Origin of the sequence: Pararoseomonas sp. SCSIO 73927, from assembly GCF_037040815.1 — a bacterium.
Lineage (GTDB): Bacteria > Pseudomonadota > Alphaproteobacteria > Acetobacterales > Acetobacteraceae > Roseomonas.
This window is the reverse complement of the sequence record NZ_CP146232.1, coordinates 3435126-3487214: the sequence shown is the minus strand read 5'-3', so window position 1 is coordinate 3487214 and position 52089 is coordinate 3435126. Positions and strand designations below refer to the sequence as shown.

Here is a 52089-nt window from a genome sequence, read left to right as displayed (position 1 = left end):
GCGGCGTGGACCAGGAGCCGATCGGGGGCCACGTCCAGATCCGCGCAGACCCGCGCTGCCAACTCCTTGGTCCTGGCCCCGGTCAGCACCTCGGCCGTGCCGCTCATCGGCCCGCCCTCGAACTGCCACCAGCCGCGTGCCGGGCCGTTGCCCATCTGCCGGCGCTCCGTAAACCGGCTCTCCTGCCCGCCGATCGCCAGCAGCATCACCCGCGCCCGGTCGTCGCTCTTCACGCCCAGGCCGGCCAGCCAGGCCAGCACCGGATCCACCGTCAGGCGGAGGCATAGGGCGGGGGTCACCGCCCCACCCCCAGCATCCGGTCCACCGTGGCCGCACGCGCCGCGCTGCCCGCGCTGGAGCCGATGTGATAGCCGACCACGGCCGTGTTCCAGCCCAGCACCGCGCCGAGGGCGATGTTGAACATGTCCCGGTTCTCGGTCGGAAGCTGGATGAAGATCAGCGCCCCCAGCATGAGGATCAGGATCAGCGGCGAGACGACGGTGACGATGAGCTGCCCGATCCCCGGCCGGCCAGAGGGCACAACGGGATCGGCAGCCGGCGCGAGTGCGTCGGACATTGTTCAACTCCAGCTATGTTGTGGTATCCGGCTGCCGGCCGGACGCGGATCTCTCATGCATTTTGAGGATGCTTCGGCGACCGGTTCGGGCCGGTTTGCGCCGGGTTGCTTGGAGGGCGGGCGACAGGTAGTCGAGACGTCCCGCCGGAGCGTGGAGTGCACAATGTCCACGCCGCCGGACGGCTACGCCCGGGTCGACCGCATCATGGAGATGCTAGACCCGTCTGACGGTGTTCGGAGGGTCGGGATCGGGATCACAACGTCCACCGGCTCGAAGGTTGTCTTCCTCACGGTCGAGCGGGCCCTCGAACTTGGCATCTATGGCGCGTACCGCCGGCGAACCCTGGTTCCGCTGCCGCTTGAGTGAGCGGCTCGGCACAGTGGTTATGCAGGGTCCAGCAGGGCGCCACTGATGATGCCCTCCGCCATTCGGTTGACCGCGGCTAGGGTTGAGGCCGGGTTCTCGGTGACGGCCGCGAGGCACCCGACGACGCTGCCAAGCACACCGGCCAGCACCACGGGATCCTCGCCGATCCCTGCATGCCGCAGGGCGGCCATCACCGCCTCAGCACCCGCTTCCATGCGGGCAGCCTGCGCTTCGCTCATCGCGCTCTCCATGTCCGGGGCTGGAGACGGGGCCGAAGCCCCGCCCGTCGTATCAGGCCGTGGCGTGCTTCACGGCCCACATCACCGCCTGCTCGGCGTTGGTGATTGCCAGCGACAGCTCGCGGCTGTTTCCGGCGTCGCGGCAGAGCTGGATGAAGGCCGCGCCGGCATCCTTCAGCGCCACCATGCGCGCCTTCTCGTCGGAGAGGACGCGGTAGGCGTGGCGCACCGCGTTGTTCGCCGTCCGGTCGTCGGAGGCGCTGTCCACCATCTTGTCCATAGCCGTGCTCTTTCAGCCGCGCTCTGGCGGCAGAGCCGGGGCATTAGGCCGCCGGCACGCGGGCGCCCTGGCCCGGCGTCTCGAAATGTCAGAGGTGCCCGGCGTTCCGTCCGGGCGCGGAATTTTCACCAATTTTGGGGATGTTGCGCGATGCAGACGGGCGTTTGCTTCCGTAAGACACGGGAGGAGGGCGGTTGGTGGATCGTGAGCCGGTGACAATGGTGATTGCGATATCCGTCATCGCGTTTCTGATATTCGTCGCAGCCTACGCCTTGTTGTGAGTAGGTCCGGTCACGCGGCGACAGCGTGTCGAACCGGGGTGGACGTCCGAAGCAGCACCCGGTAGATACGCGATCCCGATCGTTACGATTGTCGCACACTTGATGGCTGACATCCCTGCCGGCTTCGCCAGGATTATGCGCCTGTCGTCCACGGTCGTGGAAGAAACCGGCGTCCGCGTGGTGGCAGTCGAATTCCAGAGTGCCGAGAGCTATTCCATCGTCCTCGTTACCTCCGAGCGCGCTTACGAGCTTCGCCTCTACTCTGCCCTGAAGGCAGGGGCCTTGGTCCGTTTGCCAATTCGTTAGTCGACCATACGTAGGTGCACCAGAGACCTTGTAACGCTGGACCACGCGCTGGCTGGCGGCGTATCCAGAGCCTCAGAGGCTCCCGATGACCGAGAAGGCCCAGCTCCGGGCAGAAGACGTGATTGAAAGGCTGGCCGCAGCTTTCCTCCCGACGCCATGCGCGGCCATGTTCCGAAGCGGTCGAAGCCTCATCGAACTTTCTATACCCTGCCACTTCGGCCCGCTCCTGGTGCCTGACCTCGTGGTTGAGGAGCTTCAGAAGCCAGAAGTTTTGGAAGGGACGATCCGTCGCATCCAGCAACAGGTGCGGGACCTTTGTCTGGCCTGACCGGCCGGGCGCGGGGTTACTCGATATCCTTGAAGACCGGCACCACGGGCAGCGGCGCACGATCGCCGGCCCGGATCAGGCGCTCGGCCGCGTCGTGCCGGATCGCGACCGCCGCCAGGACGGCCTCGCTGATGAAGGCATGCGCATGGGCGAGCCGGCGACGTAGCTTCCGGTTCTCCGCCTCCAGCTCCTCCTCGTCCTCCCGGTTGATGGTGTCCCGCCGCGAGCGGATGGCGCCGTAGGCGGTGAGAAGGCCGGCGAGGCCGGCGAAGAACATGGAGCCGATCGCGACGATCTGCTCCGGGGTCAGGCTAGGCATATCGGCGCCACAGCCTCCACGACAGGATGCCGGCGATGGTCGTGAGCGCCAGCAGCAGGGTGATGATGGGGGAGAACGGGTCCAGGCTCTTCGCGCCGACCGAGACGGTGACGTGGAAGAGGGTCACGAAACCCGCCGTCTGCACGAGCGCCCGCTGCCGCAGGCTCCCCATCCGCAGGGCGGCGATCTGCCAGGGGAACAGCACGAAGCCGATCCACGGCCAGAGCCAGCCGCCGAGAGAGTTGAGGATCGCGAGCGCGGGGCGGTCGGTCAGCGCGTCAGGCGCCAGCAGGTTGGCGACCGACCAGCTCAGCCAGGTGATGGCGAAGGTCGCCTCCAGCCACTGCGGGTAGCGGAAGGGGTCGCGGAACCAGCCGGCCGTGACCTCGGCCGATCGCGACGCCGCCCTGGCTGCGGCGTCCAGGGCGGCGTCGCTGGCGCCGGTGACCCCGAGGGGCCGGAGGTTGGGGCTGCTGGGCATCACGCCCTCCCTGTGCGAGCGCGGAAAACAGTCGGCATCAGGTCGCACTCCTTCAAATCAGCCCGCGGTCGCGGTGCGAGGCGAGCGCCTCGGCGCAGTGCCCCGGGGCGAGGTTCACGAGGTCCACGGCGCGCACGCGCAGCGCGGCGCCGGGCTTGCCGCGCTCCAGCAGCAGGGCGGACCAGGCGGAGAAGGTGACGGTGCGCGACCCGCCCGTCGCCGCGTTCAGCAGGCACGAGGCGCCGCTCCCGATCTCCTCGGCGTAGGTGCGGCGGCCGAACAGGATCACCGCCGGGACCAGCGGCGCCAGGATCAGCAGGGCGAGCACCAGCCCGAAGCCCTCGATCAGGCGGCGGGACGCCTCGCGGATCATGGGGCGTCCTCCAGCGGCTGCTCGGGCTCCCCGCCCTCCGGCTCTGGTTTTGGCTCCGGCGCCGGGCCTGGCATGGCCTCCAGGCGCGCGTCGGCGCCCGGGAAGGTGGCCGCGAGATCCAGCACCGCGTCGGCCAGCGCCTCCGGCATGCCGCCCTCGACCAGGTCCGCGCGCTCCATCCGCACCGCGTACTCGATGGCGTCCGCCTTCTCCGGGTCCTGCGCCGCCTCGGCGAGGATCACGTCCAGCACCGAGACGCCCGCCTGTCCCGGCATCGGGGTGGCGCGCGCGGCGCGGCGGAAGGCCACGGGAAGCACGCTCGCGACGCGCTGCCTCGTCGGGGCCGCGCTCTGCAGGGCCAGGTAGAACTCCCCCGTGCAGGGCTCGACCGTGATGGCGGAGTTGTCCTCCATCACGCCAGCTTCCGGAGCGAGAAGGTCGAGCCGGCGCGGACCCCCTGGCCCAGGCCGTCCACGATGCGGAGGATCCTCGCGCGGCCACCGCTGACCTCCGCCCACCCCCGGCGGATGGCGCGGGTGCTGCCGTCCCGGATGTGGCCCAGGGTGAAAACGAAGCCGCTGAAGCCGGACCCGTCGAGGTAGATGGTGCACACCAGCCGGCTCATCGCGGCCGGCACGTCGTGGAGCGGGGAGAAGCTGATCACGCCCGAGGTCACGTCCTGGGTCGTGCTGTAGGCGCCGGCGTAGGCCAGCTCCAGCTGCTGGCTGTAGCTCCCGGCCCCGAGGAAGGTGGTGCCGTCGACCGAGACGAAACCCACCAGGGACCGCCCCGCCCCCGTGCCGGCCAGGCCGGTGATGCTCGCCGTCAGCTCGAAGACAGACCCCGTGGCGGGAAGGGCGATGTTCACCCCACCATCGGCGGAGGTGGTGATGGTGGAGACCACCCGCGCGGCATCCACGTCCATCTGCCGCGCCGCGTGGGCCGCCGCGGACGGGGCCGGCACGCTGAGCGGCAGGTTCGCCACCGTGCCGTCCTTGGTGACCGTGAGCACGTCGGCGAGGACGCTGCCGAACAGCGCTCGGAAGCGCGCCAGCGGCCCGCCCGGGTCGGCGACCACGTCGAGCGGCGCCGCGCGCTCCCGCCCGGCATCCCCCCCGAGCCCCAGCCAGCCGTTGGTGTCGAGCATCGCCACGTCGTCGGAGCTGAGGCCGAGCACCACGTACTTGGTGCCGCTGCCCCAGTTCACGGCCGAGGTGCCGCCGCTCCGGTTCCGGCGCACCAGGGGGCGCGTGAGGGTCCACACGCCGGCGCCGTCCCGCGTGAGCACGCCGACGCCGCGGTCCCAGTTCGTCGGGCTGCCGCCCGTCCCGACCGCGTTGAGGGAGGCGAAGGTGTAGCGGCGGCCGCTGACGAGGCCGGCCAGATCCGGGTCGTGGAAGCCCGGCACCGCCGGTCCCAGCACCAGCGCGCCGTTGCCTGTGCTCTCCGTCGTGACGAGCACGCGGTCCGCGCCGAAGGTCGGGGCGACCATCAGCAGTCCTCCTCGATGGTGAGTTCCAGGGATCGGATCCCGTGGCGGGGCTCCGACTTGCCGGCGGCGACCTTGCCCAGCAGGCCCTCGTCGGAGGCGCGGGTCAGGAGCGGCGCCACGAAGACCTGCCCGCCCTGGCCGGCCTCGGCGATGATCGCCTGGATGACTGCCGCCTCCTCAGGGGCGAGGATCGGCAGGCTCACGCTGCGGGTGCGGTAGCGGCCGCCCGTCTCGCCGAAGCGCACGCCAGAGCCCGCGGCGCGCTCGCTGGTGCCAGCATCCTGCGGGGTCTCCGGCATGCCGTAGCCCGGCGACTTCCGGGTGATCACCCCTTCGCTGGGCCGGATGCGGCCGAGCTGCAGGTAGGGCCGCGTCGAGGTCCACTGGATGGTCACGTAGCGCGCGAGCTGGCCGCCGGGGTGCCGCTCCCCGGTGGGCAGGTAGGAGCGGCCCCAGGGTGCGCCCGGCGCCCGCGACAGGGCGGCCTGAGCAAAGACCACGAAGGGGTCCAGGGCCGGTGCCTCGACTTGGCCGCGCAGCACCGCCTCCAGGGTCCTGGCGCCCTCTGGCGGCAGTCCCGCGACGCGCAGCAGGGTGTAGCGGTCCAGCGTGCGGCCGTCGGTTGCGTCAGAGGGCGGCAGGGGCGCGCCGGTCGTCTCGGCCACCACCTCGCCCGTGGCCGAGCGCCAGCGCAGCGCCAGCACCGCCTGGCAGCCCCGCGGCAGGGCGCGGAGCTGGACCTCCCACATCCGGTCGCCGCCCAGCAGGCCGGTCCGGGACAGGGCCGCGGCCTGCTCCCTCGTCACGGCGCGGCGGTAGAGACGGATCTCGCGGGTGAGGATGGTGCCGGCGCCGCCCACCACCCACAGGCGGTTCACCGGGCCCGTGTAGCCGGCCAGGTCCTCGCCGCTGCTCGCCCCGTTGCGAAAGCCGTAGAACCGCTCGGAGCCGGTGACGTAGGCCTGTCGGAAGGGCACGGCATAGGGGTAGGTGGTGGCGCCCGCGAACTGCGCCTGGAACACGGCGCCGGCGCGCGTCTGCTCCGACGCCGCGAACGTCGGGATGCCGCCGGCCACGGCGACGCTCGCCCGGTCGGCCGTGCCGGCGCCGTTGTTCAGCCGGACCTCGTGCACGAAGCCGGCGGAGGCCGCGGCCGTCACCACGCGGTCCGTGTAGAGCGTGTAGCCCTCCGCCGGCGCGACGGCGCCGAAGAAGTGCTCCCCCTCCCGCGTGGAGGCGCCCGTCGTGCCGACCGGCGGCAGGACCAGGGTGGTCGGCGCCGCGGCCTGCTCGATCTGCTGGCCGCCGAGCCCGTAGCGATAGGTCGCCACGGTGGGAAAGAAGATGCGCACGTAGCACAGGACACTGGCCGTGCCGGCGGGAGCGACATCGCTGACGGAGACGCGCGTCGCCTTGCTGGGGGAGAGGATGGCGATGGCAGGACCGATTGTGGTCCGGAGGGTGGCTCCCCCGCTGTCGAGAAAGACGAGCTCGGACCGGGCGCCCAGGTCGCTCAGTTCCGGCTTGAAGTTGCAGAGGTAGAAGGACCCGCTCCACGCCTCGCCCGGCGCGGCCGTCGTGGCGGCGGCCTCCACGGCGGTGCGGCGGTTGAAGTTGGCGCTGGGCGCGGCGCAGTTCACATCCAGCAGCGTCAACCCCTCGACCACCGCACGCCCGTTGATGCTCTGCCCGCTGGCGAGCCCAAAGCCGATGGGAGCACCGTTGGGCTGCCCGTTGGCGGGGATCACGCGCGGGTTCGTGGCCCAGTTGACCGTGCGATCCTCGGACAGGTGGCCCAGGCAGGCGCCCGTGTCCGGGTCGTACTGGATGCGCGGCACATCGGCCGGCACCTCCTCCCACGCCGTGCCGGTCCAGCGCGTCGCCATGGCGCCGGCCGGGGCGTGCGGCCGGGAGGTGGCGAGGCCCGCCGGCATGCCGTCGCGGACGAAGTTCCAGGTCACGTCCGCCGCCGGCTCCGCGTCCAGCAGCGAGACGGCCGCGAAGGCCGCCTCCATCGGCGCGCCGGGCGTCAGGGCGCCGGCGCGGCGGAGCAGGCCGGAGCCCTCGCCGTGCAGCCGCCAGCGCCCGGCGGCCGGCTCCACGGCCGTGGCGCCGCCGCCCGCCGTCCAGCCATCGGCCGCGTCCGTCAGGCAGGGGTTCCAGATCCGGTTCGGCTCCACCGCCGCCCCGATCGGCCACACCCAGCGCCCGGCCGGCATGGCGGCGCAGACCTCGCCCGTGTCCAGCACGTCGGTGCCGTCCGGCGCGACGGCGCTGCAGGTGAGGCGGATGCGGCTGTGCGCCTCGCACAGCATCTCGTCGGCCGGCGTCGCCAGCACCAGCGCGGCGAGGTCCCGCTGCCCGGCCAGGGCGAGGCGGATCACCCGCGTGACCTCGTTCCCGCTGCGCCAGGTCTCCCCGATAAGGTCGGTGAGGACGGCGCCGATGCCCTGGCCCGCCAGCTCGCTGGACGCGCTGATCTGCGCGCCCGCCTCCTGCAGCAGGTCGCGTCCCCCGATGATGGCGCTCATCTCACCCCCACAACACGAGCTCGGGCCGCTCGCCCTCGCCGTCCACGCTGCGCACCAGCAGGTTCCGCCCGGCCGCGAAGGCGGGCCGGCGACGCCAGAGCACCCGCGCGCAGGCCCCGGGCGGGAGCTGCGCCAGCAGGTCGCCGCTCCGCAGCGGCGCCCGCCACTCCCCGCGGGGCTTGCCGCACACCGCTATGATCCGCGCCGCCACCGCAGCCGCCGCGGCCTGCGCTTCCAGCACGCCGGCCACCTCCGGGCCGTCCTCGGCAAGCGGGTAGAACTGGCGCAGCGCCACGTCCGCCGCCGCCGCCGTGCGGCTAGCCTGGCTGTAGTAGGCGCGGTCCGCGGCCGTGACGGCGGCGAGCATGCTGTCGGTGGCCTGGACCGCGTCCAGCGCCTGGTAGCCCACCGTCGCCCGCCACCAGGGCGCCCGGGCGGCGCCGGTCGGCTCGGGTGGGCCAGCGAGCACTCGCTCGTCCAGCAGCACGGTCGGCACCATGCTCTCGGGCGGCGCGACGATCCCGCCCCGAAAGGCCCCGAAGGCGTCGGCGTCCCACCAGGCGTAGATCCCGGCCGCCAGCCGCGAGAGCGCGTCGGCGACGCTGCCGTCCCGGATCACCATGCCCGCCTCGTCCGTCGGCCAGGACGCGAAGGCGGCCTCCAGCGCGCGGTCGGTGCTGATGCCGCCCGGACCGCGGAGGATCTGGACGGCGATGCGGGCCGGGCTGCCCCCGCCGTAGCCGCCGGCGCCGACATCGCCGCGCACGTCCACCGTGAGCCCCTGGACGCCGCCGCCCGTGCGGATGTCGCCCGAGGCGAGGCAGGTCAGGTACTGGCCCGTCGCCGGCGTCTGCGCCGCGGCCAGGGCGGCGCGGCTGGCGACGTTGCCGATCGGCGTCAGGGCCAGGGCCCGGTCTCGCGCGGCGACGATCTGCTGGATGGCCCGGGGGTGGACGCTCCAGATGCCCAGCGCGCCGTCGGTCAGGATCGTGGCGACGTTCCGCACGTAGCCGAACACCTCCTGGCGCGCCTGCCCGGTCAGGCCGGCCGGGCCGTCCGCGCCGCCGGTGCCGCCGAATGTGGCGCAGAGGGCGCCCGAGAGGTCGGCCGCCGCACTGCTGAGGGGCAGCTGCAGCGTGGTCGAGCCGGAAGGGGCCTCGCTCACCCGCAACTCCGTCACCCGCTCGAAGGCCGAGAAGGGCGCGTGCAGCGGCCGGCGCTGCGGGCCGCGGCGGAGGACGACGGAGGCGCCGGCGAGGCGCCAGTCCCCCTCCAGCTCCGCCAGCGCGCCGTCCGCGTTCAGCAGCTCCAGCTCCGCTTCGTTGTAGGCGGCCCGCCGCTCCTCGTCCGGGTAGATCGGCAGCTGGCGGGCGATAATCGGCGGCGTGGCGAGACGCACGAGGTAGGGCGAGGTTGGGGCCGCCGCGTCGCCCGGCTCCCGCACCCAGCGCCGGTCGACCAGGCGCAGCACCGGGGCGGCGCTGAGCTCGGGTACCGGCAGGTCGGGGGCGAGCGTCGGACCGCCCATCGCCATCTCCGGGATCGGCATGACCACGGGCAGGCCCGGGCGCGGCGCGTTGATCTCGACCAGCCAGATGGCGGGCTCGCTCATGCCGCGCGGTTCCCGGCGGCGCGGGCCCGCATGGTCGTGCCCCGCTGATCGCGCCGGAGCCCGTCCACCCCACCGGCAGTGGCGGCGGCAAGGCGCGTCGCATCGTCGCGCTGGCCCTGCGCGATCGCAGCATCCCGGCCGCGCTCGTCGCGGAGGGTGCGGACTTCCGCGCGCAGTCCACCGACCTCGCTCCGCAGCCCGCGCAGCTCGGCCAGCAGGGCATCCCCGCTTCCGCCCGAAGCGGAGGTGGAACCCCGGGCGAGCGGCGCGTCGGAGACCCGGACCCCGAGGCGCCCGGCGCTGTCGCGGCCCAGCGGCATGATCGCCTCCGGCCCCGCCTCGCCCATCAGCCCGGTGCGGCCCTCGCTCATCGGGAAGTAGGTCGGCGTGCTGACCAAGGCGCCGCCCCGGGCGAAGGGGACCACGCGGCCGCGGTCGAAGACACCGCCGAGCGCGAAGGAGGAGCCGCCGGCGCCACCACCGGCGCCCCCCGCTCCGCCGGCATCACCGCCGGCGCCGCTGTCGCCACCCTGGCCCGGCTCCCAGGACGGGCCGGCCGGGCCCGTGCGGCCGAAGTCCCCGCGCACGTCGATGCCGGCGGACAGGATCTGCCCAACCTTCACCGTGGCGTCGTAGATCAGCGAGAGGAGCGGGTTCGTGCCGCCTGCGATCGTGCTGTTGAGGTCGCGGGCGGCCTGGGTGGTGGCTCCCGTGTTCAGGTTCGTGCCCAGCAGAAAGCCCGCGGCCTCGTCCGACCGCGCCGCGATCCGCCCGAGGGTGCCGACCTGCGCCGCGGTCTGGGCGATCAGGCCGTTCACCACGCCCAGGGTGGAGGCGGTGCGGGTGTTGTCGTTCGCGATGGTCTGGCTGCCGATGGAGGTCAGGGCGACGGTCAGCGAGGCGGTGATGCTCGCCGCGTCGCCGTTGCCCGCCAGGATCTCGGCCGCGCTCAGGGCCTCGGCCACCGACCAGCCATGGGCGCTCGTGCTGGACAGGGCGGCGATGGTCGCCCCGTAGCCGGCGTCCACCGCGGCGCGCACGATCCCCGCGCCCTCCGCCCCGCCCGCGCGCTGGGCGATGATGTCCAGCTGTAGCTGCTGGGCGATGCTCGTGGCGTTGGCTTGGCGCAGCAGCTGCACCGTCTGGGCGTCGTAGGCAACGGTCTGGGGCAGGCTGGCGAGCGTCGCCTCCACGTAGTCCCGAACGGCCGCGAACTGCCGCGTGCCGCCGTACATGGCGGAGGCCGCCTCCAGCAGGGACTGCGCGGTGCTGGTGATCCGGCCGCTGGCATCCGCGTCGCCGGAGCGCGTCAGGGACACGTCGCGCTCGAAGAAGAGGCTGGCGGCCTGGAACTGCTCCTGCGGCGAGCGGGCGGCCGCCGAGGTGGTGCGCAGACCGTCGAGGAAGGCGCGGATGCTCTGACCGACCGCCAGGGCCTCCGTCTTTCTGCGCTCGGTCGCGGCCTTGGTGATCGCCTCGCGTTCCGCCGCCTGCGTCCGCTCCAGCTGCGCGAGGTCGGCGCCCTCCTGCCGGGCGATCTGGATCCGCTCGGCGGCGTGCTGCCGCTCCAGCCGGGCCAGCTGGTTCGCCTCCTCGTCCGCGGTGCCCATGGCGGTCTGGTAGCGGTCCACCAGCCCGCCGTTCAGGCCCTCCAGGGCAATCCTCTGGTCCTCCTCCAGGCGCTTGGCCGCGATGCCGAGGTTGCCGGTGGCCTTCTCGACCGCGTCCGAGACCTCCTGCGCGCTCTTGCCCAGGTCCTGCAGGCTGCGCTGCATGGCTAGGATGGCGGTCTCGCCCTGGTTCTGCAGCACCATCCGTGCAGCGGTGTTCCCGCGGCCGGTGCTGTTCAGGGTGTCGATATCGAGGTTGAAGCCTGCGTTGTAGCGGGCCCGCGCCTTGTCCTCGTCGGCGCGCGCGAGGTCCCGCTCCAGCTTGATGCGCTCGGCCACCTGCGCGGCCCGCGTCTGCCGGACGAGGTCGAACTCCCGGCCGTCCTCCGGCTCCAAGCCGAGCCCCTTCAGGCGCTCGGCCCGCAGGCGCAGCTCCTCCCCGGCGGCCACGTCGAAGCGGCGCAGCTGGTCGGAGGTGCCGTAGGTGCCCTCGGCCTGCTTGCGGCGTGCCTCCAGGTCGAGGGTGGTGGACTGCAGCTCGCGGTCGCGCGCGGCATAGGCGGCGTCGCTGGCCTCCTTGCGCTTCTGCTGCAGCACGTCCTCGGCGAGGCCGAGCTCGCGGGCCTTCTTGATCGCCTCATCCACGGTCTTGAGGGAGGAGGCGAGCGCGACCTGGAACTCGGATGCGGCCACGCCGGTCTTGGTCAGGGGCTCGTAGACGTCCCGCCCCCACTGCACGTCGGCGAAGAGGTCCTCCAGGTTGTCGGCCTTGCTGGCCCGGGTAACGTTGTCCACCACGGCCGAACCGGTGACGACGCGGCTCCTGATCTGGCGCACGAAGTCGGGTTCGGCGCTGCGGCCGGCGGCGTCTCCGAAGCCCTGGATCGCCGCCAGGGGCATGTCGAGGCCACCGAGGGTGACCCCGACCCGCTTCATCGCGCGGTTGACCTCGGCGACCTGCTCGTCGGCCGCATTCTGCAGCTGGGCGCCGTCCACCCGCTTGCCGTTCACATTGGTCGTGGTGAACTGGCCACCCTGGACGCCGAAGCTCGCATAGCCGCCGGTGAACGCACCCTTGGGCCCGAAGAGGCCGCCGATGGCGCCGCCGAGCGCGCCGCCCACCATGGAGCCGATCGGGCCGAAGTAGGCGCCGACGATCGCGCCGACGGTGCTGCCGATCTGAGAGTTCTGCTGGCGGGCGGGGTTCTTGGCGCCAGCAATCAGGCCGCCGGCGAAGGAGCCGATCGCTATGCCCATGCCGACGCCGGAGAAGTCCATGCCACCGGTGGCGGCTGGGGCGACGGAGCCAACCGCCTCTCCCGTCCCGATGACGCCCGTGCCGAGCGGATCGGTGGCGGCTAGGGAGGTTGAACCACCCCGGAACAGGTTCTTGCCCGCATCCCACAGCTTGGAAATGCCACTACCCCAGCTGCTCACATCGCCCATGGAGAAGCCGGAGGAACCAGGGGTGGCGGGCGCACTGCCGCTCGTGTTGCCGCCGCCGGAGAACCACCCGCCGATGCGGTTCAGCGTCGCCTGCGTGCCTGGTGCGCTCCAGATTGAAGCGCGCGTGCCGCCATCCTGCTGGTTCAGTAGCGGGTTGCTGATCGTGAACTCGAAGGCCTTGCCCAGGAACTGCGCCTGGATGGCGCGCATGACGTTACCGAAGCTGATCGCCTTCGCCTCGCCGGAGGCCAGCCCTCCCACGATCGAGGTCCGGATCACGTCGCCCGTCTCGGACCAGATGTCCCGCAGCGCCGTCGCCGAGTTGGTGAGCAACTGGTTGCGACGGGTGGCGTCCACCTGGGCGCGGGCGAGGTCCTGGGTTTCCCGCAGCAGGCCCTCGTCCTTCACGCCCGACGCAAGCGCCTGCTGCCGCGCCCGGAAGGCCGCCAGCTCCCGCTCGCGCTCATCGGCCGTGGCACCGATGAGGTCCCTCTCCTTCTCCAGAAGAGCCAGGTTGTCCCGCGCCCCCTGGTTCTGGGCGCGCTGGTTGTTCTCGGCCTGCTGCTGGGCGAGGAGGAGGTAGGCGTCCGTCAGCTTCCGGACCCGGGCGTCCTCCTCGGTCGTGCCGGCGTAGCCCGCCTGGCGCACCACCTCCCGGGCGCGCTCCTCGGCCGTGAGGCGGATCACGGCATCCCGCCCCTCGCCCCAGGCCACGGAGAGCCGCCCCTGGGCCGCGATGTTGCGCCCGACCTCCTGCTCCGCGGCCTTGTAGGCGACGCCCAGGTTGGCCAGGGCGGCCGCGACGGCGGCCTTCCGCCCTTCGTCGGTCTCCGCCTCGCCGGCCGAGCGCATCCGGTCGCGGTACTGCGCCAGCGCCTCGGCCGTGGCCTTCAGGCGCGGGTCGAGGATTGCTGCAGCCTCCGACTGCTCCCGGAGCCCGCGCAGGAACAGCGCCTGCGTGCCCTGGCCCTTGTCCACGACCTGGTTCAGCTCGCGGATCTTCTGGACGATGCTGTCGACCGGCTGGTCGGTGCCGGCCGCGGCGCGCAGCCCCTCCTGCAGGTTCCGGATCAGCCCGGCCGCGCTGCGGCCGCGCGCCTCGTCCGTGCCGCCACTGACCTGGGGCGAGCCCGGCGCGCCGCGTGCGATGCCGAGGGCGAGCTCATAGGCGTTGCCGCCCACCATCGCGGGCTGGCGGGCGTTGTCGCCCATGTTCCGGTCGAAGTCCGGCCGCATGGTGATGCGGTCGGCTTCCACCCGCACCTCGGGGACCCGGATGGAAACCGTGCCCGGCCCCGTGTAGCCGTCGGTCACGCGCCGGGCGTAGGCGCCCTGCTCGATGGCCCGCAGCGTCGCCTCGGGGCGGTTCGGGCCGGCGTTGTAGGCGGCGGCCGCGCGCGGGACATTGCCGCCGAACCGGTCCAGCAGCTCGCGCATGTAGCGCGCCCCGGCCTCGGCGTTCGCGTCGTCGTTGTCGATCCCGCCCCGGATGCCGTAGCGGGAGGCCATCTCCGCGAAGGTGCCGGGCATGACCTGCATGCCCCCGCGCGCCCCGACGGGGCTGACGAGCCAGTTGCCGTCCGCCCCGCGCCGGCTGCGCTCGCCCAGCGCGAAGATCCGGTACATCAGCTCGCGATCGACGCCAGCAACGTCCGCGCCCCGGTCGACGCTGGGGCGGTAGTCGGCAGGCACCCGGCCCGAGGTGGCGGTGGCAGCGCCGGGCGCGCCGGCGTCGGCCCGGTTCAGGCCGAAGATCTCCTCAATGGCGCTGCGAGGCCGCCCCGACGGAGTGCGACCGAAGGGTAGGTCGCCCGGCTGATCCCCGGCGCCCTTGCCGAGGTTCAGGTCACGGATGCGCTGCGCTTCCTTGATGACCCCCGCCATCCAGGACAGCAGCGGCGTGCCGGCGTTCGCCAGCCCGTCCTTGATGTCGTCCCAGATGGTGCCGAAGCTGGATTTCAGCTCGCGCAACGCCTGCTGGAGGGGGCCGCCCTCCTTCGCCGCGTCACGGCTGGTCTCGCCCACCCGGCCCATGACGAGGGCGAAAGCCGTGCCCTGGTCGCCGGCCTCGACCAGGCGCTGCACCGTCAGGCGCAGGCTCTCGGTCATGCCCGGGAAGCCGCGGGCCCGCAGCTCGTCCACCAGCGCGACGGGGTTCCTCATCGCCCCGCCGACCTTGTCGAGGGCCGCCGCGAGGTCGATCCCGAGGCGGGCGGCGAGGTCAGCCGTCTGCTTCGTCAGCTCGCCGTAGTCGAGGCCGCCGATCCGGGCGCCGGCGGCGCTGCTGGCCAGCGAGACCTGCGCGGCGCGGGCCTCGCTGCCGGATACCCCGATGGCCGAGCGCGCCACGCTCTCGGCCGAGGCCTTCACGGCAGCGGCCGTCCGGCTGTAGGTGCCCTCGATGCCCTTCAGCTGCGTGTCCAGCCGGGCCAGCTCGTTGGCCTGGGAGATCGCGGCGGCGGTGACCGCGACGCCACCGGCGGCGAAGGCCAGGGCGGCGACGCGCGTGGGCGTGAAGGTCTGCCGCAGGAGTTCCAGCGCGCGGGAGACGCCGCCGACCGCGCCCACAGCCTGCGGTGCCTGCTGGATCGTCGGCAGGAACAGGCCGCCGCCCGACATCACCTGCACCAGCCAGCCCTGCGCCTGGGCGGAGAGGTTCGTGATCTCGTGCGCCTGCAGCTTGATCGCGCCGCCAGCCCTGTTGGAGGCCGCCGCCAGCTCGTCGTGGCCGCGGCGCATCTGGGTCACGGCCGCAACCTGCGCGGGGGTGGCGACGCCCTGTCGCTGCGCCTGCGCCAGGTCCTCCTCGGCCTGCGTGACGCGGGCCAGGGAGGCCGCGAGGGGGTCCAGCGCCCGGACATAGCCGTTCAGCGCGGCGACGGCGCGCTCCGTCTCGGACGCGGTCTGGGCGGCGGCGCGGCGGGCCTGCTCATCGACCGAGACCCGGCCGGAGATGGCCTCGCGGGCCCGGTCGTAGGCGGCGGTCTCCCGGTCCACCGCCTCGGCCGCCTGCTGGGAGGTGAGGCGCCCGGCGCGCTGGAGGGTGCCGATCTCCTCCAGGCTGGCGCGGTAGCGCTGGTTCAGGCCGATGAGCGGGTTCAGCCGCGCCTGCATGCGGTCGAGCTCGGCGCCGAGCGCCGCCTCGGCCTCGCGCTCCCGCACCGCGGCGGCGGTGGACGCCTCGCGCGCTGCGACGCTCCGCCGTGCTGCCTCGCCGGCCGCCCCCATCGAGGCGGCCAAGTGCTCGTACTCGCTCCACAGGCCGCCGATGACCTGGCGCTCGCGGTCGGAGATGGCGATGCCGCGGACCTGCAGGTCGGTCATCGCCGCCTCGGCGCGCGCGGCCTTCTGGTAGGCGGCCGTCACCGGGTCGAGGCTGGCCACGAGGTTGGAGAAGGAGGTGGCGGCCGAGCGGGTCGCGCGCTCCGCGCTGCTGGTCCCGCCCGAGATCTTCGCCAGCGACGCGGTGAAGGCGTCGATCGGCGCGCCGGTGCGCGCCATGGCGGCCGAGAACGCCTCGGTCGCGCTCTGGAACGTGTCCGTCGCCCGGGTGGCACGCCCGTAGGCAGCCTCCAGCGGGGCGGCATCGGCCTCCAGGCGGAAGGCGTAGGTGCGGCTGCCAGACATCGGTTACGCCCTCCCTCCCATGATGCGAGATGCCTGCCGGTCCAGGATGGACGGCATGGTGTCGGCCCACCGCTTGGCGATGGCCTCGAAGTGCAGCCTCGTCGGGACCTTCACCTTCGGGACCAGGACGAACATGACGAGGGCCTGCGCCTTGCGGCCCTGCCGAACACGCCCGGCGCTCAGCCGGCGAACGCCGCCGGAGCGGCCGGTGGTCTGCTGCTCCAGCACCAGCATGCCGGCGCCGCGCTGACCGTCCTTCGGCGGGATGAAGGTCAGCTTCTCGCCGAAGCGCGCCTCCACCTCCGCCACCGTCATGCGGCGCCCGCCGACGCGCGGGACGCGGGCGGTTGGGATGGCGAGGCTGGCACCCTGCGCCGCGCCACGGATCTCCGCTCCCTCGTTGAAGGCCTTCAGCGGCAGAGGCCAGGGGCTGTTCTTGCCGCCGCGCCCGACCACGGAGCCGGCGGCGTTGATGGACACCGCGCCCTGGCGGTCCGGGTAGACCCGCCCGGTGACCAGCGTCCGGGCGCGCCGGGAGCCGGGGAACGCCGCCCCGAGGTCGTCGCGGAACTCCTCCGTCATCCCGGTCTCGGCCTCGTAGACCGAGGCCTGGACGGCGGTGGCCACGTCGTGCCGCCACGCCGCCAGGAGGTCGGGCATGGGGCGGCCGAACCGCGAGATGCGCGGAGCGAGCATGCGGTCTCCTCGGTCGGGGACTGGCGCCCCGGGGGAGGCACCTCGAAATACTGTCCGCAATGCGCGGACAAACCTGTTGACGGCACGCGCGTTAGTCCGCATATTGCGGACACGGCGAGCGGATGATCCCCGCCGGTTTCGAGAGGCAATGCCCCGATGAGCATCACCACCGCCCCTAGCCCGCTCGATCTGGATGAGCAGATCGCCCGCATCCGCCGCGCGCAGGCCGAGACGGACAAGTTCGCGGCCGAGCAGCGCAAGCTGTCGGAGGAGGCCAACAACCTCCGCGTGGCCCGCTACGTCACCCCCACCGCCGCCGTGATCGCTGCCCTCGCCGCCCTGACGGCGGCCTTTCCGGTCATCGCCCGGTGGCTAGGAGGCGGGGGGTGAGCCCCGCCCGCCTGGGCGAATGCCTTGCCCTTCTCCGCTGGTCCCTTCGGGGGCTGGCGGAGGCTCTGTCCTGTGACGATCGTCTCGTGCGCCGCTGGGCGTCCGGGGCGGCCTCTGTCCCGGAGAGCGTTGCTTCCTGGCTTGAGGCTCTGGCGGCCGCCCATGCAGCCTCCCCGCCTCCGCAGGACTGGCGGCGGCGCGCGGCGTAACGAGCCGGGGCGCCAGTTTGCTCGCGCCCCGGCGTTCGGCCATCCTCCCCGCCCTCTTAGAGCAAGGGAGCGCCATGCGCCGGATCGTCGTTCTCGCCGCCCTGGCACTTGCGGCATGCTCCCCACAGCCGGAGGCAATTCGTGAGACCTGCCCCGCCTTCGGGACTGGCGGACTAGCAGAGGGCGATATCCGCTATGGCCGCGATCTGATCACTGGCGCGCCGGGTTTTGTCAGCAGGGCCGCCACACCCACCCCTGCCCAGGCCCGCGAGAACTCCCTCCTGGAAGACGCCCTCTCAGGCCGCCCGGACTATGTGCAGGCCCTCCGCCGTGCTGCCGAGGCGAACATCAGCGAGCAGAACCCCACTCCTCGCGAGAGCCGCGCCTCGCGTTAGGCCCGGATCGACGCAGAGGTGGCCCGCCTCTCCGACGCGGTGGAGAGGCGCCGCCGCGACCGGCTGGCATCTGGCGCCGCATCCGCGCAGGCCGCCCAGGCTGCCGCAGCCCGCGCCCAGGCCCGCGCCGCCTGCGACGCCCAGGCCTCCGCGGTCGGCGCCGGCGTCCAGACCCCGTACCGCCCCAGCCAGGGCGTCCTGGGCTCCGCCATCGTCGGCTCGCTAAACTCGTCCTTCGCGGCCGAGGAGGCGAGGCAGGGCTGCTACCGGGCCTACGGGTTGTAGGCGCAGGCCTATTCTTTCTTCTCGGGGTCCTTCAGGGAGGGTTGTGGAAACCGTCTCCGGCGCAGCCAGGACAGGTCGCCCCACTTCTCCCTTGGACGCGGTGCAGGCTGCCGTGGTGCGACACCATAACCGAACCCGAACCCCGTCCGCGTTATGCTTTCAAGCTGCTCGCCGAACAAAGTCACGTCGCCGAAATAGTTCGGATAAGCCGCCTTCAGGCTTTCCATCTTGTCGACCTCGACCAGCACCACCGTCTGAGTATCGCTATCGGCCCGGTTGTCGTGGAATTCTGCGCTGTCGTACAGGACGGCCGCATTCACAGGCGCGGCTGCCGGAGTGACCCGGACTGACTGCGTGGCGTGGTCGAACACGATCAAGTAATGGGTCGGCCGGTAGTTCGGAGAGATCGGAAAGTCAGTCCCACGGACCCCATGCTTGATGCTTTCCAGGGTTTTCGCCGCGCTTAGCTCGCCGGCGAGGCGCTTGATTTCACTGACCCGGTCCGCCTTGTCCAAGGTTCCCGGGGGGAGTGGGCACCCCTCCATCTCGGCAAATTCGGCTGAAATGAGGGAGAACAGCCGCAGCCACTCGGGGCTGCCCTGGTGACCTTTCAGGTCCTCGCCGCGGAAAAGCCCAACGGCCTCCACAGCTGTTGCCCAGGAGTGCTGAAGACGGGTCCTGATCTGAAGTTCGATGCGCCTGCCTGCGAAAGAGGCTCGCTCGGGGTCATCCGGCACGAACGACAACATGAGGTGATGGCAGCGATAGCCGTCCCCCTTCGGATTGCTGATGTAGTCGTCCTCCTTCCGGATCTCGTGCCGCATCTGTGACCGTAGGCGGTCAGCCAGCACCCTGACGCCACCGATGTCGTCCATGATCGCCCGGCACCCGCCGAGATCCTGCAGCTGGTTCAGCAGAAAGGTGGCTCCGGTACGCCGCAGCTTTCGCCTGATAGCTTGCATCCGCTTAAGCCGCGCCGCGGTTAGCCCGTCCAGTCCCGCGTGATGGATATGCTGGATGACGGAGTTCCGAATGCTCCGCATCGGGTAGGCGTGGCTATCGCGCCAACTGTTTGCCACCTTGAAAGCCTGAAGGATTTCTTCCTCTGTCTCGGGGCTCCAAACGAGGCTGCTGGCAATGACTTCTCCGGCTCGCCTGACCTCGTTCTTGCTGAAGCCAAAGTCGGGAAAGGCTGCCATTGTGCAAGCGCTCATCCCACGGCCGGCCTCCCCATCGAACAGCACGAAGGGGTCGGGCACGGCAAGCTGGGTCGCTTCCATGTTAGGCATCCTTACCCGTCTTCTCCAACTCGGCGTCGGCCCCATCCAACAGCGCGAAGGCCTTCATCAGCCAGTTCGGCTGATCGTTGACCCCGCCCGCCTCGGGCAGAAGCCCCGCGCCCATCCCGCCCCGGCACCGGGCCCAGAGCCGCACCACGTGGTTGTAGACCGCCGGGAGGGTGAGGCGCGGGTTCCGGCGCCGCTCCGTCGCCCCGACGATCCAGTCCCCGCCGGAGGGGTGATACAGCCCTCCGGCGAACGCCATCGGCCCCCGTGCTACGACGAGGGCGGCGCGGAGTTTTTTTCCGCGTCCCCGGTCGGCTGCATGAGCTGGTAGGCCCGCCGCGCGAGCGCCGCCACGTCGCCCATGGGCAGGGTGGCGGCCACCGCCTCACGGTCCAGATCCTTCGGGAACTCGGGCAGGCCCGCGCCCTCCCAGCTCCGGCAGAGCAGCGCCACGATCCGGCAGTGCTCCTCCCACTGCGCGCGCTCCTGCTGCGCCCGGATGTCCAGCACCTGCGCGTGCCGCGCCACCTTCGCCACCGCCCGGTCCCGCCCGCGGCGCGCCTTCAGCAGGGCGAGATGCAGCGCCGTCGCCTGCGCCTGGATGTTCTCGGTCGCGTCCGGGCCGGTGACGATGTGGATGGAGGAGAAGGACACCCAGGCGTCCTCGGCCTCCTCGAACGCGGTCAGAGCGCTGTCGCCCTCCCCGTCCTCCTGCAGGGCGGCGCGCACCGCCTCCATCATCTCCACCGCGCCCGGGGCGCCGTTGCGCGCCTGGTCGTCCAGGTGCTGCCCGACCTCGGCCAGGGTCGGCGCGGCCAGGGTGTAGACGCGCGGGCCCAGGGTGACCTTCTCGATCACCCCGCCCCCGGTGACGACAGGGGCGATGGCAGCGGTGGTGGCCAGCAGGGCCGCGCGAGTGCTCTTCGTGGACATGGATCAGAACACCGCCAGGAACACGCCCGCGTCGGGCAAGTTCGGGGCGAGCGTCATCTGGTCCACTCCGAGCTTCGAGCGGTTGCTCTCGTCCATGGCGGTCAGGATGCCGCTCGGCATGCACACCGAGATGCGGTTCCCGGCCGTCTGACCAATGACGGCGGCGAAGTCGAGGCCCTGGCCGGCCTGGTACTTCGTGAAGCGCGTCGGCGAGCGGGTGCTGTTGGAGAACGGGTCGATCGTCAGGCGCTGGGTCGCGGAGACGATCATCGGGTTGTCGAAGCCCTGCGCCGCCTCCGGGTTCTCCGGGTCCACCACCTCGACGCCTAGATCCCAGGTGAAGCGGGCGCAGTTGCAGAGCAGGCCGTCGAGACGGGAGACGCCGTTCAGCCAGGCCGGGGGCTGGACGCGGGCAACCTGGTTCCAGCCCGCGGGCGGGTTCGCCGGCTGGAAGGCGTCCAGCAGCATGCCCTTCATGGTGAAGGTGATGAAGGCGGGCTGGCCGGCGTTCATCTCCAGCTGCGCGCTGCCGACGCTGCCGACGATGCGGTGCCGCAGCCCGTTGCGGTACGCGTACATCGTGACCGGCTTGATCAGCGCCATGTCCGAGGTCGGCGTGTAGAGCGCGTTCGGCAGAACCTGCACCAGGGTGGAGGTGCTGAGCGGCGCATCGAAGTAGTACGGCAGGGTCAGGGTGCGGCCGGCCGTGTAGCCGGAGGCCGGCAGGACGATGGCGGAGGCCGGCGCGCCGGAGAGCTGAGTGGGCATGCCGCGGTAAGCGTTGGCCGCGCCGGAGAAGGGCGTGGCCGGCAGGGTGACGCTGGTCCGGTTGCCGGCGGTGGCCGCCGTCGGGGCGCCAATCGCGGCCGCGGTGAGCAGCTCGGCGAAGCGGCAGGCCCGCATGAGCTTGCCCCACTCGGGCGCCTGGCCGGGGGTGCCCGCGCCGCGCAGCGGCACGCGGATCGTCACTTCGGGCTTGATGCCCGTGACGATCGGCGCGTTGCTGTCGAGGCTGAAGTTGATGGAGGGGTCCTCGGCCGCCTGCTGCGGCATGCGGACCGTGATCTCGCCGACGATCATGTCGGAGAGCGCCGGCGTGCCGTTGATGGCATCGACGGAGGCGAGGGTCTCGGTCCGCACCGCGATCGCGGAGAGGTTCCAGACCACATAGTCCTGCGGGGTGGCCATGCGGGCCTCCTCTGGTTAGGCGGTGGGGGAGGAAGGAGCCGGGCGGATCAGCGTCCACTCGGCGGGGTTGCTCACCTCGACCGTGCGCACGGCTACCTTCGTCGCGCCGCGGTCGAGGATGATCACGTAGCCGTCGCCGTTTGCGTGCTGGACCACGTCGCCGGGGCCGAGACGGCGCAACTGTTCGTCGGTCATGGGCACCTCAGCGACTTTCGAGGAAGCGGGTGCCGAAGGGCACGCGGACCGCGAAGGACAGGTCCAGGTAGAAGGCCGCGATGGGCTTGCTGCTCTCGGCCACCGTCGCGGCGTCGAAGTCCAGCGCGCCCTCGGTGACGTAGATCTCGATCTGGACCCCGCCGGGCAGCGTGGCGTCCGGGATGACCGGCGTGTCGCAGAGCGCCTCGGCCGCGCGGGCGTAGAGGTCGCTCGCTTCGGCGCCGGCGTCGGCGTCGGGGCTCCTGACGTAGCCCTCCAGGGTCGCGGTCATGTGGCGGGCGAACTCGCCCATGCTCTCGCTGTCATCCATCGGCACTTGGCCGCCGTCGCGCAGGACGAGGCTGGGGAACTCCTCCTGATCGGAGATCTGCGAGCGCCGGTTCCGCTCCAGCGGTACGCCGGTGAGCGCCGCCACTAGCCGCGCGGCGAGCGCGGCGTAGCAGGCCTCGCGGAGGGCGATGCGGGCCATATCAGCCGGCCTCCTGGAGGTAGACCCGCCAGTCCCAGCCGCGGGCGGGCTTCTTGAGCTGATCCACCGTCAGGAGGCCTCGGCCGGCGACGGCGAAAGTGTCCTTGCGGGCGACGGCGACCATGCCCAGGGTCGGGTGGAGGTGGCCGGACGCCACCATGGCGCCCGCCGAAAGCCCAGGCCGGGATGTGTCGTCGGGCTCGGTGAAGAGAAGGATGCGGCAGGGGATCGGCTTGCCCGTCCCCTGCGCGCGGTACTCGGCGTCTACACCCAGGTCGCCCGCCGCAAGATCGACGGCGGCCTGGGTGAAGGGGTCCATCAGGGCTTCGCCTTGCCCGCCTTGGCGGCCTCGCCGGTGGCGGCCTCGGCCGACGCGGCGGTGGGCGCCGGCGCGGGCTCCGGGGCGACCTCCTCCGCCTTCACCGCCTTGGCCGTCTCGCCGGCCGCGCCGAGCTGGATGCGGATCGGCGCCGCGGGGACCGGGACGGGCTCCGGCACGGCCTCCGCCACGGGGGCGGAGATCTCGACCCGGGCGCCCTCCGGCACCTCGGACTTCAGGACCTTCACCACCGACCCGACCTTCACCAGCCGCTCGGCCTCCTCGTTCGGGAGGTCGCAGCTGATGAACTCCGGGCGCTGGATGCTGTCCTCGGTCATGATGCCGGTCAGCGGGACGACCCGCGTGCTCGCGTTGCTCATGGCGCTCCCCCTCAGCTCTTGGTGATGCGGCGCAGGCTGCGCGGGCGCAGGCACGCGATCAGCGGGTTGGACTGCAGTTCGGCCGTGAAGCGCTTGCTGGTCTGCCGCTCCGGCAGGTTCAGCAGGTAGAGGGGGAGCCCCTCCGCGCCGACCGTGTCGAAGGTGTCCGCCGGCGCGAACAGCGTCTGGAACAGCCCGGGCACGCCGAGCATGAAGGCGCGCGCCTCGTCGGTGGGCACCGACACCTTGGTGTCCAGCGTGCCGCGGTAGTTCACCCAGACGATCCCGGCATAGATGAAGGCCGAGTAGGGCGAGTTGTCCGCGATCTTCAGCGCGGCGTCCTGGTTGCCCATGGCGCCGTTCTTCTTCGCGGCCTTCAGCTCCTTGGAGGTGATCAGGGCGTCGAAGAAGTTGTCGCCGCAGAGTACGACGACCTGGCCGCCCGCGAACGCCATTCCGGTGAGGGCCAGGATCATCTCCCGGCGCAGCGCCATGGCGAAGGCCTCGAAGACGGCCGTGTCCGCCGTCATGGTGCTGATCGGCAGGTTCAGCGCATCCGGCCGGGTGGTGCCCATCCAGTCGAAGTAGTCGTACAGGACGGTGCTGTTGTCGGCGTCGTAGACCACGCCGTCCACCGCACCCAGCAGCATGTGCTCCAGGGTGAGCTTCCACTCCACCTTCAGGCCGACCGGGCCATCGGTGCGCTTCAGCAGAAGCCCCTGCGCCGTCTCCGGGGTGAGGGCGCCGCGGCCGCGCAGCGCCAGCAGCTCGTCCGCGTTCACGTGCGCCTCGCGGGCGAAGTGCACCGCGTCGAGCTTGCGCAGCTTGGCCTTGGTGCCAGTCTGCTGGCTCGGCGGCGCGCCGCGCGGCGAGGTGGGGATCAGGCGGATGCCGCCCGTCTCCTCCTCAAAGGCCGCGGTCAGCGTGACCATCCCCTCGGCCGGGGCGATGCCCAGGTCGTAGAGGAAGGTCGGGACGTAGGGGAAGGTCTCGTTCACCTTCGACGTGAGGGTCACGCTGGTGAAGGCGTCCCCGTTGAAGATGTCCATCATGGTGCCGGACATGGCATTGTTCTCCAGGCCGGCAGCCTGACGGGCCGGCGGTTGCGGGTCAGACGCGCGTGATGATGCCCAGCGCGGTGAGCTGCGCCGTGGCGGCGGCCTTCTGCGGGTCGGTCGTGCCCGCCAGCCAGGTCAGCTTCTGCCCGTTCACGGTGCACTCGCGGGAGTGGACCGTGCGCTTGGCCTCGGTGTTCGCCGGCACGCCCTGGTAGAGGATGGCCACGGCGGTCTGCGTGCCGTCGGTGGCGGTGGGGGCGAGCGTCTTCAGCTTGCCGGTCGCGGTGACCTTGCCGAGCACTGTGCCGGCCGGGCGGTCGAAGGCCTCCGAGGCGATCACCGCCACGTCGCGGGAGCGGTAGTCCTCCTCCTCGCCGACGATGTATTCGCCCGTGCGGACGGGCTCGTTGATGACGTTCGGCATGGCTCAGGCCCTCCGGCGCTGCGGGGTGATGGTCTCGTTCAGGCGGCCGTAGATGGCGCCCGCGTCCAGCGCCGGCTTCGCCTTGCCGGGGCCGTCGGAGTTCGTGGGATCGGTGACGATCGCGGCGTCTGCCTCGGCCGCCTTCGTGTTCAGCAGCTTGCGGGCGGTCTCCAGCGAGACGCCGGCACCCACCAGCTCCGCGCCCATCGCCGGCTGGCCGAGGAGGCGGGCGGAGGAGACGATCTCGCTCGCCAGCGTCAGCCGCGCCGTCACCTGCGCCATGGTCGCACGCTGGGCGAGGAGGCCGGAGGTGAGCTGCGCGAAGCCTGCGCGCTCGCAGGCCTGCGCGACCGCCACCGGGTCGGCAGGCTGGAAGGGGTTCGTCGCCGGCGGGTCGTAGTGCGCCGGGTTCGGCGGCACGTCGGCCGGCGCGGGCCCGGCGGGAGGATCGGCGGGCGGGTCGCCGGCGGGCGGCTCCGGAGGGGCGGGCGGCACGGCCGGGGCAGCCGGCGCGGGCGCGGCCGGATCGACCGGGGGCGACGCCGGAGCGGCGGGGGCCGGCGTGCCGCCCGTCTTCGGTGCGGCGAGAGCCGCCCCAGCGGCGCCCGCCAGGAGAGCCGCCCTGGCACTGGGCGAGGCGATGCGCGCCCCGGCAGGGGCGATGTGGGTTGCGAGGGCCATCAATGCCTCCTCATGGGTTGCGATGCTGTCGGCGAGCCCGGCCGCGATGGCGTCCTGCCCGATGAAGATCCCCGCCTCCGTGCCCTCCACGGCCTCGACCGAGAGATCCCGGTGCCGGGCGACGAGGGAGCAGAAGCGGGCGTAGTCGACGCCGATGGTGCGATCGATCATCGCGGCGTCTTCGTCGGAGAGCGGCAGGGCGGGGTGAGCCGCCAGCTTCCGCTCGCCGCGGTACAGGAAGGTGACCTTCACCCCCTCCTTCGCCAGCGCGGCCGAGAGGTCCGCGTAGTACCAGGCCACACCGATGGAGCCGGCCAGCGCGCTCTCGCCGATCAGGATCTGATCCGCGGCGCTCGCGATGGCGTAGGCGGCGGAGCAGGCCCGCTGGTTCACGCTGGCCCAGATGGGCTTGACGCCGCGCTGCTGGCCCAGCCACTCGGCGAAGTCGAGGCAGCCGCCGGCCTCGCCGCCCGGGCTGTCCACGTCCAGCATGATGCTGGTGACCTTCCGGTCGGAGAGCGCGTCGGAAACCATGTCGCCCAAGGCCTGGTAGCTGGTGAGGCCCGAGAGGGCGTCCATGCTGGCGCCGCGGTGCACGAGCTCGCCGACGATCGGGATGATCGCGATGCCGTTCACCACGCCGTAGGCGCGGGCGTCGCGCTCGATGGTGTCCGGCTCACCGTCCCAGCCACGCAGCGACGCGCCCGGCATGAGGGCGGCGAGCACGGAGGCGCCGGCGGCAGGCGCGATCATCTGCGGCCGGTTGAGCAGCCGGCTCAGGAAGCGCACGTGGTTCACGGGATGGCTCCTACTCGGCGCCGGACGGATCGGCCTGTTCGGGCAGCTGCGACCCCGGCTTGGCGGGCCGGCTCAGGCGCAGCCGCTCCTCGCGCTCCAGATCGCTCGCGCGCTGCGCGTCGATCACCTCGATGTCGTCGCCGCGCTCCGCCACCGCGGCCTCGCGGGAGGTGAGGCCGGCTTCGATCTCGGAGGAGACCGTCTCCACGTCCTGCTTCGGGTTCAGGTATTCCCAGCGCTCCGGCCGATGCTCGACGCGGTAGAGGTCCGCCTCGGTGACGGACTTCGGCACCCGCACCAGCCCGTAACCGACGGCATAGGACACGAAGCGGCGCCAAATCGGCTCGTTGAACTGCGCGCAGACGAGGTGCCACTGCCACTGGCGCACGGCCCGCTTGAAGGTGCCGAACTGCGCCCGGAAGGTGCGGTCGTTGGCGTCCTTCCAGTTCCCGGTTAGCTCCTCGTAGAGGACGTTCACGCTCGCGGCGACGGCGCGGTAGCCGGAGGCGAGGAAGGGCTCGTAGTTCGTGCCCACGTCGGCCGGCGTGCTGAAGGTGATATCCTCGCCCGGCTCCAGGTACTGGACGGTGCCGGGCTCCATGGAGACTGTGGGCAGGTCGCCCAGCCCCTGCTGCACCTGGCCGTAGGCGGCCGCCATCTCCTCCGGCGTGGTGTCGCCGGTGACGGCCTTCTTCACGAAGGCCACGATGGATGCGGCCATCTGCTTCCGCAGCAGCTCGGCGTCCTGGTAGGCGAAGACCTGGTGCAGCGTGGCTATGCCGGCCGCCAGCCAGGGCAGGCCGCGCAGCTGGCCGGCGCGGGAGACGTTGAAGAGATGGCAGACATCGCCCGCCGGCACGCGCCGCGGCGTCATGTCGAGGCCGAAGTCGGTCCCGATCCACTCGTTCGGGTGACGCGGGAGCATCCAGTAGGCGGTGCGCTGCCCGATCGCGTTGCGCTCGATCCCCTGGGCTACGGGGTTCGCCCCGGCGAGGGCCTTGTAGTCCAGCGGCACCATCTCGCCCGGGAGCAGCTGGATTTGCAGGGGCACGGGCAGCCCGTCGGTGATGCGCCGCGTGCGGAGGCGGGCGAACGCTTCGCCGCCTTCCACCATCTCGGATACCGCCAGGGCCTGCTGCCCGTAGAAGTCGAGCGTGCCATCGGCGTCCATGAAGGGGACCTGGTCGGCCCAGAGCTGGTTCAGCGCCTCCCGCACCTTGCGGTTGGAGCACAGGCTGCGTGGCTTGATCCCCGTCCCCACCACATGGGTGGGGATGAGGTCCATGGCCCGCTTGGCGAGCGGGTTGTTCCGCCGTGCGTCGCGCGAGCGGCGGACCAGCTCGGGCCCGCTGGCCTGCACCACCGCGTTCGGGCCGCTGGCGCCCGGCCGCCAGTGCATGAGCCGCCGGCCCGTGCTGGCGCCGGTGTGCGGCTGCGCGGGCGCCGCCATGGGCAGGGCCACCGGCGCGCCCAGGGGCGTGTCCATGCGCGAGGAGCCGGCAGGCACGCGGATGCGTGGCTTGGCCGGCGCGACGGGGTCCATGCTCAGTACCCGGACGCCATGGTGCCGCGGAACGCGCGCGCGGGGCGGGGCTGGCCCGCGGGCGGCGCGCCGAGGTCGCGGGCCATGCGGTCGCGCAGCGTGAGCAGCTCGGCGATGGGCGTGTCCGCGTAGCGGAGCTGCCCCTCGGGCGTCTGCACCTGCGTGACCTGGCGGCCGCCCCCGCGCCGCAGGATGGCGGCGTCGAGCGCGGCGAGGTCCTCCTGCGAGTAGGGCATCAGCGATTGATCCTCGATAGGTACGATGAGCGGCCGACACGCCGCTGGCGCGCTGCCTGCGGTGGGGGCGCCAGCGCGGTTTCGGGCACCGCAGGGGCAGGTTCCGGGTCCGCGACCGCGTCCCAGGAGGCGCGCAGCTCGCGCCAGTGCGCCGCCGACCAGCGATCGGCGCCGATGGCGGTGAACATCGCCCGGGCGTACTTCCAGCCGTCGAGCGCCTCGTGGACGTGGACGTCCTTCCACTGCCCGGTCTTCTCGATCCACTCGACGCCGACGAGCTGCTTGCAGAACTCCTCGGTCGCGAGGTCCGAGAGGTGGACGTAGCCGGGCGGGTGGCACACCCCGACCTCCGCCTCCTCCCGCGTCGGCGGGTCCAGGTTCAGCAAGCCGTAGAGCTCGGTCGTGACCACGGTGTTGCCGACGAGGCCGAGACGCTGGCCCTTCTTGCGCTTGCCGCCGCGTGGGCCCGGGTCGCGGGCCTCACCCCAGGCAAAGACCGGCGCTTGGTGGGAAGACGCGCCTTTCACGGGGACGACGAGGCCGGGGTGCTTCCGCGCCCAGGCCAGAACATGCGTCTGCTGGTAGCCGGTGTCGGCACCCACCTTCGCCAGCTTCATGGAGCCGCCGCCCTCGCGGTCCCACTCGCCGGTGACGAACCTGCTCACCTCGTCCCAGGTCGCCGGCAGGACCGGGTTCCCGACCACCACGTGGTGGTCCACGAGGTAGCTCTGCCGGTCGGACGACCAGCCCCAGACGAAGATCTCGATGCGGTTGCCCTGCACGTCGATGCCGCCCAGCAGCAGCAACGCGTCGCGCGGGACAAGGCCCTTCCGCCGCTCCTCGCGCCGGTCGTAGAGCCGGCGCCAGGTCGGCGCCTCGCCCTTCAGCCGCCACGTCTCGCCCAGCCACTCGTTGGTGAAGGGCTGGAGCTTCGTCGGATCCTTGCGGCTGGCGAGGAACTCCCTCGCGATGTTCAGCCACGACGCTTCCGGGAACTGGCTGTAGGCCGCCCAGATGTGGAAGGAGCGGTGCGACCGGCCATTCTCCGGTGCGTGGGGGACGAACTCCCCCCGCTCGTCCATCCAGGACTTCCACTCCTCGTCGATGTCGCAGGCCTTCTCGCCCGCGCACCGGTACCAGGCCCTGGTCGGCTTCTCCCTCGGCTCGAACCGGATGCCGGGGCCCGTGCCGTCGCCGAACACCAGCACCTGCCGGTGCCCGCAGTGGGGACACGGGACGTACCGGTGCTCCTGCGTGCCCTCCAGGAAGAGCGCCTCGGTCCGGTCGCTGCCGGCGACCAGCGGCGTGCCACCGGCGACCTTCAACGGATCGTCCGAGGTGAAGCACCGCATGAAGGCGAGCTTCGACTGGTCGCCGGAGATCCCGGCGGTCGGCGGAGCGCCGCTCGGCTCCTCGATGATCACCACGTCCGCCGAGACGCGGCGGAACTCCTTGGCGGAGTTCATCCCCTTGATCTGCAGCCAGCCGCCGGGGAAGCGCTTCGCCCGGGTCTGGTTGTCGCTGTGCCGCGGCTTGAAGACCGCCTTCTCGCGCACCGCCCTCCACTGCAGCACGGGCTCGATGTCGTCGCGGGAATACTTCTCCGCGTCGTCGATCGTCGGCTGGTAGATCAGCACCTTCCTCGGGTGCTGCGCGATGCTGTAGCCGATGAAGTTCTGGATGATCTTCGAGTACCCGACGCGGGCGCTCTTCATCACCGTGATCTGCCGCACGCCCAGCTGGGTGAACGCCGCCGCGATGTCGCGCTGGAACGGGAAGGCGCGGTAGGCCCGTCCGTCCTCCAGCCTCGCGTGCTCCGCCGACCACTCCGGCAGGCTCAGCCGCTGGCGCGGCTGCCAGGCGTCGAACCAGGCCCGGACGTGCCCGGCGAGAACCCCGTCCCCTACGGGGAAGGGCTCACCCCTCGGTGTCGGGGGCGTCGGCGGGCTCGTCGCCTCCATCGTCTTCCTCGCCGGCCACCGTCTCCACGCGGGTGGCGCTCAGGTCCTCCAGGCCGTCTCGGATGGCGCGGTCGATGCGGTCCTGCAGGGCGACATCGCCCTTTGCCACCACCGCCGCCACACGCAGCATCCGGGCCTTCGCCATCTCGACCATGCCGATGATGGCCGCGCTCATCGCGCCGGCCGGCACCAGCTCGCCGCGGGCCACCGCGTTCTTCATCGCCCGGGCGTCGGCGCTCTCCTTCGCGTCGCGCGCCTTCTCCGCCATGAAGTCCAGCTTCTTCGGACCCATCTCATGGCTCCGGCCGGCGGCCTGGTCGCGAAGGTGGCGGATGTAGGCCAGCCGGCAGGCGTCGAGGTCGTTCTGCCCGCGGGCCGCGTCCGGCAGCACCCCGCGCTTCTTCAGGTCGCGCACGGTCCGGTCGCTCAGGTCGAGGTGCGCCCCGACTTCCGCGTCCGTCGCCATGAACCGGAACCCCCTCCAGCACGCGCCCTAGACCGGAAGCGGTCGGGATGGTCGCGGACGACAAAAAGGGGCCCCGGCAGCGCCAGAACCCCCGGATTTGCTGCATTCCGGGCGAACCGGAAGCGGAACCCCCTTAGAAAACCTCGTGGCTAGCGAGATCGAGCACTCTGCCCCACCGTAATTCGATCAGACCCCCAGGGGCCCCGGCGGGGGAGGGGGGGGTGCCCAGGGGGGGAGGGGGGGGCTACCCCGCCTCGACCTGCACCCACCGGCAGTCGGCGCCGGTCTCCCGCGCCACCGCGGTCCACCCGGCCCGGTCATCGGGCTCCAGGTTCCACCCGACCGCGCAGACGCTGATGCCGGCACGGAGCAACTCGCGCGCCATGGCGAAGGTGGTCAGGGTGATCAGCCACTCGTCAACCTGATGCTGCAGCAGCGCCCGCACGTGGTCCCGGGCGATCATGGCCTGGCCGCGGTAGGCGACGAGCGCCTCGGCAATCAGGCTCTTGCCGGTGTCGGGGCCGCCGGCGATGACGGTCAGGACCGGCTTCGCAATGGCGGGTCTTGAGCGTCGCATTGGCTGAACCCTGCCGGAGTTGTGGCCGCATCCAGCAGAATACCCAAGGTTGTAGAACCACGGGCTGCCAGTGCTAGAATGGAAGCACAACAGCGATGCTCGGGGTCAATAGACCGAGCCGAGGAGAGACGTTGCCTGCCATGGAAAGAGGCCTGTTTCGGCTTGTCTACAAGAGCACGTCCAACATCAGTGCGTCACGGCTACCCTTCAATGAGGATATCCAAGGGATCCTGGAGTGGTCACGCACGCACAACCCGAAATACGGCTTGACGGGCGCCCTCATGGCGAGTGAGGGCCAGTTCGCTCAAGTTCTTGAAGGTGAACGAGAGACGCTACGCACACTGTTCGGAAAGATTGCCTGCGACCCCAGACACCGCTTCCCGACACTTCTCCAGTTCGAGCCCTCCGACGTCCGCTTCTTCGGAGACTGGTCCATGGCCTTTGTGGACGAGGAGCGTCAACTCCAAGTTCCACTGTCATCGCGGCCGGCCGGTTCGGACCTCAGCCTCCCCTCTGTCTCAGCCTCCGGCATCCTCTCGCTACTCAAGTTCCTCGTGCGAGAGGACCGTTGAGGGCGAGAAGGTCAACCACCAGGGTTATGTCACCATCCGTGCGGACATGAAAAACCCCGGGTCGGCACGGCATCTGGTCATTGCTCACCCGGACTTTTCGTCGCAAGTAGCTGCCCGATCACGCCAGCGAGAGATGCTGGCTCACTGCGCGAGGACGTGATGACGACAGACCCCATTCGGCGCGGGCCGAAGAACCCCGAGAAGATCAACGTCGATGATAATTGGGAGGTCGGCTACTGGGCGGGTAGATGGGGCATACCAGTCAGGGAGGTGCTCGACGCTGTGCGTGTGGTAGGCACGAGCACGGCCGATGTGACCGGGCATTTGGCGAAGAGGTAACCCCGCAACAAAAAGCCCGGGGCCAGAAAGTGGCTCCGGGCTTCGGACGCAATTCGGGTAACAGCGAATGCCTGCCTCATCTACGATCCCTGCAGGGCACCGTCAAGGGTGCTTGTCGGGGCAGAGTTGGAAGTGGTCGGCCAGCTGCATGGCGCCCAGCCGCAGCTTCGGCACGGCGTCCAGCGCGCTGGGGAATAGGCCGCGGGCCACGTCCTCCACCACGTTGCGGACGCTGGCGGAGAGGTGGTCTGACGCCTGGCAGAACTTGCCCCAGGCGGTGGACCGCCGGTCCTTGATCTCGTCGTGCCCGCGGTCCAGGCCGTCACCGCCCCGCTGCACGCCGGGGCTCACCCGGCTGGACTGGTAGAGCCCGGCCAGCTTTTCCATCGCCTCCAGGCGGCGCCCCCACAGCACCCCTGCCCGCTCATAGTGGTCGATCACCCCGTCCCTCACCCGCGCCACCGTGACCCGCTCCAGCTTCGTCAGCCCGTCGTCGCCCTCCCGCGTGTCCACCAGCACGTCCTCCACCTTCACCCCCCTCGCCCGCATGGCCGGGCCCTGCGCGCCCCTGTCGGCATCGCTGGCCCATGTCTCGGACGCTCCCACCCGGCGCAGCTGCGCGCGCTGGGCGGCCAGCCGCTCCGCCTTGGCCGCCGCCTGCTCTCGCGAGACCAGCACGCTGCACAGCATGCGCGCCCGCTGCAGCCGTCCCTCCCGCCCGACGCGATCCGCCTCCTCGGCATGAGGGTCGGGCAGGATCCTGCGGCGGTGCTCCACCAGGGTCGGCGGGAAGACGGGATCGAGCGGCCGCCCGGTGGCGATCTCGCGCACCGGGCGCGGCTTCCTCATGTGGCTCATCGCCTTCCCCCTGGCACCTTCGCCTCGTCCGGGCGCGGCCACCCCGGGATGATCCGCCGCATCTCGTCACCGCTCAGGAAGGCTGTGTTGCCGACCCCGGGCAGCGACATTGCCAGCATGTCCCCGCCGTGCTGGGTGATGGTCGCCTCGCGGGCGATCAGGGCCCGCACCTTCAGCGCGCGCTCCTGGTCGTTGGCGTCCGGCTGCCCCTGCATCACTCGTCCTCGCCGGGCAGCGGCACGGGGGCGTCGGAGTAGACGCCGCAGCGCTGGTCGAGCTCCAGGTAGGCTACCGAGCCTCGGCGCCCCCATTCCTGGAAGCGTGCCTTCTGCAGGTGGATCTGGGTCTGCCCTCCCTCGGTGTGCACGGTGATCGCGACATCGGCCTTGTTCGCCCAGTTGGCGCTGCCGGCGATGTCGTAGGGCGTGGGCGGAAGCACCTTCTTGCCCGGCTTCTCCGGGTGCAGCTTCGTCGGGTGGGCCACCACCCAGACGTTGCAGGAGTGCCGGCGCATGAAGGACCGCAGGCGCTGCAGCGCCCGGCCGACGTACTCGGTCTCGCTGAACTCGCGGCTTCGGCGGTGCTCCAGCTCGTTCCACGGGTCGATGAACAGGTCCGTCACCCCGGAGCGCAGCACCTCCAGCCGCGCCCGCTCCAGGAGCCAGTCCAGCGTTGGCGCTTGGTTCTCCTTGTCCGGGTCAGCGACGAGCATGGCGACGCGCGGGTTCAGGTAGGCCTCGGCCTCCCGCAGCTCGGCGTCGGTCATCTCGTCGCCGGCTGCGGAGCGGTAGTAGGGCTTTTCCCAGAGCACCGAGCCCATGTGCGCGACGAAGCGCTTCCAGGGTTCCATCTCCGGGCTGAAGATGGCGAAGCGGCGCTGGTGGTGCCGCATGATGTGGGCCTTCACGAACATCGCCCAGGTGCTCTTCCCGTGGTTCGGGATGCCGGTGATGACGATCAGCCGCCCCTCGCTGGGCAGCGCCATGATGGCGTCCGTCGCCCGCGTGCCGGTGGACAGCACGGGCGGCTTGCCCTGGTTCCGCAGCGCGACCAGATCGCCCGGCTGGATCCGGTACACGCCCTCGATCGGGTAGGGCTGCGCCGCCTCGATGCACTCCCGCACCCGCTCGGGCCCGTGCAGGCGCAGCACGTCGCCCGCGTCCTTGCAGCCCTCCGGCCAGATCACGAACCAGCAGCGGTGGAAGCCGAGGCGCCGGGCCATCTCCTCTCGCAGGGCCTTGCCCGGCTCGTCGCCATCGCCGGCCAGGATGTGCTTGGCGATCTTGTCCAGCCGCTCGGCGTGCGTGCCGAGGGCGAGGTAGCGCTTCTGCTCCTGGCGCTTTGGGTCGTCGGCCGCCAGCACACGCTTCGACGCGCCATCCTTCAGGCTGACCACCTGCGGATACCCCGCCTCATGCACGGCCATCACGTCCGGCTCGCCCTCGACCCAGATCAGCACGTCGTCGCCGGTCACCGCGTCGATGTTGAACAGGGTCGGCATCGGCGCCTTGTCCTGCATCAGCTCCTTGTCCAGGGAGCGGTACTTCCGGTTCACCAGCCGCCCCTCGAACAGGTAGGGGAAGACGATGGCAGGCTTGTCCTGCCAGGTGTCGCCGGGCTGCCTGAAGCGCTTCGTGGTCTCGTAGATGCCGAATGCGTCCACGGTCTCCTGGCTGATGCCGCGGGCCCGGAACCAGGCGTACAGCCCCTCCGGCCGGCGCTGCTGGTCCTCCCGGTGCGGCGTGGGCTGGAGCACCTCGCGCGGCGGCTCCACCTCGCGCCGCCACCCCTGGCCGCCATCGCGCCGCGGCAGGTGCGCGCCGTCGGTCCAGCCGCAGTGGCCGCGGTGGCAGACCCACACGGCGCCCTCGCCGTCCGGGTCGATGGTGACGGCCAGGCACTCCTCCCGGCTCCGCCCGCCCTCGCAGCGGGGACAGCGCAGGCGCTCGGTGTGCCCGGCCGCGTAGCGCTTCAGGCGGATGCCGTGCTCGCCCAGGAGCTCGGGCAGGTTGTCGGGCGCGCTCATGTGGGGGCGTAGCTCTTCCGGGTCACGGGGTGAGGGGCGGATCGGTTGAATTGCGCCTCGTCCCAGGCGAGGCGCTCAGGCGTCCCGAGCGTGGGCTTTGGCAACTGTCGCACTGCGCTCGGGGGGCGGTCCCAGTAGCTCTCGTTCAGCTCGCGAGCGGGCTTCGCCGGCGCGCCTCCGGAACCGCGGTCGTCGTACTTGCCCTCCGCGACCCGCACGACGCTGTCGGGCTTCGCCGCCCAATCGATGTCGGCCTTCCAGCCCTTGTCGCCGCCGCCGAGGCAGAACCCGGACGAGGCGATCCGGCGCAGGTAGCCGCGCCACCGGTCCAGGTCTCCGCCGAAGTCGCCGCGCAACCTCGCCGCGATGGCGCGCTTCCGGCTGTCGGTGACCTTGGCGACCCGGGACAGCCCGGCCGGGACGCAGATCGCCTCCCAGGCCGCGAGCGCCTCGTCCACGGGGCTCGGGCCGGCTGCCGCGACCTCGGGGGGTGGCGCTGGCGAGGAACCCCCACCAGCCCCGGCAGCGGGCGCGTCGCCGTCAGGCGACGAGAGCGTAGCTCTTCTTCTTTCTCCCTCTCCCTCTCCCTCTCCCTCTCTTAGCCGTGCGAGGTCGTGACGGGGCGTGACAGGTTCCGTGACAGGTTCCGACCTGTCACGCGTGACAGGGTGTGCGGGGTCATGTGACGGGGATGGGCCTGTCACGTCGTCGGGCGTCTCCGCCAGCATCGCGCGCAGGTCGGCGGTGCTGGCATTCCAGGACACTGTGAGGCCCCGCCCGCGTGCCTGCTCGAAGAGGCGGTCACGCTCCTCGCGGGCCCGGCGCTGCCGTTCCGCGGCGCTCTCCCGCCTCGTGCGATGCGCGCCGCGCTTCTCCCAGGCCGCCAGCGCCTTCTCCGCCACCACGGGGTGGTAGAGCCGGCCGTCGCTGCACAGGACCCAGCCGCGGAGGGCGTGCTCCTTCACCTTCGGCCAGCGGGCGCCGGCTTGGGAAAGGTGGGCGAGCATGCGCGGGTTGTTCGGCACGCTGGCCGCGGGCTGCTGGTGCCAGCTCTCCAGCCACAGGGTGAGAGCTGCCACTTTCTCCTCGGCGGTTCCCAGCACCCAAGTTTCGCTGGTGAGCAGCCGCCGCACGTCCAGCTGCATGTGCTGGAAGTCCCGTAGGTCGCAATCTGGCGGCGTGAGAGGTTCCGGCCGGGCGTCCTGGGTCAAGCAGGCACCTCAACCGCCTCGATCGGCGAGAACGGCAACAGAGACGGCCTGCCCAGCCGGCGCCGCGCCCTGTTCTGCGTCTCCACGTCCTCACGCTCACCGATCCAGATGGCGCCTTTCGCGTTCAGGCACACCAGCAAGGCGTGCATGAAGTTCGTTTCGCCGTGCCAGTCCCGGACGATGCCTTGGAAGCGCATGAAGGCCGCCACCGGGTTCTGTCGGGCCGCCGCATCCAGGGCGTCCTGGAATACCCGCATCCGGTCGTTCGGGATGAAGCCGAAGCGGTCCAGCTCGTCGTGGACCTCCTCCTTGCTCAGGGTGCTGAGCTGCGCCTGGATCATCTTGTCCGCTCGGGTGCGCACGCCACCGGGAAACAGCGGCGCGGACCTGTCAGCCCTGGCCAGCGTGGGCACCGGCCCAGGCTCCGGACGGAAGTCGAAGGTGACGCAGAGCGGCGAGACCTCGATGGAGTGTCGGCCGTCCGGGCCGGTGCCGTACCAGGCCTGCGTGACAGTGCCGCGCTGGCGGGATGCGTCGGTCTCGATCAGCAGGCCGCACCGGCTCGGTTTGATCTGACCGGGCTCCAGCGGATCCGACACGCCGTAGAAGGCGCTGCTTACCCCGTCCCACTCGATCCAGACCACCTCGGCGGGGGCTACCGCGAGGCAATGCACGTCGCGCAGCCAAGCGGCGTCCGACGATCCCATCACGGCGGCAAGGCGCCCTGCCGGTGGCGTGACTTCAAGGTGCAAGGCCGGCGCGATTGCCTGGGCGAGGCGCTGATAGTCCGGCTGGAGCGGGTGGCGCTTGTCGCGGCCAGCCGCGACGATCCGGTCGGCGAGCCTCATGCCGTGCCCTCCTGGCAGGGCACCATGGCCGCCGCAGCCGCCGCCGCCCGGACCGACACGTCCAGCAGCTCCCGCTGCAGCCGCCCCAGGTCCTCAGCGCAGAGCCGCCCGTCCGACATACCCGCGGCCATCGCGGCGAGCACGTCATTCATCTCGGTAGCCACCGCGGCGACGTGCTTCATGGCGTCGCCCGGCTTGCCGTCGTCCAGGCGCTCCAGCCGGTGGCGCGACCGGCGGGCGAGTTCCTTCGTCACGAGCGGCTCGCCGGCGATCTCCTCCAGCCGGCAGACCACGTCGATCGGCAGATGCTGGTCCGAGGTCGGGCTGTAGCAGTTTGCGATCTGGCTCTTGCCGATACGGGTGCAGCTGGCCGCCGCCTCCAGGCCTCCGACCTTCTCGATGAGCAGCCGGGTCGCCACCTTCAGCGGCATGTCCACGGGGTGATGCTCGCTCATGCGAGGGCTCCGGCGGTGAGGGCGCCCGCATTGGAACGGTTCCAATATGCAGGGCTGGCGGGTTGGGAGAGGGTCCGCGCATCAGCCACGGAGGCAGTGATGAGCGAGACGACGAATGGGGTGGAGGTGCTGGTCGGCGTCGACGGGCAGACCTCGCGGGTAGCCGGGCGGGACCTGGGCCCTGCGGAGCTGGAGACGCTGATCTGGCGGCTGATGGCCGCGCGCGCCGAGATGCTGCCGCGCCGCCTGCCGGTGGAGTTCGTGGGGGAACGGATCGTGCTCGGCGTGACCGCCGCCGTCCGCAGGGGTGGTGACGGGCAGGAACTGACCTGCATCCTGACGCCGGCAGGTTGGATGGGCGCGGTCATGCCGCCACCCGTGCGCGAGGCCGGGCGATCTTCTTCGGCCAGGGCGCGCCCTCGGGCCAGTTCGAGGAGAACCACTCCTTGACCCGCTCAAAGGTGTCGACCGTGCAGGACCCCTCGCCCCGGAGCCGGGTAAAGAAGTGCGTATCCCGGCCGGCCAAGTTCGCTACCGTGGCCTCGCTCCTGCCTGTGATCGCGGCGAACCTCTCCGCCAGGACCACCAGCTCGTCTGTGAGCCGCATGCGGCCTCCGCGCCATTTTTGTCTCAGTGGCACGATAGGGTTGGCGCAAGCCAGCCGCAAGGCCCTGCGCTAAAAACCGCGCATGGAAAACGAGCTAGAGATGCTGATCCGCCGCATCAGAGAGCGGATGGACGTCATGGGCTGGAGTGAACGGGAGACCATGCGTCAGGCCGGCGTGAATGAGCACGCGCTCCGCAATATTCAGAAGGGGCACTCGCCCCGTCCGCAGACATTGGCGAAGCTCGCCAGCGCGCTCAAAGTGCCGCCCAGCTACTTCCTACTGGCGGCAGCGCCTCAAGACGGCCGGCCGGGCGTCCTTCAGATGGAGACTGTCTTCGTGAAGGGCGCTGTGCAGGCAGGCGTATGGACGGACGCTCTGGAGTGGGATCCGGGCGACTGGATCGAAATCCAGGCCCCAACAGACCCGCGCCTTCCCAAGGGGGCGGAACGCTTCGGGCTTCTCGTCAGAGGGCGATCCATGGACAGGGTATATCCCCCCGGCTCCATGCTGATCTGCGTCCGCTATTACGACCTGCTGCGGGGCCCCAAGACTGGCGACGACGTCATCGTCATGCGCCGAAGTGTCCAACTCGGCGGGTTCGAGGCGACAGTGAAGGAGTACCAGATGGACGAGGAAGGGCGTCACGTCCTGTGGCCCAGAAGCACCGACCCCGCCTTTCAGGCGCCCATCGTCATCCCGCAGGGCGCCGCGCCGGTCGCCTCGCCGAACGGTAGCTTCGCCACCCAGGACTGGGATCACGCAGCCTTCCACCAGGCCGGGGAGCCAGACGTACTCATCACCTCACGGGTCATCAGCGTGCTCATGGATCGCGCCACCGATCTCTAGCGCGATATTTTTGGCGCGTTCACGCTTGACGCGCCAATTCTAGCGCATCACTATGGGGGCACCCACCGAGGGAACTGCCCGTGCCCACCACCTACATTGTCCTCGCCGATGATGGCCGCCACGTCAGCCTGACCCGCGGCGGCATGCCTTGTGAGGCAGACCAGCACGACGCCGGGTACCGCCTCGCGCAGCAGGGCCAGGGCGGCTGGCTCGTCCGCATGGACGGCGACTACTGGGCAATGTCGGGCCGCCTCGACCTGACCGAGCAGGTGATGCTCGCCCCCACCTCCACCACCTTCTTCGACGCCGGCGCCCGCTTCCGCGCACTGCGCCGCGCCGCCCTTGGCCTGCCACCCTCCGAGCCGGAGAGCGTCGCCGCCTGAGACCCCGCCGCCTGGGCGGGTGATCCCAGGCGAAGCGGGCCGCTGGCGGAGGTGGTGCTCCCCCAACGGCCCTGACCATCAACCGCGATAGGCCAGGAGCCTCCGATCAATGGCTGTGAGGACTGATACCGCCTCCAGGGCGGGTGGGAAAAGTGCGTCCGGTGTCCGGGACGCCATTCGCGTGCCGAGGGCGAAGGAAGTCGCCGCTGCGCCCGCGGTGGAACAGCGTGTGCAGCCGGGCCAGTTCGATCCGCGCCCCCTGCTGGAGGCGATCGAGAGGGACCTGCCCGGCGCGACGACGGTCGAGGCGATCTTCGGGCTGCTGCACCGCCTGGACGGCATCGACACGCAGCAGCCGGCGCGCGGCTCCTGGGGCGTGACCGACGAGGAGGCGCAGCCCTGGGTGGATCGCTGGATCGCGGTCGAGAACGTGCTGAAGGCGCGGCTGGCCGCGATTGCGGTCCCGCTCTCCCCCGGTCACATGGCTGACGCCCTCGCCTTCGTCATCGAGGACCAGCACCGCAGCCCCGGCGTTTACTCCTCCGACGACGCCACCTTCGCCATCGCCCGCCGCGTGGAGCACGAGCTGCGGGCGCAGGCGGATGCGACGGCCGACGATGCCGAGGGGATCCGCGTCTGCGATGGGCATGCCGCGTTCATCGCCGCGATGAACGAGCGCGGGAGCGGCCGGGACGATTGCCCGCACTGGCTTGCCTACGCCAGGAGCCGCGACGCGGTGACCAACTTCGAGCCGCGTTCCCAGGCCGGGTTCGCTGCCAAGGCGCGGGCGGCGAGAGCCGAAATGCGGGACCCTGACGGCAGCTATCAGCTGAACGGCACCATCGCCGAGAGTTGGGCGAAGGACATCGTCCTCTTCATCGGGACGGACCAAGTGGGCTCGCTCCGCCCGCTGCCGCCGTGCCCTGCCGCCGCCCTGCTGCCGGACTTCATCCAGGCGGACTGCGCGGAGGAGGCCTGGTCCACGAAGATGGCAGAAACGCTGCACGAGAAGCTGGCTTCGCAGGTCGCCGGCGCCCGCATGGACGCGCTGTGGCGCCTGCTGCCCACCGTGCGGCCCAGAAGCCCGGCCGGGGCGTTCCTCTGCCTTGCTGGCGCGTCTCGTCTCGTATCGGACGTGGAGGATTTCGAGCACCCGCGCGAAGAGATCAGCCGCATGCTGGAGGAGGCGCGCACGCTGCTCTCCGGCGCCTATTACATCTTCGCCGCCTTGCACGCGACCGGCGGCGCCGAGCGGTTCTGCAACCACTACCTCGGCATGTATCGCTACCCGCACGCCACGCCCGACGAACACGCGGCGGCGATGTCCCAGGTGAGCGCCACCTGATGCGCCCCTTCCTTCCCTGGGCCACCAGCGCCGCCCTTCTCCTCGGCGTGCCGCCCGCGGCGGCCGCGATCTTCGTAGCGGTGCAGTCGGAGCTGCGCATGCCGGCCGCTATGGGTGCCCTGGTAGAGGTGAGCGCCCAACCGCTCACCCTCTGCCCGGACGTGGCGCGCCCGATCCGCCGGACTACGGGAGGGCGGACGTGACAGTCATCGCTTGGCCCGACGTGCTGGGCCGCCTGAACCGCGCCGTGCGCGAGGCAGGCGGGGAGAGCGCCTTCGCCAGGAAGTACGGCCTGCCCCGCCAGGACGTGCACGAGGCGATGAAAGGCAACCGCCACCCCGGCCCCGGCATGCTCGCTGCCGTGGGCGTCCGCAAGGTCGTGGTGACCTCCTACGAGGTGGTGGCCGCGCCCGTGCCTCCCGCCGCGGACCCTTCCCCCGGCACCTGCGCCTGCCCCGCCACCGCGGAGCGGGCCTGCAAGAACCCGGTGTGCCCGCGTCAGCCGGCGCACCTCCGAAAGATCCCGAACCCGGAGGCCGCCTGACATGGCGAATGCACTCATCCTGACCGGTTCGACCGGCCGCATCATTCTTGGGCCGGAGAGCGACGGTACGCACGGCCGCATCATGCTGCGGATTGAAGATCGCGGCTCGGATGCGTCGGCGTCCCAGACGGCCATCCTGGGCGACCGGCACATCCGGAAGATCGTGGACTACCTGCAGGGGCGCGCCGCCCTGAACGTGCCACCCTCGGACATCGAGGCGGAGCAGCTGGTCCTCGGCTCAGTCCTCGCTCATACCGAATTCTTCCGCATCCTCGTGCAGGACGTGTCCCGGCGCGTGTTCGTGGACCCCGTCCATCAGCGCATCTGGGATGCGATCGAGCTGCTGCATGGCAAGGGCGTAGCGCCGACGACGGAGGCACTACGCGACTATTTCGAGTGCAACGACGATTTGGGCGAGGTCGGTGGGCCGGCATACCTCACTCAGCTCGCTTCCAGGTCCTGCACCCTGATTGTAGCGGCTCAGCTTGCCGGGAAGCTGGAGGACATGCGCCTGGCGCGCGAGGCGATGGCCGGGCGCTACGACACCGACGCGGACATCCCCTTCTGATGGTCGTTTCCTCCCAGGAGCATCTCGTGCGCCTCCCGAAGTCGGTCACGGCCGACGACGTGATGGTGCTGGCCGGCTCGTGCCGGCGCGGCGCCCAGCGGCTCCGGGGCTCGGTCACCTACAAGGACCTTTCCCCCTGCGCGGTGGCGGCCGCCGAGACACGGATCGTCACCCTGACCATGCTAGAGCCGGTGCTGGTGCGGGTCGCGCGCGAGATGCGCGAGGAAGATGCCTTGGAGCGGAGGGCGGCCCGTGGCTGACGCCCTCTCTGATGGCCTGCTCCGCTCCGCCCGGATGCGCCCTTCCGCCTGCACGGCCCGGCAGCTCGACCGATGGTCGGGGCTTTCTGCTCCGCCTGCTACGGCAAGCGCTGGTGCGGGAACGGCGGCATCTGGTTCTGCACGACCTGCCACCCCGACGTCGAGGCCTCAGGGGCCGGCGAGATCGTGGAGACTGGAGGCGCTGGCCATGGCTGACGCAGCCTGCCTCGACACGGCGCCGAGCCGCGAGTTGCCCGGAGATCCCGGGGATCTGCCACCGCCCTTCATCAGCATCGGGGTCGCGGTCCAGCGCTTGCTGGAGACCATGTGCTTCACCAGCGAGGCGCGCCTTGCTGACCAGATCCAGGAGGTCTTCGGAGAATGAGCCGTCGATCCGAGTACTGGGTGCGCTGGGACCAGCACCGTGCAGCCCTGGGCACCGCCTTCCCGGCCGCCTTCCCGCCGGACGGCCAGCCCCGCCCGGCGCTGACGATTGGTGTGCACCGGCTGCTGGAGGAGAGTGGCGTGGTCCCGCGCCATGAGGTCCGCCTGTTCCTGCGGGAGTGGGTTCGGCGGCCGCAGTACCTCCGGGCGGTCGCTGCCGGGGGGCACCGCGTAGTGCTGAACGGCTCACCCGCCGAGCCTATCACGCCCGAGCAGGTCGAGCTGGCGCAGACGCTGCTGGCACGGCGCGCTCGGAAGGGAGCGGCGGCATGACCTTCGCGGGCACCCCGCCCGGCTTCCACGCCGGGGACATGAGCCGCAGGACGGTGGCGCTTCGCCCCGGCCTGGGGCTGACGGACCTGCAGGTGGAGAACATCCGCCGGCTGCGGCGGAAGCGGCAGGACGCGCCGGAGATCGCGGCCGCGCTGAACCTCGCCCAGGACAAGGTGGAACGCGCCCTGCTGGCGATGCGGACGCCGAAGCCAGACCGGAAACGGCGCAGCCTCAACGTGACCCTGGAGGCGGCCGCGTTCGTGGACCGGGAGAAGCGGCCCGGTGAGGCGGGCTGGAAGGTCGTGGACCGGCTGGTGGACGAGCTGCTGACACGGCGGCGCGCGGCGGGAGGGCGGGCGTGAACGGGCCCGTCACCTACCCTTTCCGCACGGCCGAGGATGCCTGGTTCTGGACCATGGCTCGGCTCGTGGCCCGGCAGGAGGGCGCCAAGCCGCCTGCTGGCCCGCCCCGGCCCTGCACCGCCGACGACGTGGTGCTGGTGCTGGATCGGCTGATCAAGGCCGGCGCGCTCCACTACCACCACGCCATCGTCCTGAGGACCTGGGGCGAGGTGGGCATGCTGCCCGACGGGCCCCGGAGGCCTGGCAGTCACGGGCTGGAGCAGTGCCAGTGGGACGAGGCCATGCGCGCCCTGGACGCCCCGCTGCGGGCCAAGGGGTTTGTCGGGGAGGCCGCCCATGGCTGAGGCCGAGGTGGACTACCTCATCCGCATTGGGGAGGTGGAGAAGCAGACCGGGCTGGGCCGGTCTTCGATCTACCGGCGCATCCGCGAGGGCAGCTTCCCTGAGGCGCTGAACGTCGGCGGCGGTCAGGTGCGCTGGCGACAATCTGAAGTGAAAGGCTGGGCCGACACACGAGAGCGAGTGACGTTTGGCCCACAGCTCGCTTCAGCGGAGTAGGCGGGCGCTTATTGGCACCAAGCAGATGATGTAACGGCTACGGTTCCCGGCCTGAGGCTGGCCCAGTATCCAGCGATCACTGGGCGCCCTGTCGAAGAACTACGCCTCGAAGGAGGTCCAGGATGCGGGTGGCAGAAGCTTGATGAACGGCAGGTTCGGCTAGGGGGGAGAACGCGATCTCCTCATTCCGAACCGCCCCTGCGTAAGCCATAGACCAGTCGCCGAACTCCCTTGAGGCAGGCTCGCACGCAAGGACGACAGTCTCGCTGTGCCTGGGATCCATCTGAATGCGCTCGAACACGCCGTGGACAGCATCCAGTTCGCCCTCCAGCACTTGGGCAAAGCAACTGGAGTTGAACAACAGCGCACCAGTGATGCCATCCCGCGCATTGTTGTGGCGGGACACTGCAAGAATTTGATCCACTTCCCGCTTCATGTCCTCCACCGGTCCATGTAGCGTGTTCTGGCTCACGTAAATCAAACGGTAGATCTTGTTCAGCACGGCCATTGCTCCTCCTGCCCCTCCTACTGCTTCAGGTACCGGTGGATCAACTTAACAGCGTCTGACGATGGGACTGGCCGGCTCAGGTGGTAGCCCTGAGCTTCCGTGCAGCCGTCTCCACGAAGGCGGAGCATCTGCTCGGCAGTCTCGACGCCCTCAGCAGTCACACACATGCCGAGACTGGCTCCGAGTGCCGTCACCGCGCGCACGATCTGTACATCGTCAGCAAACGATCGATCGATCTTCACGCGATCAAAAGGAAAGCTTCGAAGTTGTGTTAGGGACGAATATCCGGTGCCGAAATCATCGAGGGCGATCTGGACACCTAGAGCTTTGATCGCCTGCAACTGCTTCATCACATCTGGACCGTTACGCAGCAGCGCAGTCTCTGTAATCTCCAGTTCAAGCCGTGAGCCGGACAAGCCCGACCCTGCGAGCGCAGCTTGTACCGTCGGCAGCAATGAGCCTGTGCTGAACTGAGAAGGCGCAACGTTCACCGCGACGGTCAGGCTGTCCGGCCACCTTGCCGCCTCGGCACAAGCCTCTCGGATCACCCACTCACCAATCCGAGTAATGAGGCCGAGTTCCTCAGACATCGGGATGAAGCTGTCGGGAGGAACCAACCCGCGTTGAGGGTGCCGCCACCGAATAAGCGCTTCAAAACCGCTAAGCTGATCAGTCCGCAGGTCGAGCTTGGGCTGGTAGAATAGCTCAAACTGCCCTAGCGCCAGCGCAGCGCGCAGATCGAATTCAAGCGCCTGACGAGCTTCCGCTGCCGTCTGGAGTGATGGCTCAAAGAAGGTGAAGCGTCCCCGACCATCTGCCTTGCTCTTGTAAAGTGCAAGGTCAGCGCGGCGAAGCGCGTCATCCAAAGTCGAACTTGGTTCGGCAAGCGCGATCCCGATGCTTGCGCCGATATTCGCGATGCTCCCATCGATCATGTATGGGCGGCTTATGAGGTCAACCAGCCGAGCAGCTATGCTCGCGGCCGTGTCCCGAGTGACGGGGTTGTCGAGAAGCACCGCAAACTCGTCGCCTCCGAGGCGAGCGGGCAGATCTTGTTCGCGAAGAGCAGATCGAAGTCGCACCGCAACCTTGCGAAGCAACTCGTCACCGGCTGGGTGACCGAGGCTGTCGTTGACGGCCTTGAACCGATCAAGATCGAGCAGCATGACTGCTGTGCAGCGATCACTTTGCTTGCCATGGGTGAGCTCAGCGAAGGCCAGCACTTCTTCCAATCGCGCGCGGAACTCGCGGCGGTCAGCCAGCTCTGTAAGTGCGTCACCACGCCAGAGCGGCCCCTCACAGGTTAGGCAGCGACGCCCCGCGGAATGCCGCGATCGCATCTCGGCGGAACTATCCATCAGGTTGTTGACCCCTTACTGTGGCCGATAACGCCGCTAGCCCTAGCATTGTTTCTACCCGAGGGTGATCAGCAGGAGATTAATGCAACCATCGCGAGTGGTTTGGGTGTAGAGCGGGAGCTAGGTGTCAGGTCACCCAGCTTCACCTGATTAGTGCCCTCGCCTCCGGCCGCCCCTCCAGCAGCAGGTCTGCCCAGATCCCTGCCAGCTCGCGGCGGCGGACGGAGCGCTCGGAACGGTTGTAGGCGGCCTCAATGCGGTCCTTCGGCTTGTGGGCCAGCATCAGGTCGATGACCGGCTTGTCCGCCGGGTGCCGCTCGTTCATCACCGTGGAGAAGGCCGCCCGGAACCCGTGGGGGACATGCCGGGCGGCGAAGCCGGCGCGGTTGAGCAGGTAGCCGATCGTGTTGGCGCTGAGCGGCTTGTGGGCATGCCGGAGGCTGGGGAAGACCAGAGGCCCCTTCCCGCTCAGCTGCCGCATCGCCCGCAGCACCGCCACCGCCTGCGGCGCCAGAGGTACGCGGTGCGCCACCCCCATCTTCATGCGCTCCTCCGGGATGTCCCAGACCGGCAGGTCGCCCTCCAGCCCGTCCACCTCGTCCCAGCGCATGCCGCGCAGCTCGCCAGGGCGGACGGCGGTCAGCGCCAGCAGCCGCAGCGCCAGGCGAGTGGAGCCGTGGGCGTTCTGCTCCTCCCCGGCCGTCAGCACCTCGCGTACGCCGCTCAGAGTGGTGAGGGCCGGCTGGTGCCGGTCTCCGGCGATCGGCGCCATCGCGCCGCGGATCACCGCCGCCGGGTCGTTCTCGGCCAGGCCGGACGCGATGGCGAAGACGCAGATGGCCGAGATCCGCTGGCGGACCATCCGGGCCATGTGCGGGGTGTTCGCTTTCTCCAGGTCCCGGATCAGCGCCAGCACCATGGGGACGGTGATCTCGCGCACCGGCAGGCGGCCGAAGCGGGGCAGGATGTGGTTGTCCAGGGAGGCCTGCACGTTCTTCGCGTGGGCGGCCGCCCAGATCCCCCGGCGCTGCTCCAGCCACTCCTTCGCCAGGATGGAGAAGGTGTCCGCCGCGTCGGCGCGGCCGCGGGCCCGGCGCAGCCGGCGCTCCAGGCTGGGGTCCTTTCCCTGGTCCAGCAGCTTTCGCGCCTCGTCCCGCGCCTCGCGCGCCTGCGCCAGGGTCACGTCCGGGTAGGCGCCGAGGGACAGCATCTTCTCGTTGCCGCCGAACTCGTACCGGTAGCGCCAGAGGCGGGAGCCGGTGGTCTCCACCTGCAGGTGCAGGCCGCGCCCGTCCGGGAGCCGGTAGGGCTTCTCCTTCTTCGCGGCGCCGCGAACTTGCTTGTCTGTCAGTAGCTTGTCGCCCGCCACACCCACGCTCCGTCCTACCCGGTCAGGCCCTAATTCTACCCGGCTTCCTACCCGGTGCGCCAGCGACAAGGGCCAGGGTAGGGCGATCTAGATGGGACAACCTGACGCAGGGCAAGCCTTCAGTGACGGGCCGGATGGGCGACCCGCGCTCCGGCTGGCGCGGCGCGTCTATACCAGGTCTGGATGTCGAAGTCCGGGGCGCCGAGAAGTTCGGCGACTGTGGGCACCTCGGGCAGTAGCGGGGAGCGATCCCGCGAGGTGATGGCGAGCGCCCTCGCCTCCCCTCCCCGGATCCCGCCGAGCACGGAGGAGGCGGGCTCCACCACCAGTTCCACCTCGCCGTTGCGCAGGGCCACCAGGGCGGCGGGGGTGCCGCGATAGGGAACGTGGGTGAGGCGGAAGCCGGCCGCGGCCTGGAACGCCTCCGCCACCAGGTGCTGCGTGCTGCCGGCGCCGACGGTGGCGACGTGCAGCGCGTCCGGTGAGGCCTTCGCGCGGCGGGTGAGCTCGGCCATGTCACGCGGCGCCTCCGGCCCCGTGCCGGCCAGCAGGACGAGGCCTACGGAGGCCACCATCGCCACCGGCTCCACCTCCGCCAGCGGGTCGTAGGGCAGGCGTCGGTAGAGGGCGGCGGAGACGGCGTAGCCGTTGTTGATGAGCATCAGCGTGTGCCCGTCCCGCGCGCGGGCCAGGGTCTCGGCGGCCATGGTGCCGCCGGCGCCCGGCCGGTTCTCCACCACCACGGGCTGGCCGAGGGCGGCGGCGAGCGGCGGGGCGATGATCCGCGCCAGGATGTCCGTGGTGCCGCCGGCGCCGAAGCCCTGGATGAAGCGGATGGGGCGGTCCGGCCAGGCGGCGCGGGGGCTGCCCTGCGCCAGGGCGGCGGGCGGCGCGAGGGAGGCGGCGAGCAGGCCGAGCGCGCGGCGGCGCGCCATCCCTGGCGCCCCCCTTGGCAGGTGGGTCATGGACACTCTCCCGGATGGGCCGGCCTTGCGGCGCCGGTCCCGCTTTGCCGTCATTGGGGATGGTCGGAGCACCAACCGTCAAGCACGATGCGGCGGAGGGAATGAACGGGAGGGAACGCGATGCCGGGTGATGCGCTGTTGCGCCGCCTTGCGGTGATGGAACTGGTGCAGAACTGGGCCGTCTGGCGCGATGCCGGCGACTGGGAACGGTTCCGCACGGTCTGGGCGCCGGAGGGGCGAATGATGGCCACCTGGTGCCAGGCTCCGGCGGAGGGATTCATCAGGGCGAGCCAGGAGGGGTGGGCGAAGGGCGTCTCCATCCTCCACTTCCTCGGCGGCTGCTCCGTGGACATCGTGGGGAAGCGGGCCATCGCCCAGACGAAGATGACCATCTCCCAGCGCGCGCCCGTGCACGGCGTGGTGGTGGACGTGGTCTGCACCGGCCGCTTCTACGACTTCATTGAGGAGAAGGCGGACGGTTGGAAGATCGTTCTGCGCCAGCCGATCTACGAGAAGGACCGGATGGATCCCGTGAACCCGGCCGAGCGGCTGGAGCTGGACCCGGAACTGCTGGGCCGCTTCCCCGAGGGCTACCGGCACCTCGCCTACCTGCAATCCGGGATCGGCTACGAGGTAAAGACCGACATGCCCGGGCTGAAGGGGGAGAAGGTGGGTGCCCTCTACGCCGCCGGCGCTGCCTGGCTGCGGGGCGAGGCGCTGGACTGGGAGGAGTAGGACCACCCCGCGCGGTGGCGTGTCCCGCCGCACGGGCCTATGCCCTTCCCGACATCACTGGAAAGTCCCCTGACCATGGCCAGCTTCAAGATCCTCGCCGTCTCCGGCAGCCTTCGTAGGGGCTCCCACAACACCGCCGTGCTGCGCGCCGCCCAGGAACTGGCGCCGGAAGGGGTGGAGATCACGATCTACGAGGGGCTGGGGGACATCCCGCCCTACAACGATGACGTCCGCACCGGCGAGGGCTACCCGGCCCCGGTGGAGGCCTTTCGCACGGCGCTGCGGGAGGCGGATGCGGTGATGATGGCGACGCCGGAGTACAACTACTCCATCCCCGGCGTGCTGAAGAACGCGATCGACTGGGCGTCCCGCCCGCCGGAGCAGCCCTTCAACGAGAAGCCGGTGGCGATCCTCGGTGCCTCCCCCAGCCTGCTCGGCACCGCCCGCGCGCAGTACGACCTGCGGAAGATGTTCGTCTTCCTCAACGCCCACGCGCTGAACAAGCCGGAGGTGTTCATCATGCAGTCCGGCGGGAAGATCGACGCCGAGGGGCGGGTGACGGATGAGGCGACGCGGGGCTTCATCGCCGGGCAGGTCGCGGCGCTGCGGGACTGGGCCATCCGCCTGAAGGGCTGAGGCGGCCCGCCGGCCGCGCCCCCCTTGGCGCGGGGCGGGCCGGCGGCGTAGCGTGGCACAAGGGATGCTACACCGCCGAGAGGCGGGCCAGGGGGAACACCCCCGGCCATGAACGTATGGGAGACCGCGCTTGGCCTATGCCCTGCAGCAGCTGATCAACGGCGTCGCGTTGGGCATGATCTACGGGTTGATCGCTGTGGGCTACACGATGGTCTACGGGATCATCGGGATGATCAACTTCGCCCATGGCGACATCTTCATGGTGGGCGCCTTCATCTCCCTCATCTCCTTCGTGCTGATCGCCATGGGCGGCTGGACGGCGGGGCCGGGCGCGATCCTGTTGGTGCTGCTCGTCTCCATGGCGGTTACCGCTCTCTATGGCTGGAGCGTGGAGCGGGTAGCCTACCGGCCCCTGCGCGGCTCCTTCCGGCTGGCGCCGCTGATCTCGGCGATCGGCATGTCCATCGTGCTGCAGAACTACGTGCAGGTGGCGCAGGGCGCGCGGGTGAAGCCCATCGAAGCCCTCGTCACCGGGAGCGTGGAGCTGTGGCATGGGAACGGCTTCGCTGTTTCGATCTCCACCATGCAGGCCACCATCATCGTGGTGACGCTGCTGGTGCTGGGGATCTTCACTTGGCTCGTCACCCGAACGCCGCTCGGCCGCGCCATGCGCGCCTGCGAGCAGGACCGGAAGATGGCGGGGCTGCTGGGGATCGACACGGACCGCACGATCAGCATCACCTTCGTCATCGGCGCCGCGCTCGCCTCCGTGGCGGGCACCATGTACCTGCTGCGCTACGGGGTGATCGACTTCTACATCGGCTTCCTGGCGGGGGTGAAAGCCTTCACCGCCGCCGTGCTGGGGGGCATAGGATCCTTGCCCGGGGCGGTGTTGGGGGGGCTGCTGATCGGGCTGATCGAGACCTTCTGGAGCGCCTACTTCTCCGTCCAGTACAAGGATGTGGCGACCTTCTCGATCCTCGTCATCACGCTGATCTTCATGCCCACCGGGCTGCTCGGCCGGGCGGAGGTGGAGAAGGTATGAGCGATTCCGTCCTCGGCGGCCCGCATGAGGGCGGCGTGTCGCGCGGCGACGACGGCGTGCCCGGCCCCGGCCAGACGGGCGGCATCCCCCGCGGCCCGGCTCCCGCCGCACCGCGCCCGCCGATCGCGCACGCGCTGCGGGACGCGGTCATGGCGGCCCTCGTCTCCGCCGTGCTCTTCGTGCCGCTGGTCGGGCTGCGGACGGATGTGGGGCCGGGCAGCGGGCTGATCATCCGCACGCGCTGGATGGACGTGGCGATCCTTGTCGGCCTCGTCTTCGTCGGGCGGCTGCTGCTGAACCTCTGGCAGGACCATCGCCCGGCCCGCACGGCGCCCACGGCAAGGCGCACGGAGACGCTGCGCCGCATCGGCACCTTCGTTGCGCCGCTGCTGCTGGGCTTCGCCGTCGTCCTGCCCTTCCTGCCCGGCACGTCGCGCTACGTGCTGGATCTCGGCATCCTCGTGCTGACCTACGTCATGCTGGGATGGGGGCTGAACATCGTGGTCGGGCTCGCGGGGCTGCTCGACCTCGGCTACGTCGCCTTCTACGCCGTCGGCGCCTACGCCTACGCGCTGCTCTCCACCCAGTTCGGCCTTTCCTTCTGGGTCTGCCTGCCGCTGGCGGGAATCCTGGCGGCGTTCTGGGGCGTGCTGCTCGGCTTTCCCGTGCTGCGGCTGCGGGGCGACTACCTGGCGATCGTGACGCTGGCCTTCGGCGAGATCATCCGGGTGCTGCTGATCAACTGGGTGTCGCTGACGGGCGGGCCGAACGGGATCTCCGGGATTCCCCGCCCCTCCTTCTTCGGCCTTTCCTTCAGCGCGGGCGGCGGGCCCGGCTCCTTCTCCGACTTCTTCGGGCTGGAGCCCTCGCCCACCCACCGCGTCGTCTTCCTGTACTACCTCATCCTCGTCCTCGCCCTGCTGACGAACTGGGTGACGCTGCGGCTGCGCCGCCAGCCCCTGGGCCGCGCCTGGGAGGCGCTGCGGGAGGACGAGATCGCCTGCCGGGCGCTCGGCATCAACGTGACGAACACGAAGCTGACGGCCTTTGCCATCGGCGCCATGTTCGGCGGCTTCGCCGGCGCCTTCTTCGCCACCCGCCAGGCCTTCATCAGCCCGGAGAGCTTCACCTTCATCGAGAGCGCTATCATCCTCGCCATCGTCGTGCTCGGCGGCCTCGGCAGCCAGCTCGGCGTCGCGCTGGCGGCGCTGGTGATGATCGGCGGGTTCGAGGCCTTCCGCGACCTGGAAGAGTACCGGATGCTCGTCTTCGGCGGCGCCATGGTGGCGATCATGGTGTGGCGTCCGCGCGGGCTGGTCTCCACCCGCACGCCCTCCATCGCCCTTGGGAAGCGCCGCGCCATCTCGGGCGACCTCGTGGGGGAGGGCCAGGGATGAGCGCGCCCATTCTACAGGTCCGGGATCTCGTGATGCGGTTCGGCGGGCTGACCGCCGTGAACCACGTCTCCTTCGAGGCGGCGCGGGGCGACATCACCGCCGTGATCGGGCCCAACGGCGCGGGCAAGACCACCGTCTTCAACCTTATCACCGGCTTCTACACGCCGAGCGCGGGCGAGATCATCCTGCACGGGCGGGAGGGGGAGCGCGGGCTGCACACCACCGCCGGCCACCGCATCGCCAAGGCGGGGGTGGCGCGCACCTTCCAGAACATCCGCCTCTTCGGCGGGATGACCGTGCTGGAGAACCTGCTGGTCGCGCAGCACAACCGCCTGCAGGCGGCAACGGGCTTCGGCATCGGCGCGGTGCTCGGCCTGGGCGGCTATCGCGCGGCGGAGCGGGAGGCGATCGAGCGCGCGAAGCACTGGCTGGTGGCCACGGACCTGCTGGACCGGGCGGACGACCCGGCGGCGGCCCTGCCCTACGGCGCGCAGCGTCGGCTGGAGATCGCGCGGGCCATGTGCACCGATCCCGTGCTGCTCTGCCTGGACGAGCCCGCCGCCGGGCTGAACCCGCGGGAGTCGGAGGAACTGGCGGCGCTGATCCGGCTCATCCGGGACGGCGGCTGCTCCATCCTGCTGATCGAGCACGACATGGGCGTGGTGATGAACATCTCCGACCACATCGTCGTGCTGGACCACGGCAAGAAGATCGCCGACGGCACCCCGGCCGGGATCCGAGAGGACGAGGCGGTGATCGCCGCCTATCTCGGCACGGGCGACGAGGACGAGGAACCCGCCCCCGCCACGGCGGAGGGCGCGGCATGAGCAGCATGCTGCGGCTGGAGGACGTCACCACCGCCTACGGCGCGGTGGAGGCGCTGAAGGGCGTTTCCGTCCACGTCGATCCCGGGGAGATCGTGACGCTGATCGGCGCGAACGGCGCCGGCAAGTCCACCCTGCTGATGACGATCTTCGGCAGCCCGCGCGCCCGGACCGGCCGCGTGGTGTTCGAGGGGCGCGACATCACCGGCATGCCCATGCACGAGATTGCCCGCGCCGGCATCGCGCAGTCCCCCGAGGGCCGGCGCATCTTCCCGCGCATGAGCGTGCGGGAGAACCTGCTGATGGGCGCGCAGTCCTTCGGCGTGGACCCAGCGCCGGGGTTGGAGCAGGCCTTCACCCTGTTCCCCCGTTT

General features: G+C 70.8%; 66 protein-coding genes (2 of these 66 running past the window's edge). 27 read left to right on the top strand and 39 right to left on the bottom strand.

The genetic code is table 11. The features are described from left to right. Positions 1–299 carry the 5' portion of a hypothetical protein gene (locus VQH23_RS16370; protein ID WP_338661797.1) on the bottom strand. It extends 208 nt beyond the left edge of the window, so only the first 299 of its 507 coding nucleotides appear in the window; it begins with the start codon at positions 297–299; its stop codon lies off the left edge, out of view. Then, entirely contained in the window at positions 296–577 is a 282-nt protein-coding gene (locus VQH23_RS16365; protein ID WP_338661796.1) for a hypothetical protein, read from the bottom strand. Before VQH23_RS16365 ends, VQH23_RS16370 begins: the two co-directional genes overlap by 4 nt. Positions 578–740: 163 nt before the next feature. On the opposite strand from VQH23_RS16365, the gene VQH23_RS16360 reads away from it, so the two are divergent. Then, positions 741–944, top strand: coding sequence for a hypothetical protein (locus VQH23_RS16360; protein ID WP_338661795.1), 204 nt, complete (start codon positions 741–743; stop codon positions 942–944). A 17-nt stretch (positions 945–961) separates the two neighbouring features. Here the strand turns inward: VQH23_RS16360 and VQH23_RS16355 are convergent, their stop codons facing one another. Beyond that, positions 962–1183: a hypothetical protein gene (locus tag VQH23_RS16355; RefSeq protein WP_338661794.1), complete on the bottom strand. Its 222-nt coding sequence runs from the start codon at positions 1181–1183 to the stop codon at positions 962–964. 52 nt (positions 1184–1235) lie between these two features. Continuing rightward, positions 1236–1463 carry a hypothetical protein gene (locus VQH23_RS16350; RefSeq protein ID WP_338661793.1) on the bottom strand — a complete coding sequence of 76 codons (228 nt, stop codon included), beginning with the start codon at positions 1461–1463 and terminating at the stop codon, positions 1236–1238. 383 nt (positions 1464–1846) lie between these two features. Between VQH23_RS16350 and VQH23_RS16345 the strand changes: the two genes are divergently transcribed. Together VQH23_RS16345 and VQH23_RS16340 are read left to right on the top strand one after the other, a co-directional pair. Beyond that, the gene (locus VQH23_RS16345; protein WP_338661792.1) at positions 1847–2050 is read left to right on the top strand and encodes a hypothetical protein; all 204 of its coding nucleotides are present in this window, start codon (positions 1847–1849) and stop codon (positions 2048–2050) included. Between the two features lie 85 nt (positions 2051–2135). Next, complete coding sequence (locus tag VQH23_RS16340) at positions 2136–2378, top strand: hypothetical protein (protein WP_338661791.1); 243 nt, start codon at positions 2136–2138, stop codon at positions 2376–2378. Between the two features lie 16 nt (positions 2379–2394). Here VQH23_RS16340 and VQH23_RS16335 read toward each other — a convergent pair whose 3' ends face one another. The 9 genes from VQH23_RS16335 to VQH23_RS16295 are packed head-to-tail and all read right to left on the bottom strand — an operon-like array spanning position 2395 to position 16565. Then, positions 2395–2697, bottom strand: a complete 303-nt coding sequence (locus VQH23_RS16335) for a hypothetical protein (RefSeq protein WP_338661790.1) — start codon at positions 2695–2697, stop codon at positions 2395–2397. Continuing rightward, a complete protein-coding gene (locus tag VQH23_RS16330; protein ID WP_338661789.1) occupies positions 2690–3178 on the bottom strand; it encodes a hypothetical protein in 489 nt (162 codons plus the stop codon). The genes VQH23_RS16335 and VQH23_RS16330 overlap by 8 nt, the downstream gene beginning before the upstream one ends. 52 nt (positions 3179–3230) lie before the next feature. After that, the gene (locus tag VQH23_RS16325) at positions 3231–3551 is read right to left on the bottom strand and encodes a hypothetical protein (RefSeq protein ID WP_338661788.1); all 321 of its coding nucleotides are present in this window, start codon (positions 3549–3551) and stop codon (positions 3231–3233) included. After that, positions 3548–3964 (bottom strand): hypothetical protein, encoded by a 417-nt coding sequence (locus VQH23_RS16320; protein WP_338661787.1) that lies wholly within the window; start codon positions 3962–3964, stop codon positions 3548–3550. The genes VQH23_RS16325 and VQH23_RS16320 overlap by 4 nt, the downstream gene beginning before the upstream one ends. Next, positions 3964–5043 carry a hypothetical protein gene (locus VQH23_RS16315; protein ID WP_338661786.1) on the bottom strand — a complete coding sequence of 360 codons (1080 nt, stop codon included), beginning with the start codon at positions 5041–5043 and terminating at the stop codon, positions 3964–3966. Before VQH23_RS16315 ends, VQH23_RS16320 begins: the two co-directional genes overlap by 1 nt. After that, positions 5043–7574 (bottom strand): hypothetical protein, encoded by a 2532-nt coding sequence (locus VQH23_RS16310; RefSeq protein WP_338661785.1) that lies wholly within the window; start codon positions 7572–7574, stop codon positions 5043–5045. The genes VQH23_RS16315 and VQH23_RS16310 overlap by 1 nt, the downstream gene beginning before the upstream one ends. A 1-nt stretch (position 7575) precedes the next feature. Next, a complete protein-coding gene (locus tag VQH23_RS16305; protein ID WP_338661784.1) occupies positions 7576–9186 on the bottom strand; it encodes a hypothetical protein in 1611 nt (536 codons plus the stop codon). Then, positions 9183–15869: a phage tail length tape measure family protein gene (locus VQH23_RS16300; RefSeq protein ID WP_338661783.1), complete on the bottom strand. Its 6687-nt coding sequence runs from the start codon at positions 15867–15869 to the stop codon at positions 9183–9185. Before VQH23_RS16300 ends, VQH23_RS16305 begins: the two co-directional genes overlap by 4 nt. Before the next feature lie 3 nt (positions 15870–15872). Beyond that, complete coding sequence (locus tag VQH23_RS16295) at positions 15873–16565, bottom strand: DUF6441 family protein (protein ID WP_338661782.1); 693 nt, start codon at positions 16563–16565, stop codon at positions 15873–15875. A gap of 156 nt (positions 16566–16721) precedes the next feature. Here VQH23_RS16295 and VQH23_RS16290 point away from each other — a divergent pair, with 156 nt between their 5' ends. The 3 genes from VQH23_RS16290 to VQH23_RS16280 all read left to right on the top strand — a co-directional run bounded on the left by VQH23_RS16290 (position 16722) and on the right by VQH23_RS16280 (position 17844). Further along, complete coding sequence (locus VQH23_RS16290) at positions 16722–16955, top strand: hypothetical protein (protein WP_338661781.1); 234 nt, start codon at positions 16722–16724, stop codon at positions 16953–16955. 283 nt (positions 16956–17238) lie between these two features. Then, complete coding sequence (locus VQH23_RS16285) at positions 17239–17559, top strand: hypothetical protein (RefSeq protein ID WP_338661780.1); 321 nt, start codon at positions 17239–17241, stop codon at positions 17557–17559. Between the two features lie 18 nt (positions 17560–17577). Further along, a complete protein-coding gene (locus tag VQH23_RS16280) occupies positions 17578–17844 on the top strand; it encodes a hypothetical protein (RefSeq protein ID WP_338661779.1) in 267 nt (88 codons plus the stop codon). Positions 17845–17852: 8 nt separating this feature from the next. On the opposite strand, the gene VQH23_RS16275 is transcribed toward VQH23_RS16280, so the two are convergent. The 16 genes from VQH23_RS16275 to VQH23_RS16200 all read right to left on the bottom strand — a co-directional run bounded on the left by VQH23_RS16275 (position 17853) and on the right by VQH23_RS16200 (position 30379). Beyond that, positions 17853–19124, bottom strand: a complete 1272-nt coding sequence (locus VQH23_RS16275) for a RelA/SpoT domain-containing protein (protein WP_338661778.1) — start codon at positions 19122–19124, stop codon at positions 17853–17855. A 1-nt stretch (position 19125) separates the two neighbouring features. Further along, complete coding sequence (locus tag VQH23_RS16270; RefSeq protein WP_338661777.1) at positions 19126–19389, bottom strand: hypothetical protein; 264 nt, start codon at positions 19387–19389, stop codon at positions 19126–19128. A gap of 11 nt (positions 19390–19400) precedes the next feature. Then, on the bottom strand, positions 19401–20063 hold the full coding sequence (locus tag VQH23_RS16265; protein WP_338661776.1) for a hypothetical protein: 663 nt from the start codon (positions 20061–20063) through the stop codon (positions 19401–19403). A 3-nt stretch (positions 20064–20066) separates the two neighbouring features. Beyond that, complete coding sequence (locus tag VQH23_RS16260) at positions 20067–21251, bottom strand: hypothetical protein (protein WP_338661775.1); 1185 nt, start codon at positions 21249–21251, stop codon at positions 20067–20069. Positions 21252–21266: 15 nt separating this feature from the next. After that, a complete protein-coding gene (locus tag VQH23_RS16255) occupies positions 21267–21446 on the bottom strand; it encodes a hypothetical protein (RefSeq protein WP_338661774.1) in 180 nt (59 codons plus the stop codon). A gap of 7 nt (positions 21447–21453) precedes the next feature. Further along, positions 21454–21936 carry a hypothetical protein gene (locus tag VQH23_RS16250; protein ID WP_338661773.1) on the bottom strand — a complete coding sequence of 161 codons (483 nt, stop codon included), beginning with the start codon at positions 21934–21936 and terminating at the stop codon, positions 21454–21456. A 1-nt stretch (position 21937) separates the two neighbouring features. Then, positions 21938–22255, bottom strand: coding sequence for a hypothetical protein (locus VQH23_RS16245; protein ID WP_338661772.1), 318 nt, complete (start codon positions 22253–22255; stop codon positions 21938–21940). Continuing rightward, positions 22255–22635 (bottom strand): hypothetical protein, encoded by a 381-nt coding sequence (locus tag VQH23_RS16240; protein WP_338661771.1) that lies wholly within the window; start codon positions 22633–22635, stop codon positions 22255–22257. Before VQH23_RS16240 ends, VQH23_RS16245 begins: the two co-directional genes overlap by 1 nt. Before the next feature lie 11 nt (positions 22636–22646). Next, positions 22647–23699, bottom strand: a complete 1053-nt coding sequence (locus VQH23_RS16235) for a major capsid protein (RefSeq protein WP_338661770.1) — start codon at positions 23697–23699, stop codon at positions 22647–22649. Positions 23700–23745: 46 nt separating this feature from the next. Next, positions 23746–24117, bottom strand: coding sequence for a head decoration protein (locus VQH23_RS16230; protein WP_338661769.1), 372 nt, complete (start codon positions 24115–24117; stop codon positions 23746–23748). A gap of 3 nt (positions 24118–24120) precedes the next feature. Continuing rightward, a complete protein-coding gene (locus tag VQH23_RS16225) occupies positions 24121–25596 on the bottom strand; it encodes a S49 family peptidase (protein WP_338661768.1) in 1476 nt (491 codons plus the stop codon). Between the two features lie 10 nt (positions 25597–25606). After that, positions 25607–27139 carry a phage portal protein gene (locus tag VQH23_RS16220; RefSeq protein WP_338661767.1) on the bottom strand — a complete coding sequence of 511 codons (1533 nt, stop codon included), beginning with the start codon at positions 27137–27139 and terminating at the stop codon, positions 25607–25609. A 2-nt stretch (positions 27140–27141) separates the two neighbouring features. Next, positions 27142–27375: a hypothetical protein gene (locus VQH23_RS16215; protein ID WP_338661766.1), complete on the bottom strand. Its 234-nt coding sequence runs from the start codon at positions 27373–27375 to the stop codon at positions 27142–27144. Next, complete coding sequence (locus VQH23_RS16210; RefSeq protein ID WP_338661765.1) at positions 27375–29336, bottom strand: terminase gpA endonuclease subunit; 1962 nt, start codon at positions 29334–29336, stop codon at positions 27375–27377. Before VQH23_RS16210 ends, VQH23_RS16215 begins: the two co-directional genes overlap by 1 nt. Beyond that, positions 29293–29802 (bottom strand): hypothetical protein, encoded by a 510-nt coding sequence (locus tag VQH23_RS16205; RefSeq protein WP_338661764.1) that lies wholly within the window; start codon positions 29800–29802, stop codon positions 29293–29295. Before VQH23_RS16205 ends, VQH23_RS16210 begins: the two co-directional genes overlap by 44 nt. Before the next feature lie 244 nt (positions 29803–30046). Then, entirely contained in the window at positions 30047–30379 is a 333-nt protein-coding gene (locus VQH23_RS16200; RefSeq protein ID WP_338661763.1) for an AAA family ATPase, read from the bottom strand. A 140-nt stretch (positions 30380–30519) separates the two neighbouring features. Between VQH23_RS16200 and VQH23_RS16195 the strand changes: the two genes are divergently transcribed. Continuing rightward, positions 30520–30951, top strand: a complete 432-nt coding sequence (locus VQH23_RS16195; RefSeq protein ID WP_338661762.1) for a BLUF domain-containing protein — start codon at positions 30520–30522, stop codon at positions 30949–30951. Positions 30952–31110: 159 nt separating this feature from the next. Continuing rightward, positions 31111–31290: a DUF3606 domain-containing protein gene (locus VQH23_RS26630; RefSeq protein ID WP_408904221.1), complete on the top strand. Its 180-nt coding sequence runs from the start codon at positions 31111–31113 to the stop codon at positions 31288–31290. A 102-nt stretch (positions 31291–31392) separates the two neighbouring features. Here the strand turns inward: VQH23_RS26630 and VQH23_RS16190 are convergent, their stop codons facing one another. From VQH23_RS16190 to VQH23_RS16165, 6 genes are read right to left on the bottom strand one after another with little or no spacing between them, the layout of a single operon-like run. Next, entirely contained in the window at positions 31393–32139 is a 747-nt protein-coding gene (locus VQH23_RS16190; RefSeq protein ID WP_338661761.1) for a hypothetical protein, read from the bottom strand. 5 nt (positions 32140–32144) lie between these two features. Then, the gene (locus VQH23_RS16185; RefSeq protein WP_338661760.1) at positions 32145–32363 is read right to left on the bottom strand and encodes a hypothetical protein; all 219 of its coding nucleotides are present in this window, start codon (positions 32361–32363) and stop codon (positions 32145–32147) included. Beyond that, positions 32363–34174: a bifunctional DNA primase/helicase gene (locus VQH23_RS16180; RefSeq protein WP_338661759.1), complete on the bottom strand. Its 1812-nt coding sequence runs from the start codon at positions 34172–34174 to the stop codon at positions 32363–32365. Before VQH23_RS16180 ends, VQH23_RS16185 begins: the two co-directional genes overlap by 1 nt. Beyond that, positions 34171–35385, bottom strand: coding sequence for a DUF1376 domain-containing protein (locus tag VQH23_RS16175; protein ID WP_338661758.1), 1215 nt, complete (start codon positions 35383–35385; stop codon positions 34171–34173). Before VQH23_RS16175 ends, VQH23_RS16180 begins: the two co-directional genes overlap by 4 nt. Then, positions 35382–36233: a hypothetical protein gene (locus VQH23_RS16170; protein WP_338661757.1), complete on the bottom strand. Its 852-nt coding sequence runs from the start codon at positions 36231–36233 to the stop codon at positions 35382–35384. The genes VQH23_RS16175 and VQH23_RS16170 overlap by 4 nt, the downstream gene beginning before the upstream one ends. Next, entirely contained in the window at positions 36230–36688 is a 459-nt protein-coding gene (locus VQH23_RS16165) for a hypothetical protein (RefSeq protein WP_338661756.1), read from the bottom strand. Before VQH23_RS16165 ends, VQH23_RS16170 begins: the two co-directional genes overlap by 4 nt. Before the next feature lie 99 nt (positions 36689–36787). Between VQH23_RS16165 and VQH23_RS16160 the strand changes: the two genes are divergently transcribed. The 13 genes from VQH23_RS16160 to VQH23_RS16100 all read left to right on the top strand — a co-directional run bounded on the left by VQH23_RS16160 (position 36788) and on the right by VQH23_RS16100 (position 42879). Further along, on the top strand, positions 36788–37138 hold the full coding sequence (locus tag VQH23_RS16160) for a hypothetical protein (RefSeq protein ID WP_338661755.1): 351 nt from the start codon (positions 36788–36790) through the stop codon (positions 37136–37138). Between the two features lie 239 nt (positions 37139–37377). Continuing rightward, the gene (locus VQH23_RS16155) at positions 37378–38142 is read left to right on the top strand and encodes a S24 family peptidase (RefSeq protein ID WP_338661754.1); all 765 of its coding nucleotides are present in this window, start codon (positions 37378–37380) and stop codon (positions 38140–38142) included. 80 nt (positions 38143–38222) lie between these two features. Further along, entirely contained in the window at positions 38223–38525 is a 303-nt protein-coding gene (locus tag VQH23_RS16150; RefSeq protein ID WP_338661753.1) for a hypothetical protein, read from the top strand. Between the two features lie 181 nt (positions 38526–38706). Continuing rightward, positions 38707–39870, top strand: coding sequence for a hypothetical protein (locus VQH23_RS16145; RefSeq protein WP_338661752.1), 1164 nt, complete (start codon positions 38707–38709; stop codon positions 39868–39870). Continuing rightward, positions 39870–40073 (top strand): hypothetical protein, encoded by a 204-nt coding sequence (locus tag VQH23_RS16140; RefSeq protein ID WP_338661751.1) that lies wholly within the window; start codon positions 39870–39872, stop codon positions 40071–40073. The genes VQH23_RS16145 and VQH23_RS16140 overlap by 1 nt, the downstream gene beginning before the upstream one ends. Continuing rightward, positions 40070–40414 carry a hypothetical protein gene (locus tag VQH23_RS16135; protein ID WP_338661750.1) on the top strand — a complete coding sequence of 115 codons (345 nt, stop codon included), beginning with the start codon at positions 40070–40072 and terminating at the stop codon, positions 40412–40414. Before VQH23_RS16140 ends, VQH23_RS16135 begins: the two co-directional genes overlap by 4 nt. A 1-nt stretch (position 40415) precedes the next feature. Continuing rightward, positions 40416–40982 carry a DnaB-like helicase N-terminal domain-containing protein gene (locus tag VQH23_RS16130; RefSeq protein ID WP_338661749.1) on the top strand — a complete coding sequence of 189 codons (567 nt, stop codon included), beginning with the start codon at positions 40416–40418 and terminating at the stop codon, positions 40980–40982. Then, a complete protein-coding gene (locus tag VQH23_RS16125) occupies positions 40982–41242 on the top strand; it encodes a hypothetical protein (protein WP_338661748.1) in 261 nt (86 codons plus the stop codon). Before VQH23_RS16130 ends, VQH23_RS16125 begins: the two co-directional genes overlap by 1 nt. A 208-nt stretch (positions 41243–41450) precedes the next feature. Then, on the top strand, positions 41451–41627 hold the full coding sequence (locus VQH23_RS16120; protein WP_338661747.1) for a hypothetical protein: 177 nt from the start codon (positions 41451–41453) through the stop codon (positions 41625–41627). After that, positions 41624–41959: a ProQ/FinO family protein gene (locus tag VQH23_RS16115; protein WP_338661746.1), complete on the top strand. Its 336-nt coding sequence runs from the start codon at positions 41624–41626 to the stop codon at positions 41957–41959. Before VQH23_RS16120 ends, VQH23_RS16115 begins: the two co-directional genes overlap by 4 nt. Beyond that, complete coding sequence (locus tag VQH23_RS16110) at positions 41956–42321, top strand: hypothetical protein (RefSeq protein ID WP_338661745.1); 366 nt, start codon at positions 41956–41958, stop codon at positions 42319–42321. Before VQH23_RS16115 ends, VQH23_RS16110 begins: the two co-directional genes overlap by 4 nt. Next, the gene (locus tag VQH23_RS16105; protein ID WP_338661744.1) at positions 42318–42665 is read left to right on the top strand and encodes a hypothetical protein; all 348 of its coding nucleotides are present in this window, start codon (positions 42318–42320) and stop codon (positions 42663–42665) included. The genes VQH23_RS16110 and VQH23_RS16105 overlap by 4 nt, the downstream gene beginning before the upstream one ends. Further along, the gene (locus VQH23_RS16100) at positions 42658–42879 is read left to right on the top strand and encodes an AlpA family phage regulatory protein (RefSeq protein ID WP_338661743.1); all 222 of its coding nucleotides are present in this window, start codon (positions 42658–42660) and stop codon (positions 42877–42879) included. Before VQH23_RS16105 ends, VQH23_RS16100 begins: the two co-directional genes overlap by 8 nt. 76 nt (positions 42880–42955) lie before the next feature. On the opposite strand, the gene VQH23_RS16095 is transcribed toward VQH23_RS16100, so the two are convergent. From VQH23_RS16095 to VQH23_RS16080, 4 genes are all read right to left on the bottom strand, one after another. Then, a complete protein-coding gene (locus tag VQH23_RS16095) occupies positions 42956–43381 on the bottom strand; it encodes a BLUF domain-containing protein (protein WP_338661742.1) in 426 nt (141 codons plus the stop codon). A gap of 23 nt (positions 43382–43404) precedes the next feature. Beyond that, positions 43405–44727 carry an EAL domain-containing protein gene (locus tag VQH23_RS16090; protein ID WP_338666115.1) on the bottom strand — a complete coding sequence of 441 codons (1323 nt, stop codon included), beginning with the start codon at positions 44725–44727 and terminating at the stop codon, positions 43405–43407. Between the two features lie 160 nt (positions 44728–44887). Further along, positions 44888–46114: an integrase arm-type DNA-binding domain-containing protein gene (locus VQH23_RS16085; RefSeq protein ID WP_338661741.1), complete on the bottom strand. Its 1227-nt coding sequence runs from the start codon at positions 46112–46114 to the stop codon at positions 44888–44890. A gap of 119 nt (positions 46115–46233) precedes the next feature. Continuing rightward, entirely contained in the window at positions 46234–47079 is an 846-nt protein-coding gene (locus VQH23_RS16080) for a tripartite tricarboxylate transporter substrate-binding protein (protein WP_338661740.1), read from the bottom strand. 120 nt (positions 47080–47199) lie between these two features. On the opposite strand from VQH23_RS16080, the gene VQH23_RS16075 reads away from it, so the two are divergent. From VQH23_RS16075 to VQH23_RS16050, 6 genes are all read left to right on the top strand, one after another. Continuing rightward, a complete protein-coding gene (locus tag VQH23_RS16075; protein ID WP_338661739.1) occupies positions 47200–47814 on the top strand; it encodes a nuclear transport factor 2 family protein in 615 nt (204 codons plus the stop codon). 75 nt (positions 47815–47889) lie between these two features. Continuing rightward, a complete protein-coding gene (locus tag VQH23_RS16070) occupies positions 47890–48450 on the top strand; it encodes an NADPH-dependent FMN reductase (RefSeq protein ID WP_338661738.1) in 561 nt (186 codons plus the stop codon). 130 nt (positions 48451–48580) lie between these two features. Beyond that, positions 48581–49495 (top strand): ABC transporter permease subunit, encoded by a 915-nt coding sequence (locus tag VQH23_RS16065; RefSeq protein ID WP_338661737.1) that lies wholly within the window; start codon positions 48581–48583, stop codon positions 49493–49495. Positions 49496–49644: 149 nt separating this feature from the next. Next, positions 49645–50892, top strand: a complete 1248-nt coding sequence (gene livM, locus VQH23_RS16060) for a high-affinity branched-chain amino acid ABC transporter permease LivM (RefSeq protein WP_408904342.1) — start codon at positions 49645–49647, stop codon at positions 50890–50892. Further along, the gene (locus VQH23_RS16055) at positions 50889–51719 is read left to right on the top strand and encodes an ABC transporter ATP-binding protein (protein ID WP_338661735.1); all 831 of its coding nucleotides are present in this window, start codon (positions 50889–50891) and stop codon (positions 51717–51719) included. Before livM ends, VQH23_RS16055 begins: the two co-directional genes overlap by 4 nt. Positions 51720–51724: 5 nt before the next feature. Next, positions 51725–52089, top strand: the 5' portion of a protein-coding gene (locus VQH23_RS16050; RefSeq protein WP_338666114.1) for an ABC transporter ATP-binding protein. Its footprint extends 340 nt past the window's final position; 365 of the gene's 705 nt are visible here — the first part of the coding sequence; it begins with the start codon at positions 51725–51727; its stop codon lies off the right edge, out of view.

Coding starts and splice junctions, on each gene's coding strand:
- VQH23_RS16235 (WP_338661770.1), bottom strand. CDS start 23,699: ATGTCCGGCACCATGATGGACATCTTCAACGGGGACGCCTTCACCAGC.
- VQH23_RS16200 (WP_338661763.1), bottom strand. CDS start 30,379: ATGCGACGCTCAAGACCCGCCATTGCGAAGCCGGTCCTGACCGTCATC.
- VQH23_RS16245 (WP_338661772.1), bottom strand. CDS start 22,255: ATGGACCCCTTCACCCAGGCCGCCGTCGATCTTGCGGCGGGCGACCTG.
- VQH23_RS16190 (WP_338661761.1), bottom strand. CDS start 32,139: ATGAGGAAGCCGCGCCCGGTGCGCGAGATCGCCACCGGGCGGCCGCTC.
- VQH23_RS16070 (WP_338661738.1), top strand. CDS start 47,890: ATGGCCAGCTTCAAGATCCTCGCCGTCTCCGGCAGCCTTCGTAGGGGC.
- VQH23_RS16130 (WP_338661749.1), top strand. CDS start 40,416: ATGGCGAATGCACTCATCCTGACCGGTTCGACCGGCCGCATCATTCTT.
- VQH23_RS16115 (WP_338661746.1), top strand. CDS start 41,624: ATGAGCCGTCGATCCGAGTACTGGGTGCGCTGGGACCAGCACCGTGCA.
- VQH23_RS16325 (WP_338661788.1), bottom strand. CDS start 3,551: ATGATCCGCGAGGCGTCCCGCCGCCTGATCGAGGGCTTCGGGCTGGTG.
- VQH23_RS16300 (WP_338661783.1), bottom strand. CDS start 15,869: ATGTCTGGCAGCCGCACCTACGCCTTCCGCCTGGAGGCCGATGCCGCC.
- VQH23_RS16305 (WP_338661784.1), bottom strand. CDS start 9,186: ATGAGCGAGCCCGCCATCTGGCTGGTCGAGATCAACGCGCCGCGCCCG.
- VQH23_RS16295 (WP_338661782.1), bottom strand. CDS start 16,565: ATGCTCGCTCCGCGCATCTCGCGGTTCGGCCGCCCCATGCCCGACCTC.
- VQH23_RS16230 (WP_338661769.1), bottom strand. CDS start 24,117: ATGCCGAACGTCATCAACGAGCCCGTCCGCACGGGCGAATACATCGTC.
- VQH23_RS16240 (WP_338661771.1), bottom strand. CDS start 22,635: ATGAGCAACGCGAGCACGCGGGTCGTCCCGCTGACCGGCATCATGACC.
- livM (WP_408904342.1), top strand. CDS start 49,645: ATGGCGGCCCTCGTCTCCGCCGTGCTCTTCGTGCCGCTGGTCGGGCTG.
- VQH23_RS16315 (WP_338661786.1), bottom strand. CDS start 5,043: ATGGTCGCCCCGACCTTCGGCGCGGACCGCGTGCTCGTCACGACGGAG.
- VQH23_RS16275 (WP_338661778.1), bottom strand. CDS start 19,124: ATGGAAGCGACCCAGCTTGCCGTGCCCGACCCCTTCGTGCTGTTCGAT.
- VQH23_RS16340 (WP_338661791.1), top strand. CDS start 2,136: ATGACCGAGAAGGCCCAGCTCCGGGCAGAAGACGTGATTGAAAGGCTG.
- VQH23_RS16345 (WP_338661792.1), top strand. CDS start 1,847: ATGGCTGACATCCCTGCCGGCTTCGCCAGGATTATGCGCCTGTCGTCC.
- VQH23_RS16270 (WP_338661777.1), bottom strand. CDS start 19,389: ATGGCGTTCGCCGGAGGGCTGTATCACCCCTCCGGCGGGGACTGGATC.
- VQH23_RS16365 (WP_338661796.1), bottom strand. CDS start 577: ATGTCCGACGCACTCGCGCCGGCTGCCGATCCCGTTGTGCCCTCTGGC.
- VQH23_RS16165 (WP_338661756.1), bottom strand. CDS start 36,688: ATGAGCGAGCATCACCCCGTGGACATGCCGCTGAAGGTGGCGACCCGG.
- VQH23_RS16255 (WP_338661774.1), bottom strand. CDS start 21,446: ATGACCGACGAACAGTTGCGCCGTCTCGGCCCCGGCGACGTGGTCCAG.
- VQH23_RS16220 (WP_338661767.1), bottom strand. CDS start 27,139: ATGGACCCCGTCGCGCCGGCCAAGCCACGCATCCGCGTGCCTGCCGGC.
- VQH23_RS16285 (WP_338661780.1), top strand. CDS start 17,239: ATGCGCCGGATCGTCGTTCTCGCCGCCCTGGCACTTGCGGCATGCTCC.
- VQH23_RS16330 (WP_338661789.1), bottom strand. CDS start 3,178: ATGCCCAGCAGCCCCAACCTCCGGCCCCTCGGGGTCACCGGCGCCAGC.
- VQH23_RS16250 (WP_338661773.1), bottom strand. CDS start 21,936: ATGGCCCGCATCGCCCTCCGCGAGGCCTGCTACGCCGCGCTCGCCGCG.
- VQH23_RS26630 (WP_408904221.1), top strand. CDS start 31,111: ATGACGACAGACCCCATTCGGCGCGGGCCGAAGAACCCCGAGAAGATC.
- VQH23_RS16205 (WP_338661764.1), bottom strand. CDS start 29,802: ATGGCGACGGACGCGGAAGTCGGGGCGCACCTCGACCTGAGCGACCGG.
- VQH23_RS16180 (WP_338661759.1), bottom strand. CDS start 34,174: ATGAGCGCGCCCGACAACCTGCCCGAGCTCCTGGGCGAGCACGGCATC.
- VQH23_RS16210 (WP_338661765.1), bottom strand. CDS start 29,336: ATGGAGGCGACGAGCCCGCCGACGCCCCCGACACCGAGGGGTGAGCCC.
- VQH23_RS16075 (WP_338661739.1), top strand. CDS start 47,200: ATGCCGGGTGATGCGCTGTTGCGCCGCCTTGCGGTGATGGAACTGGTG.
- VQH23_RS16090 (WP_338666115.1), bottom strand. CDS start 44,727: ATGCGATCGCGGCATTCCGCGGGGCGTCGCTGCCTAACCTGTGAGGGG.
- VQH23_RS16310 (WP_338661785.1), bottom strand. CDS start 7,574: ATGAGCGCCATCATCGGGGGACGCGACCTGCTGCAGGAGGCGGGCGCG.
- VQH23_RS16155 (WP_338661754.1), top strand. CDS start 37,378: ATGGAAAACGAGCTAGAGATGCTGATCCGCCGCATCAGAGAGCGGATG.
- VQH23_RS16055 (WP_338661735.1), top strand. CDS start 50,889: ATGAGCGCGCCCATTCTACAGGTCCGGGATCTCGTGATGCGGTTCGGC.
- VQH23_RS16160 (WP_338661755.1), top strand. CDS start 36,788: ATGAGCGAGACGACGAATGGGGTGGAGGTGCTGGTCGGCGTCGACGGG.
- VQH23_RS16100 (WP_338661743.1), top strand. CDS start 42,658: ATGGCTGAGGCCGAGGTGGACTACCTCATCCGCATTGGGGAGGTGGAG.
- VQH23_RS16170 (WP_338661757.1), bottom strand. CDS start 36,233: ATGAGGCTCGCCGACCGGATCGTCGCGGCTGGCCGCGACAAGCGCCAC.
- VQH23_RS16260 (WP_338661775.1), bottom strand. CDS start 21,251: ATGGCCACCCCGCAGGACTATGTGGTCTGGAACCTCTCCGCGATCGCG.
- VQH23_RS16140 (WP_338661751.1), top strand. CDS start 39,870: ATGCGCCCCTTCCTTCCCTGGGCCACCAGCGCCGCCCTTCTCCTCGGC.
- VQH23_RS16215 (WP_338661766.1), bottom strand. CDS start 27,375: ATGCCCTACTCGCAGGAGGACCTCGCCGCGCTCGACGCCGCCATCCTG.
- VQH23_RS16360 (WP_338661795.1), top strand. CDS start 741: ATGTCCACGCCGCCGGACGGCTACGCCCGGGTCGACCGCATCATGGAG.
- VQH23_RS16290 (WP_338661781.1), top strand. CDS start 16,722: ATGAGCATCACCACCGCCCCTAGCCCGCTCGATCTGGATGAGCAGATC.
- VQH23_RS16350 (WP_338661793.1), bottom strand. CDS start 1,463: ATGGACAAGATGGTGGACAGCGCCTCCGACGACCGGACGGCGAACAAC.
- VQH23_RS16120 (WP_338661747.1), top strand. CDS start 41,451: ATGGCTGACGCAGCCTGCCTCGACACGGCGCCGAGCCGCGAGTTGCCC.
- VQH23_RS16265 (WP_338661776.1), bottom strand. CDS start 20,063: ATGTCCACGAAGAGCACTCGCGCGGCCCTGCTGGCCACCACCGCTGCC.
- VQH23_RS16320 (WP_338661787.1), bottom strand. CDS start 3,964: ATGGAGGACAACTCCGCCATCACGGTCGAGCCCTGCACGGGGGAGTTC.
- VQH23_RS16195 (WP_338661762.1), top strand. CDS start 30,520: ATGGAAAGAGGCCTGTTTCGGCTTGTCTACAAGAGCACGTCCAACATC.
- VQH23_RS16080 (WP_338661740.1), bottom strand. CDS start 47,079: ATGACCCACCTGCCAAGGGGGGCGCCAGGGATGGCGCGCCGCCGCGCG.
- VQH23_RS16110 (WP_338661745.1), top strand. CDS start 41,956: ATGACCTTCGCGGGCACCCCGCCCGGCTTCCACGCCGGGGACATGAGC.
- VQH23_RS16355 (WP_338661794.1), bottom strand. CDS start 1,183: ATGAGCGAAGCGCAGGCTGCCCGCATGGAAGCGGGTGCTGAGGCGGTG.
- VQH23_RS16125 (WP_338661748.1), top strand. CDS start 40,982: ATGGTCGTTTCCTCCCAGGAGCATCTCGTGCGCCTCCCGAAGTCGGTC.
- VQH23_RS16335 (WP_338661790.1), bottom strand. CDS start 2,697: ATGCCTAGCCTGACCCCGGAGCAGATCGTCGCGATCGGCTCCATGTTC.
- VQH23_RS16185 (WP_338661760.1), bottom strand. CDS start 32,363: ATGCAGGGGCAGCCGGACGCCAACGACCAGGAGCGCGCGCTGAAGGTG.